This is a genomic window from Vibrio xiamenensis (assembly GCF_900100015.1).
GTDB classification, from domain to species: Bacteria; Pseudomonadota; Gammaproteobacteria; order Enterobacterales; family Vibrionaceae; genus Vibrio; species Vibrio xiamenensis.
On sequence record NZ_FNDD01000002.1, the window covers coordinates 230,687 to 288,357 of the forward strand.

At 49.3% G+C, this 57,671-nt stretch carries 47 protein-coding genes (2 of these 47 running past the window's edge); 21 read left to right on the forward strand and 26 right to left on the reverse strand.

The window, feature by feature from the left end:
* The 7 genes from BLS03_RS02705 to BLS03_RS02735 all read right to left on the reverse strand — a co-directional run.
* On the reverse strand, nt 1–578 hold the 5' portion of the coding sequence (locus BLS03_RS02705) for a DUF1177 domain-containing protein (protein ID WP_093269289.1). The gene continues 361 nt to the left of window position 1, outside the view; the window shows 578 of its 939 coding nt (coding positions 1–578); its start codon is at nt 576–578; the stop codon falls past the left edge of the window.
* Between the two features lie 127 nt (nt 579–705).
* Complete coding sequence (locus BLS03_RS02710; RefSeq protein WP_093269292.1) at nt 706–2,283, reverse strand: ABC transporter substrate-binding protein; 1,578 nt, start codon at nt 2,281–2,283, stop codon at nt 706–708.
* 18 nt (nt 2,284–2,301) lie between these two features.
* Nucleotides 2,302–3,381 (reverse strand): S-methyl thiohydantoin desulfurase family protein, encoded by a 1,080-nt coding sequence (locus BLS03_RS02715; RefSeq protein WP_093269294.1) that lies wholly within the window; start codon nt 3,379–3,381, stop codon nt 2,302–2,304.
* A gap of 1 nt (nt 3,382) precedes the next feature.
* Complete coding sequence (locus tag BLS03_RS02720; protein WP_093269297.1) at nt 3,383–4,948, reverse strand: hydantoinase/oxoprolinase N-terminal domain-containing protein; 1,566 nt, start codon at nt 4,946–4,948, stop codon at nt 3,383–3,385.
* A gap of 15 nt (nt 4,949–4,963) precedes the next feature.
* On the reverse strand, nt 4,964–6,643 hold the full coding sequence (nikE, locus tag BLS03_RS02725; protein ID WP_093269301.1) for a nickel ABC transporter ATP-binding protein NikE: 1,680 nt from the start codon (nt 6,641–6,643) through the stop codon (nt 4,964–4,966).
* 2 nt (nt 6,644–6,645) lie between these two features.
* A complete protein-coding gene (locus BLS03_RS02730) occupies nt 6,646–7,560 on the reverse strand; it encodes an ABC transporter permease (RefSeq protein ID WP_093269304.1) in 915 nt (304 codons plus the stop codon).
* Between the two features lies 1 nt (nt 7,561).
* A complete protein-coding gene (locus tag BLS03_RS02735; protein WP_093269306.1) occupies nt 7,562–8,581 on the reverse strand; it encodes an ABC transporter permease in 1,020 nt (339 codons plus the stop codon).
* Between the two features lie 295 nt (nt 8,582–8,876).
* Between BLS03_RS02735 and BLS03_RS02740 the strand changes: the two genes are divergently transcribed.
* Together BLS03_RS02740 and BLS03_RS02745 are read left to right on the forward strand one after the other, a co-directional pair.
* The gene (locus BLS03_RS02740; RefSeq protein ID WP_093269308.1) at nt 8,877–10,058 is read left to right on the forward strand and encodes a pyridoxal phosphate-dependent aminotransferase; all 1,182 of its coding nucleotides are present in this window, start codon (nt 8,877–8,879) and stop codon (nt 10,056–10,058) included.
* Nucleotides 10,059–10,307: 249 nt separating this feature from the next.
* Nucleotides 10,308–11,663 (forward strand): GGDEF domain-containing protein, encoded by a 1,356-nt coding sequence (locus BLS03_RS02745; protein ID WP_176765503.1) that lies wholly within the window; start codon nt 10,308–10,310, stop codon nt 11,661–11,663.
* Between the two features lie 32 nt (nt 11,664–11,695).
* Here the strand turns inward: BLS03_RS02745 and rarD are convergent, their stop codons facing one another.
* Nucleotides 11,696–12,610 carry an EamA family transporter RarD gene (gene rarD, locus BLS03_RS02750; RefSeq protein ID WP_176765504.1) on the reverse strand — a complete coding sequence of 305 codons (915 nt, stop codon included), beginning with the start codon at nt 12,608–12,610 and terminating at the stop codon, nt 11,696–11,698.
* A gap of 406 nt (nt 12,611–13,016) precedes the next feature.
* Nucleotides 13,017–14,405 carry an ATP-dependent RNA helicase DbpA gene (dbpA, locus tag BLS03_RS02755; RefSeq protein WP_093269318.1) on the reverse strand — a complete coding sequence of 463 codons (1,389 nt, stop codon included), beginning with the start codon at nt 14,403–14,405 and terminating at the stop codon, nt 13,017–13,019.
* Between the two features lie 241 nt (nt 14,406–14,646).
* Here dbpA and arfB point away from each other — a divergent pair, with 241 nt between their 5' ends.
* Nucleotides 14,647–15,060, forward strand: a complete 414-nt coding sequence (gene arfB, locus BLS03_RS02760) for an alternative ribosome rescue aminoacyl-tRNA hydrolase ArfB (RefSeq protein ID WP_093269322.1) — start codon at nt 14,647–14,649, stop codon at nt 15,058–15,060.
* A gap of 100 nt (nt 15,061–15,160) precedes the next feature.
* Here arfB and BLS03_RS02765 read toward each other — a convergent pair whose 3' ends face one another.
* Nucleotides 15,161–15,964 carry a MetQ/NlpA family ABC transporter substrate-binding protein gene (locus BLS03_RS02765; protein ID WP_093269325.1) on the reverse strand — a complete coding sequence of 268 codons (804 nt, stop codon included), beginning with the start codon at nt 15,962–15,964 and terminating at the stop codon, nt 15,161–15,163.
* 444 nt (nt 15,965–16,408) lie between these two features.
* Here BLS03_RS02765 and BLS03_RS02770 point away from each other — a divergent pair, with 444 nt between their 5' ends.
* From BLS03_RS02770 to BLS03_RS02780, 3 genes are all read left to right on the forward strand, one after another.
* Nucleotides 16,409–16,837 (forward strand): DUF7282 domain-containing protein, encoded by a 429-nt coding sequence (locus BLS03_RS02770; protein ID WP_093269328.1) that lies wholly within the window; start codon nt 16,409–16,411, stop codon nt 16,835–16,837.
* Between the two features lie 199 nt (nt 16,838–17,036).
* The gene (locus BLS03_RS02775; protein WP_093269331.1) at nt 17,037–18,197 is read left to right on the forward strand and encodes an amidohydrolase; all 1,161 of its coding nucleotides are present in this window, start codon (nt 17,037–17,039) and stop codon (nt 18,195–18,197) included.
* 503 nt (nt 18,198–18,700) lie between these two features.
* Nucleotides 18,701–20,581, forward strand: a complete 1,881-nt coding sequence (locus tag BLS03_RS02780; RefSeq protein ID WP_093269334.1) for a methyl-accepting chemotaxis protein — start codon at nt 18,701–18,703, stop codon at nt 20,579–20,581.
* Nucleotides 20,582–20,673: 92 nt separating this feature from the next.
* Here BLS03_RS02780 and BLS03_RS02785 read toward each other — a convergent pair whose 3' ends face one another.
* The 7 genes from BLS03_RS02785 to BLS03_RS02815 form a co-directional block, all read right to left on the reverse strand.
* Complete coding sequence (locus tag BLS03_RS02785; RefSeq protein ID WP_093269336.1) at nt 20,674–21,861, reverse strand: ankyrin repeat domain-containing protein; 1,188 nt, start codon at nt 21,859–21,861, stop codon at nt 20,674–20,676.
* A 249-nt stretch (nt 21,862–22,110) separates the two neighbouring features.
* The gene (gene aguA, locus BLS03_RS02790; protein WP_093269339.1) at nt 22,111–23,211 is read right to left on the reverse strand and encodes an agmatine deiminase; all 1,101 of its coding nucleotides are present in this window, start codon (nt 23,209–23,211) and stop codon (nt 22,111–22,113) included.
* A 14-nt stretch (nt 23,212–23,225) separates the two neighbouring features.
* Nucleotides 23,226–24,092 (reverse strand): N-carbamoylputrescine amidase, encoded by an 867-nt coding sequence (gene aguB, locus BLS03_RS02795; RefSeq protein ID WP_093269342.1) that lies wholly within the window; start codon nt 24,090–24,092, stop codon nt 23,226–23,228.
* Nucleotides 24,093–24,138: 46 nt separating this feature from the next.
* Nucleotides 24,139–25,416: an NAD(P)/FAD-dependent oxidoreductase gene (locus BLS03_RS02800; protein WP_093269345.1), complete on the reverse strand. Its 1,278-nt coding sequence runs from the start codon at nt 25,414–25,416 to the stop codon at nt 24,139–24,141.
* A gap of 29 nt (nt 25,417–25,445) precedes the next feature.
* On the reverse strand, nt 25,446–26,930 hold the full coding sequence (locus BLS03_RS02805; protein WP_093269348.1) for an aldehyde dehydrogenase: 1,485 nt from the start codon (nt 26,928–26,930) through the stop codon (nt 25,446–25,448).
* 27 nt (nt 26,931–26,957) lie between these two features.
* A complete protein-coding gene (gene puuR / locus BLS03_RS02810) occupies nt 26,958–27,515 on the reverse strand; it encodes an HTH-type transcriptional regulator PuuR (RefSeq protein WP_093269351.1) in 558 nt (185 codons plus the stop codon).
* A gap of 16 nt (nt 27,516–27,531) precedes the next feature.
* Nucleotides 27,532–28,278: a gamma-glutamyl-gamma-aminobutyrate hydrolase family protein gene (locus BLS03_RS02815; protein WP_093269354.1), complete on the reverse strand. Its 747-nt coding sequence runs from the start codon at nt 28,276–28,278 to the stop codon at nt 27,532–27,534.
* A 342-nt stretch (nt 28,279–28,620) separates the two neighbouring features.
* On the opposite strand from BLS03_RS02815, the gene BLS03_RS02820 reads away from it, so the two are divergent.
* The 6 genes from BLS03_RS02820 to BLS03_RS02845 all read left to right on the forward strand — a co-directional run bounded on the left by BLS03_RS02820 (nt 28,621) and on the right by BLS03_RS02845 (nt 35,774).
* Nucleotides 28,621–29,964, forward strand: a complete 1,344-nt coding sequence (locus tag BLS03_RS02820) for a glutamine synthetase family protein (RefSeq protein ID WP_093269356.1) — start codon at nt 28,621–28,623, stop codon at nt 29,962–29,964.
* A gap of 36 nt (nt 29,965–30,000) precedes the next feature.
* Nucleotides 30,001–31,476, forward strand: a complete 1,476-nt coding sequence (locus tag BLS03_RS02825; protein WP_093269359.1) for a Na+/H+ antiporter NhaC family protein — start codon at nt 30,001–30,003, stop codon at nt 31,474–31,476.
* A gap of 269 nt (nt 31,477–31,745) precedes the next feature.
* Nucleotides 31,746–31,988 carry a ParD-like family protein gene (locus BLS03_RS02830; protein WP_093269362.1) on the forward strand — a complete coding sequence of 81 codons (243 nt, stop codon included), beginning with the start codon at nt 31,746–31,748 and terminating at the stop codon, nt 31,986–31,988.
* Nucleotides 31,981–32,760 carry a type I methionyl aminopeptidase gene (gene map, locus BLS03_RS02835; RefSeq protein ID WP_093269365.1) on the forward strand — a complete coding sequence of 260 codons (780 nt, stop codon included), beginning with the start codon at nt 31,981–31,983 and terminating at the stop codon, nt 32,758–32,760. Before BLS03_RS02830 ends, map begins: the two co-directional genes overlap by 8 nt.
* Before the next feature lie 178 nt (nt 32,761–32,938).
* Nucleotides 32,939–34,594, forward strand: coding sequence for a methyl-accepting chemotaxis protein (locus BLS03_RS02840; protein WP_093269368.1), 1,656 nt, complete (start codon nt 32,939–32,941; stop codon nt 34,592–34,594).
* 322 nt (nt 34,595–34,916) lie between these two features.
* Nucleotides 34,917–35,774: a 5'-nucleotidase, lipoprotein e(P4) family gene (locus tag BLS03_RS02845; RefSeq protein ID WP_093269371.1), complete on the forward strand. Its 858-nt coding sequence runs from the start codon at nt 34,917–34,919 to the stop codon at nt 35,772–35,774.
* Between the two features lie 147 nt (nt 35,775–35,921).
* Here the strand turns inward: BLS03_RS02845 and BLS03_RS02850 are convergent, their stop codons facing one another.
* Nucleotides 35,922–37,868, reverse strand: a complete 1,947-nt coding sequence (locus BLS03_RS02850) for a diguanylate cyclase (RefSeq protein ID WP_093269374.1) — start codon at nt 37,866–37,868, stop codon at nt 35,922–35,924.
* Between the two features lie 268 nt (nt 37,869–38,136).
* A complete protein-coding gene (locus tag BLS03_RS02855; protein WP_093269377.1) occupies nt 38,137–38,892 on the reverse strand; it encodes an SDR family NAD(P)-dependent oxidoreductase in 756 nt (251 codons plus the stop codon).
* A 140-nt stretch (nt 38,893–39,032) separates the two neighbouring features.
* Between BLS03_RS02855 and BLS03_RS02860 the strand changes: the two genes are divergently transcribed.
* Nucleotides 39,033–39,935, forward strand: coding sequence for a LysR family transcriptional regulator (locus tag BLS03_RS02860; protein WP_093269381.1), 903 nt, complete (start codon nt 39,033–39,035; stop codon nt 39,933–39,935).
* Nucleotides 39,936–40,044: 109 nt separating this feature from the next.
* Here the strand turns inward: BLS03_RS02860 and BLS03_RS02865 are convergent, their stop codons facing one another.
* Entirely contained in the window at nt 40,045–40,821 is a 777-nt protein-coding gene (locus BLS03_RS02865; RefSeq protein WP_093269384.1) for an ABC transporter ATP-binding protein, read from the reverse strand.
* Between the two features lie 2 nt (nt 40,822–40,823).
* Nucleotides 40,824–41,879, reverse strand: a complete 1,056-nt coding sequence (locus tag BLS03_RS02870) for a FecCD family ABC transporter permease (RefSeq protein WP_093269386.1) — start codon at nt 41,877–41,879, stop codon at nt 40,824–40,826.
* 255 nt (nt 41,880–42,134) lie between these two features.
* On the opposite strand from BLS03_RS02870, the gene BLS03_RS02880 reads away from it, so the two are divergent.
* The 7 genes from BLS03_RS02880 (at nt 42,135) to BLS03_RS02910 (ending at nt 51,158) form a co-directional block, all read left to right on the forward strand.
* Entirely contained in the window at nt 42,135–43,217 is a 1,083-nt protein-coding gene (locus tag BLS03_RS02880; RefSeq protein WP_093269391.1) for an ABC transporter substrate-binding protein, read from the forward strand.
* Nucleotides 43,218–43,683: 466 nt separating this feature from the next.
* Nucleotides 43,684–45,255 carry an ABC transporter substrate-binding protein gene (locus BLS03_RS02885; RefSeq protein ID WP_093269394.1) on the forward strand — a complete coding sequence of 524 codons (1,572 nt, stop codon included), beginning with the start codon at nt 43,684–43,686 and terminating at the stop codon, nt 45,253–45,255.
* A 45-nt stretch (nt 45,256–45,300) separates the two neighbouring features.
* Nucleotides 45,301–46,356: an ABC transporter permease gene (locus BLS03_RS02890; protein WP_093269396.1), complete on the forward strand. Its 1,056-nt coding sequence runs from the start codon at nt 45,301–45,303 to the stop codon at nt 46,354–46,356.
* Nucleotides 46,356–47,195: an ABC transporter permease gene (locus BLS03_RS02895; RefSeq protein ID WP_093269399.1), complete on the forward strand. Its 840-nt coding sequence runs from the start codon at nt 46,356–46,358 to the stop codon at nt 47,193–47,195. Before BLS03_RS02890 ends, BLS03_RS02895 begins: the two co-directional genes overlap by 1 nt.
* Nucleotides 47,185–48,030: an ABC transporter ATP-binding protein gene (locus BLS03_RS02900; protein WP_093269401.1), complete on the forward strand. Its 846-nt coding sequence runs from the start codon at nt 47,185–47,187 to the stop codon at nt 48,028–48,030. Before BLS03_RS02895 ends, BLS03_RS02900 begins: the two co-directional genes overlap by 11 nt.
* On the forward strand, nt 48,017–48,700 hold the full coding sequence (locus BLS03_RS02905; protein WP_218121984.1) for an ABC transporter ATP-binding protein: 684 nt from the start codon (nt 48,017–48,019) through the stop codon (nt 48,698–48,700). Before BLS03_RS02900 ends, BLS03_RS02905 begins: the two co-directional genes overlap by 14 nt.
* Before the next feature lie 427 nt (nt 48,701–49,127).
* Nucleotides 49,128–51,158 (forward strand): hypothetical protein, encoded by a 2,031-nt coding sequence (locus BLS03_RS02910; RefSeq protein WP_093269404.1) that lies wholly within the window; start codon nt 49,128–49,130, stop codon nt 51,156–51,158.
* 77 nt (nt 51,159–51,235) lie between these two features.
* On the opposite strand, the gene BLS03_RS02915 is transcribed toward BLS03_RS02910, so the two are convergent.
* The 5 genes from BLS03_RS02915 to BLS03_RS02935 all read right to left on the reverse strand — a co-directional run bounded on the left by BLS03_RS02915 (nt 51,236) and on the right by BLS03_RS02935 (nt 57,390).
* Nucleotides 51,236–52,669, reverse strand: a complete 1,434-nt coding sequence (locus tag BLS03_RS02915; protein WP_093269406.1) for a DEAD/DEAH box helicase — start codon at nt 52,667–52,669, stop codon at nt 51,236–51,238.
* Nucleotides 52,670–52,945: 276 nt separating this feature from the next.
* Nucleotides 52,946–54,343: an APC family permease gene (locus BLS03_RS02920; RefSeq protein ID WP_093269409.1), complete on the reverse strand. Its 1,398-nt coding sequence runs from the start codon at nt 54,341–54,343 to the stop codon at nt 52,946–52,948.
* Nucleotides 54,344–54,414: 71 nt separating this feature from the next.
* Nucleotides 54,415–55,707: an NAD(P)/FAD-dependent oxidoreductase gene (locus BLS03_RS02925; protein WP_093269411.1), complete on the reverse strand. Its 1,293-nt coding sequence runs from the start codon at nt 55,705–55,707 to the stop codon at nt 54,415–54,417.
* Between the two features lie 34 nt (nt 55,708–55,741).
* The gene (locus tag BLS03_RS02930; protein ID WP_093269414.1) at nt 55,742–56,158 is read right to left on the reverse strand and encodes a RidA family protein; all 417 of its coding nucleotides are present in this window, start codon (nt 56,156–56,158) and stop codon (nt 55,742–55,744) included.
* A 92-nt stretch (nt 56,159–56,250) separates the two neighbouring features.
* The gene (locus tag BLS03_RS02935; RefSeq protein WP_093269418.1) at nt 56,251–57,390 is read right to left on the reverse strand and encodes an ornithine cyclodeaminase family protein; all 1,140 of its coding nucleotides are present in this window, start codon (nt 57,388–57,390) and stop codon (nt 56,251–56,253) included.
* 203 nt (nt 57,391–57,593) lie between these two features.
* Between BLS03_RS02935 and BLS03_RS02940 the strand changes: the two genes are divergently transcribed.
* Nucleotides 57,594–57,671, forward strand: partial view of an AraC family transcriptional regulator gene (locus tag BLS03_RS02940; protein ID WP_093269420.1) — the beginning only. Its footprint extends 756 nt past the window's final position; only the first 78 of its 834 coding nucleotides appear in the window; the start codon lies at nt 57,594–57,596; the stop codon falls past the right edge of the window.

Genomic DNA, 57,671 nt, shown 5'->3' on the forward strand with positions numbered 1-57,671 from the left:
TCAGCGGGATGAAGAATGTAGCCCTGCTTGACCGTTGGTGAAATCGCCACGCCGCGCTGATTTAAAAAGCGGTTGCCTTTGGTGGTATCAATCGAAATCACTGCGTCGCAGCGCTCGTCCACTTCGTAACCTAAAATTTCTGCGGTGGTGACTGGCGAGTCCATAAAATCCACCGGCTTGTGCGGTCGAACTGGCGCATTGGGGCATATGTGAGTGGTGATGATCACATCCCCGGCTAAACGATCGCCTTTGGCCGCCATGGTCGCAAGTTTGTCCGCTACTGCGAGCGCAGCAATCGCACCATCGGCATCCGATACCAAACCAATGCGCGCAGGACGTGCGCCAATGCCGCCTAAACGGCCAATCACACCAAGGGTTGGCGCGCTGCCACCTTGTGCTTTTCCTTGAGTGCCGACAATTTCAATCTTCAGCACATCGGTAAAACCCTTGCTTCCTGTGACCCTGTCACGTGATACTTTAGTATGATCGCGACCATAGAACTTCTCGGCGACTTGCGCGCCATCAATATGCGCGTCATCCAACAGCTCATAAAATTCCAATGTCTGTTTTAAGGTCATAAACAACCGTCCTTGTTGGGATTACCCGAGTTAAATTTGAAACTTCACATTCGGTTTCAATTGCGTCTTGATTAAGCGCCCTTGTGGGCGCTTATGACTTAACGCTTAGCTTAGTGCTACCCAATCTTTATTTGCGGTTTGGTCGGCACAGCCAGTTGTATTTCGAGAAGTCGTAGTAGAAGCTTTGAATCGGTACGAATTTCATGTCGCTCAAACAGTCGTTAACCGCTTGACGGTAACGCGTGGTTTGCAAGAACGCATCGACTTGGTTATCCACAATGTACTTTTGCAGCTTCTTGTAGATGGCGTTACGTTTATCGGCATCCAGCTCAGTACTGGCTTGATCGATCCACTCATCCACTTGCTTGTCGTTAAGCCAAGACATCGATGCCCAAGAACCGGCTGATTTCGACGAGTATTGGTTGTAGAACACCGACAGAGGCGATGAGTACGTTGGACCAAAGAAGATTTGGTTCACGTTTGGCGTCGTCTCTGGCTTGGCGGCGATTTCGGTCACGCGGCTCCAAGGGTCAGCTTGCAATTTGACATCAAAACCAATGCTTTGCAGGTTAGCCTGCATCATCAGCGCAATCTCTTCTTCATACGCAGAGCCGGCGACATAGCCGAGCGTTAGCGGAATTTTTTGCCCTGCATATTTAGACTTTTTGACGTACTCTGCCGCTTTAGCAAGGTCCAAGTGCGGCGCTTCTAAACCATCTAAAAACGCGTCTTTAAACAGCGATGCCAACGGCCCAGCCATCGACTCACCTGGGTGCAGCTCGGTATTGGCCAAATCGTAATCGATAGACAAAGCAATAGCTTTACGAATGTTCACGTCATCAGTTGGCGCTAACTGGTTGTTAAACTTAATGTAATAGCCAGTTGCAGTGCCAAGGTTTTGAATGTGGTAACCCGGAATTTTATCGATCGCCGCCAAGGTTTCACTGGCTTGGTATGTACTGCTGAGATCCAGCTCGCCTTTATTGGCTAGTGCTTTGATGGTTGACTCATCTTTGGTGATCAAAAGACGCACTTTCTCGAGTGGGTTTTGTGGGAAACCTGCGAAGTAATCATGATTACGCTCTAGCACCAAACGGCTACCGCGTTGCCATTCGCCAAGGCTGTAAGGGCCGGTACCCAAAGAGTGAGAAGAAAGGTAGTCTTCTGACCACTTGCTGCCTTCATTGCCATGTTCAAGCGCTACGCTTTGGTCGATAACAAACAGCAGCGGCGTCATTGCAAGAAATGCAGAAGACGGCTGTTTAAGGGCGAATTTCACCGTGTGTTTGTCTACCGCGCTGACGCCATCAGCGGCCAAAAATGGTTTAAAGAAGCCCGAAACACCTTGGTTGATGGTCAGCAAACGTTGCACTGAGTAGACCACGTCAGACGCTTTCACCTCATCGCCATTTTGGAATTTGGCGTCTTCGCGCAAGTGGAAAGTAAAGGTTTTACCATCGCTCGACACATCCCAGCTTTTCGCCAGCAGTGGCTGAATTTTACCTGTGGTATCAGCGGTGGTGAGGCCGTCATACAGGTTTACCGCCATCATGTATTCGGTGTAGTCACTGACTTTAGCCGGGTCGATGGTGCCTACAATTTGAATCAAGTTGACGGTCGCGGTGAGGTCATCGTATTTTTCTGCCAGCGCAGGCTGAGCAGCTAAAAGCCCAGAGACCAAAGCAACAAGCGGTTTGTAATTCATAACTAAATTCCTTTTAGGTTAATTTTGTTCAAAGGGTTGATAGCTGACATCTGGGTAACCAAACGCTTTAGGACCAACCACTTCAAGTGCGCGGCTAGAGCGCAGCAATGGATGACACGGAATGCCCAGTACCGCCACTTTTTGGCCGTAACGCAGCACTTCGGTGGTAATCGCATGGCCAGTTTCGATATCCAAAATGATGATCAAATCCGGCACACTGCACTTCACTTCTCCGTTGATACGGAAAATGAGGTTTTCGTTTTGAATGTCGACGCTCGCTTGCTCATTTGAGAAATTGGCAATGCCTTCCAGCTGCAAGTTACCGCGAGTAAACCCGGCCACCATTTTGCGTTCTAAATCGACAATCTTGCCTTCAAACAGCACTTGGCCGTTCTCTTGGCGACAAATCTGCTCAATCGGGTTGAGATTGGCTTTGTTGGCTTCCATTACCGCAAGGCCAAGGTTGCGCGCTTGAGTAACTGTGCCCGGCACCGCGTATTGCTTGACGAACTTACCGCTCATCGGCGCTTCCACCATGCCTGCACCTGCACCCATCTGCACCACGCAACTGCGCGCTAAACGCTCAAGCCACAGCTCGCTGACCAGATGTTTGAAAATCACCGTATTACCGTGGGCATCGGACATCGCCGCTGGCATACTGCAGTGGCCATAAATACTGAACGTGGTCATCTGCATTTCAGGAAAAGCGCGGCCCATGCCATCGCCATCGACCAGCGGAAGATCCATGATCGCGGCAATTGCCGCTGGACGAATGCCGTTGGCACCGCCGATTTCCACCGCGATAATGGCATCGACTTTACGTCCAACTTCTTCTTCGATAGCGCGTACCGCACGCACGATTTCGTTGCCTTCGCAGATCTTTTCCATCGACACCGCTGGCGCACCGATGTTACCAACCGAAATCACCAACGCATCGTCGTCAAGTTCGCCAAGGCTCATCAGCCGTACTTTGGCGCCGCGGCGCATTTCCGCAATCGCGTGCAGTTTGCCGTAATACGGGTTACCGCCGCCGCCCGTACCCAAAATGCCGGCACCAATTTCAATCGCTTGAATGTCTTTTTCTGTTAACTCTTGCATATTAAAACTCCAATTCGCCGACCACTTTGACGCGAATGCGCGTGGCATTACCCGGTAAATACGCGAGCGGAACATCTTCTTGATCGACTAACACGACCGTATCGGCTTTCGCTCCCGCTTCGATGGCTTTGTCGGTGGCGGCTTGTTTTGCCTGTGCCAGCGCCTCGTCACGAGAAATGTTTTCTAAGCTGAAAATACGGTCGACCTCCCCACTCACCTGTGCAATCGCTGCCCCTACAGCGTTTGCCACAGAGAAGTGGTTCGGTCTTATGGTTTCCAAATCGCCGATTTGCTGGGCCGCAAGGACCGAGCCACCACCGACGACAATCACAGGAATACGCGCGGCTGACAGGCGGTTTTTCTCCACCACATCAAAAATAATTTCATCCATCACCGCCAGCGCTTGATTAACCTGTTCAGCATCTAGGCTGGCAACGTTGCTGGCATCGCCCACTTCGGCGCGCCCGCTGGCAACGGCGATGTCGGTCGCAGTCAGATCACTGCCGCCAAACACCCAAGCTTTTTCGCTGATTTGATAGCCGACACTGTCTGGGCCGATGGTGATGTTTGGCTTGGCTTGAGCGGCTTTTTGACGCACTAAGCTGCCGCCGCCAAGGCCAACACTGACCATATCTGGCATGCGAAAGTTGGTGCGCACGCCGCCAACATCGACCGACATTGCTGCTTGGCGCGGAAAGCCTTGCTGAACCAAACCAACGTCTGTGGTGGTGCCACCGATATCGACCACGATCGCGTCTTGCTCACCGGAAAGAAATACCGCGCCGCGCATAGAATTGGTTGGGCCGCTGGCAAAGGTCAGCACTGGGTAGCGTTCAACAAATTCGGCGCTCATTAGCGTGCCGTCATTTTGAGTGATGAAAAATGGGCAGTTCAGGCCACAAACTTTGAGCGCGTTAGCAAAGGCTTGCACGGTTTTACGGCTCAGCTGACGCAGGCTCGCGTTAAGAATCGCAGCGTTTTCACGCTCTAAAAGACCGATGCGTCCCACTTCGCAAGACAGCACCACATCGCACTCTGGATGCAGCTCTTGAATCAAATCTCGCACTCGATATTCAGTGTCATCGTTGACTGGGCTAAACACGCAGCTGACCGCGACCGAATTAATGCCTTTTTGCTTTAATTCCAACGCGATTTGGCTGATGTGCGCTTCATCAAGCGGGTTAATTAAACGACCGTCAAATTCGTAGCCGCCTTTGACCAGATAACAACCGCCATCAAGCATGGTTTGAATGTCTTGAGGCCAATCTGCAAACGGCGGCACGCTCAACGTGGCCGGTAAACACACGCGGATCACCGCGGTTTTTTGCAGGTGTTTACGTTCAACCACCGCATTGGTGAAATGGGTGGTGCCAATCATCACGCCGCTGATGTTAGCGTGCGATACGCCCGACTGTTCCAACACCACTTTGAGCGCATTCTCGATGCCTGAAGTGACGTCTGCCGTGGTCGGCTGTTTAGTGGCTGCCAGTACCGTGTCGTTTTGCATGATGACCGCATCGGTATTGGTGCCGCCAACATCAATTCCTATCCTATAATTGGATTTCATTTTTACTCCTTGTTTCTATGCTGACGCTAAAGCTGCTTTGGCGTCAGCATCACTGACATACGGTTTGTGGCGCTCTTCTTCTTCGCTGATCACCGGAATCGCGCGGATCAAAGCGCGGGTATAGTTGTGATTCGGCATATCAAACAGCGTTTGGGTATCGCCCACTTCAAGCAGTTCGCCGCGATACATCACCGCCACGCGATTGCAAAACTGGCGCATTAGGCTCAGATCGTGGGAAATAAACAGATAGGTCAAACCCAGATCGCTTTGCAGGCGTTCTAACAGCTCAATCACGCTTTTTTGCACCGACACATCCAGCGCGGAAGTCGGTTCGTCGAGCACCAAAATTTTGGGGTTCGCTGCCAAAGCACGCGCAATAGCGACTCGCTGTTTTTGCCCGCCAGATAAGCTTGACGGATACATCTCGGCGTACTCTTGTGGCAATTCCACCAATTCAAGCAAGCGGCGAATTTCGCCATCAATGTCCTGAGATTTTCCGATATATTTGAGTGGTACCGATAGCGTTTGCGCGATGGTGCGACGCGGGTTAAGCGACGCCGCCGGGTTTTGATGCACCATCTGAATGCTGTGACGATTGGCCTGATTAGCGCGCCAAGTGGCTAGCGGTTTGGCTTCGATCATGATGTTGCCATCGGTGCAATCAATAATGCCCATCAGCATGCGCGCAAGGGTGGTTTTGCCAGAGCCAGACTCGCCAGCCAGACCAAACGTATCGCCTTGATTGATGCTTAAATTCAGTGGCTTAACCGCTTTGACTTGCGAGGTCACACGTCCACGCCAATCTTTTTTGCCGTGAAAGGTTTTGCAAGTTTCAACAAAGCGAACCAACGGCGCTTTTGAGCTTGGCGGTTTTGGTTCTTGGTTTGGCGCGTAAAGACGCGGAACCGAATCAAACAGCCTTTGGGTATAGGAGTGCTTAGCGCGGTCAAAAATGTTCGCCACACTGCCGTGTTCAACAATGCGGCCATGCTGCATCACGTACACGCGGTCGGCGGTTTTGCGCACCACGCCAAGGTTATGGGTGATCATCAGTAGCGCCAGTTGTTCGTCTTCCACCAGCTGGTTAATCAACTTGATGATTTCATCTTGCGTGGTCACATCCAGAGCCGTCCCCGGCTCATCGGCAATCAGCAATTTGGTGGGATGCAGCAGCGCCATCGCAATCAAGACTCGTTGGCGCATACCACCGGAAAGTTGCCATGGATAAGCGTTATATACCCGCTCAGTATCGGTCAGCTTGACCTTGTCCAGTACCGCTAAAATGTGCGCTTTGCGCTCGGCTCTGGTGTATTTCACGCCGCTGGTTTTCTCAACGAATTTCATGATGTCGTTAAGGTGAGTGCGAATGCGAAACACCGGATTGAACGAGGTCTGCGGATCTTGCTGAATCATCGACATCACTGAGCCTTTAAGGCTCTCGCGCTTGCTGTGTTCCATACTCAGCAGCGACTCACCATCGACCTTGATATCACCGCTATTGATCACGATTTGCTGGCTGTTAAGCGTGCCCATCAACATTTTGCTAGTGACACTTTTGCCTGAGCCCGACTCGCCAATCAAAGCAACGCGCTCGCCCGGATGAATGTGCAGCGAAATACGATGCAACACTTGGCGCTGACCACCATAGACTTTAAACGCCAGGCTAAAATCGGAAATTTCAATTAATGGCTGCATGGTTATACCTCCACATCAAAAAAGTCGCGCAGGCCGTCGCCAAGCAAGTTAAAGCCTAAAATGGCGTACAAAATCGCCAGCCCCGGCATCATGGCTTCCCACCAATATTCGGGTAAGTACGCCGCGCCAGTCGACACCATGGTGCCAAGATCTGGAGTTGGCGGCTGAACGCCTAGGCCAAGAAAGCTCAGCGTCGCGCCAAACAAAATCACAAATCCGGCGTCGAGCGTGGTTTTAACGCTGATCGCAGCCACGCAGTTCGGCAAAATTTCTTTGACCACAATGTGCCAGTGGCTCGCACCAGACAGGCGCGCAGCTTCGATAAAGTCTTCGGTGACAATGCTTTTAGCCAAGCGATACACCAAGCGGCAGTGCCAGTTCCACCACAGACAAGCAATCGCCAGCATCGCGTTGGTTAAATTGGGCTCGAGAATCGAGGTAATCGCCAGCGCCAATGCCAGTGGCGGAACCGCAAGTAACATGTCGTTAAAACGCATGATGAGCTGCTCAATCCAACCACCTGCGTAGGCGGCAACGATGCCAAGTAGCACGCCAACTGGCACGGACAGGGCCAGCACGCCGACCACCAAACTTAATGACACGCGATAGCCGTAAAGGACGCGAGTTAAAATGTCGCGGCCAACGTTGTCGGTGCCCATCCAGTAATCCCAATCTGGCGCATGGTGGCGAGCGCGAAAGTTAACAAAGCTGCCGGCGTGTTCAGGGTACGGCGCCAAAAGCGGCGCTAGCAGCGCGAACAGTACCACACTCACTACAATCACTAAGCCAATCACTGCCGTTGGGTTACGGGTAAAGCGATACCAGGCTTTACCAAAGTTGGAGTATTGCTTGTCCGCGCTAGATGGCGTGAACTCTTGCTCGCCATGAGGCAGATGGGTTTGCTCTAACGGAATCATGTTAGGCTCCTTTGTGCTTCACGCGCGGGTCGACCACGCCGATAATAAAATCAATCAATAAGTTGGCGGCGATAAAGAACACACCGGACACCAACACCACGCCAATCACGGCATTAAAATCTTTATGCAGAATCGAGCGCACGCCATAGCTCGCCACGCCCGGCCACGAAAACACCATCTCGACCACAAAGGCGTTACCAATCAGTGAGGCAAACTCAAGGCCCAAAATGGTCAGAGGCGCTGACGCTGACAGACGCAGCAGATATTTGAAATTGACCACTGGCTTGGAAACGCCGCACGCACGCAGCGTTTCAACGTGGTCGCGATGACTAAATTCGATCATCGACGAACGCGTAATGCGCATCACCTGACCAATACCCGCGGCAGACAGCGCAATTGCAGGCAGCAAAATATGTTGCAGCGCGTTAAGGAACACATCAAAGCGCCCTTGCAATACACTGTCGAGCAACAATAAACCGGAAAAATCGGCGCTGAAGTTCATTGAGGAAGAGAGACGCTCGGTGACTGGTAGATCAAGCCAACCAAGGCTTGCCAGCAGCTGCAGGATCAGAGCGAGAAGAAACGACGGTGTCACCACCCCAACCAATGAAACGACCCGCGACACTTGGTCGAACCAGCCATTTGGGCGATAAGCAGCGAAAATGCCCAGCGGCATGCCAATGGCCGCGGTAAAAAATACCGCCACCAATACCAACTCAAGCGTTGCTGGCAATGCGCGAGTAATGTCGGATAACACCGGCTGGTCGGTAATGGTGGATTGACCCATATCGCCATCAAACACATTGCTGATATAGTCGAAATACTGCACTGCGATGGATTTATCCAGCCCCATCTTTTGTTGCAGTTCGGCGACTTGTTGTGGGGTCGCCAACGGGCCAAGTGCTATCCGTGCTGGGTCGCCGGGGATAAGGCGCGCCACCACAAAAATGATCACCGATAATCCAACCAACACCAGCAGCAAGCGACTGAGGCGCAGCCATAAGTAGTAGGCTTGGCTCATACATTCTTCCCTGAATACGATTTGCTTGCCTAATAAATCATCATAGCTAAGGGCGATGCACAACCCAGACAAAGGGTAGTTTTAGCAAAATATCGGCTAGCACTTGTTGATTATTTACCCAATAGCATCATATTGAACTGATAAATCACATCGGAAAGATTCTTAAAATACCCACTTTAAAAGCAATAACTAACCAACAAGTTGATTAAATTTTTGCGCCAAACATGGGATAGTAATCCCCATCGGCTCTGGCTTTGATGCCATCCCACGCCCACTTAAAGGAGAAGTTCCCGTCATGGATAGACCGTTGCCCCCTGCCCTAAGCCCCATAGCTCAGCAGTTGAGTGAGTCATCAATTCGTACTATCGCGAATTTCGGCATGACCCAAGCGGATGTGATTCCGCTGTGGTTTGGCGAATCGGACATTCCAACCCCAGATTTTATTCGCCAAGCCGCGGCGCACGGTCTTGAGCAAGGTGACACTCGCTATACCCCGAATAACGGTATACCTGCGCTTCGTACCGCGCTCGCCGAATATCAAAACCGTCTTTATGACCAGCAATTTGACCAGCACAATATCGTGGTTACCGTGTCTGGGACGAATGCGGTCATGCTGGCCGCGCAGACCTGCATCAGCGCCGGCGATAAAGTGGTGGTCATCACGCCGGTATTCCCTACCTTATTCGCCGTACCGCAACTACTCGGCGCAAAGGTAGAACAGCTGCAGCTAAGCCAAAATGGTCATCGCTTTGAGCTGGATTTAGACGCGCTATTTCACGCAGCTAAAGATGCCAAAGCGATTGTCATCAACAGCCCGAACAACCCAACCGGTTGGTGCGCGACCAAAGAACAGATTGAAGCAATTTGTGAATTTGCTCGACGAGAAAATGTCTGGGTGATTTCTGATGAAGTGTACGCACGCCACACCTATGAAGGCGACAGCGCGCCATCGTTTTGCACCTTTATGCGCGAATCTGACCCGATCATCGTTTGCAATAGTTTCTCTAAAGCTTGGTGTATGACTGGCTGGCGTTTGGGGTGGTTAACCTTGCCGCGCGCCATCACACCCACCATCACCAAATTGATTGAGTTTAACGTCTCATGCGCACCAGGCTTTGTACAAGCTGGTGGTTTGGCGGCGATTACCCAAGGTGAACGTTTTATCGAACAAACTCGCGAGCGCTTTTTGACCGCCCGTGACATGGTGGCACAAGCGCTCAGCGATATTCCTGGCGTGACCTTGTATGACATGCCTGCCACCTTCTATGCGTTTGTCAAAATTGATGGCCTTGCGGCCAATAGCCAAGCGTATATTTTACGTATGATTGAAGAGGCGAAAGTCGGTGTGGCACCAGGCGAGGCATTTGGTCTTGGCGGCAGTGAACATCTGCGTATTTGCTACGGCTGCGATTTAGCGGTGCTTGCAACAGCCCTAGAGCGCATTCGCGACTTTTTATTAACCCATCGCCCAGAGTAATGAACCGATGCGTTAAGCGTTGGTGTTTGATCTTAAACCGAGCAGCATAGAGCCCTGACAGTTACGCAAATCACGTGCGACTAAAATGCCTCATGTTGCTCATTTTTAAGCTGATTCACAGTTATTACTCAATTTTTTTCTGCCAAGTGGCAAGAGTCAAAAGCCTAAACTAGCCTGTTATTTATACTCACTAGATTGCATAGGCATACACATTTGGTTTATTCAGCCCCGCATGTAAAGCATCACTCTTTGATTCGCTATTTTGTCAAAATTTGTCGACCACTGGCAGCCATCTGTTTGGGTTTCTCGCTCCTTAGCCTCAGTGGCTATCTGGTCGATTTAGAGGTGCTGTATCGCCCAATTCCAAGTGGTCCTGCCACCAATCCATTAACCGCAATCTTAACCACGCTACTGGCTCTGGGTTTGATGCTTCCACCACGCACTCGCCCCTGCCTTTCAGCGATGTGCGCCTACATTGGGTTACTGTTTATTAGCATGCGTTTAGTCGATGAACAATTTGGCACCAGTAACGCTGCGTTGATCACCAGTTTTCTCTACAACCCCCTTGAGCACCTTAACGACCCACGCAACAATGTGATGGGGCTAAACACGACGGCGATGTTACTGCTGCTGTGTCTGGCTAATATTTTTCGCCGCCATCGCAAAGCGTTCCTATCACAAATATGCAGCTTTATCGCACTCGCCATTCCGACGGTAGCCATCACTGGTTATGCTTACGGGCTTGAGAATTTTTATGGCGACATGTCACTTATAACCACAACACTAGGATTGCTGCTGTCGATAAGTTCGCTGTTTATTACCTCAAGCCGTGGTATCGTGCGCGCCGTGCTTTCACCCTACATTGGTGGTCGAATCGCGCGGGTGCAGGTCGTGGTCGGGTATCTGTTTTGCTTTATTTTGGGCTATATGCTGGTGCAATCGCTGGTCAACACTGGCTTAGAAAACCTGTTTGGCGCGTATGTGGTCGCCACCAGTTGGTTTATCATTCTGCTCGTAGCAATGAGCGCTGCAGCGCAAGAAAAAATCGATCGCGAACGGCGCACAGTCGAGCGTAAACTGAACCAAATTGAAACCCTTGACCAACTGACCGGGCTGTATAATCGCGTCGCCTTTAGCCAAGAAGCAAGCAAATGTATGGCGTGGCAGCGGCGCAAAAACTCCACTCTGTATGTGATGCTCATGGACGTGGATTACTTTAAGAAAATTAACGACCACTTTGGTCATAGTGTGGGTGATGAAGTGTTAGCCACCATCGCAAACGCGCTAACAAATAGCTCTCGCGAGACAGACCTATTGTGCCGTTATGGCGGTGAAGAATTTGTCGCTCTGGTGGATGTCAACGCTCATTCAGGAGCGCTGATCATTGCCGAAAAGTTTCGTATGGCGGTGGAAGGCATTTACATCAATGATTTTACCGATGTTCATGGCGCGCTGTCGGTATCGATAGGCTGCGCGCCACTTAACGATATGATTGGCCTAGAACAGGCGCTCGCTAATGCAGATAAAGCCATGTACCGTGCCAAGCATTACGGTCGTAACCGTGTGATCTCCTTTGAACAGGAGTTCACGGCTATCTCTGCCTGACACAGATTAACCCAGTGGCAAGGTTTCAGCACTTAGGCTGAAATAGCCCGCGCCTTTGTCGAAACAATCAGATAGTGCTGCTTATAAACAACCCAGCCGTTGAGCATTAAGCATCCCACCGCCAGCCAGATCGGCACGTAGGTGATGAAATCAGCCTCGGAAAACGACTCTCCAAGTGCAAGCGCGACCAGAAACAGCAGCAGAGGTTCCACGTAGCTAAGCATGCCAAATAGCGAAAGCGGCATCCGCTGACTGGCGGCAATAAAGCTCAGCAGCGCCATGCAACCTAAAACGCCAAGCCCGGCGATGATCAACCAGCCATTGTTACCTTGCTCAGCAAAGAACGCCCAGTTCCAGTTTTTCTGATACAAAATCGCCACGCCAAACGGCAGCATAACCAAATGTTCGACCATCATGCTGTGCAATGCACAAAGATTCAGGCGACGCTTTAAAATGAAATACGGCGGATAACCGAGCATCACCACCAATGACACCAGAGAAACGCCGCCGTGACGTAAAAGCTCAGCCCCTACCCCAATCAGCGCTAAGCCAACCGCTAGACTTTGCAAGCGTGACAAACCCTCGTTAAACAGCACACGGCCAGTCAGCACCAAGGTCAATGGCATCAAAAAATAACCCATCGCCAAATCTTGCGCATGACCATTAAGTGGCGCCCAGCCAAATAACCACACTTGTACACTCATTAATACGCTGCACACCACGACTATCATCAGCGAGCGTGGCGTATGGATAACCTCACTTAGCGCCTCGCGAAATGCGCGTCCTTGCTTGGCGATAGCGAGCGCAAGCAGCATGATAAAGACGGTCCCCATAACCCGCCAACCAAACACAGCAAAACCATCTAATGGTTCAAGCCAAACACTGTAGTAAGACAAGGCACCGAACAGCACAGATGCACTAAGACAAAATAAAATTCCGATAAGCAAGGCCAGTTCCCTCTGTTTAATCCATGCAATAAGGCGCGAAACGCCACCGCGATTGAGAAATCACTCAACAATGCAATTAATAAACCGACTTAATGAATACCTTGCAGACTATTTAGCTAGCGCTTTCGAACCAAGCAGCGCCGTGAAAGCGTATTCGAGTGTTATCCTAAGCGCGGCGGCGCCGTTGCACCACAAATGCTCAGGTTCCCCACAATTGTGCTTTAACGATAAAAATAGAGTTATTTTTCAACACGATATACCAAAAAAAATCATTCTTTCGATAACAGAGCCGTTTCGATAAGCAACGGTTTTGATAAACAAGCCGCTTATCGCCAATAAAAAGGGCTAGCCTATCGCTAACCCTTTCACTGCATGTCCAATCAAACGTTTGAACCGGACTGGCCGTTTATTTCATCGCCCAAACGCGAAATGATTTGCCTTTCAGTTTGCCATCATTGAGCAGATTCAGCGCTTTTTTCGCGACGCTTTGACGCACTGCGACATAGGACCAAATGTCTTTAATTTGGATTTTGCCGACTTCGCTACCCGCGATCACTTTGCCTGCCGTCAAGGCGCCAAGAATGTCGCCCGGGCGCAATTTGTGCTTCTTGCCACCTTCAATACGCAAGCAGGTCATTTCTGCACGCAGCGGCGTGGTATCCAAACCCGACTCGCTCGGCAAGCTGCTAAAGCTTTGCGGGCCGAATTTGTCTTCAATAAGCGCTAAACGCATACCATCATTTGGCCCAACGAGGCTGGCAGCTACCCCTTTAGCACCGGCACGGCCTGTGCGACCTACGCGGTGAACGTGCACTTCTGGCTCATGAGCCATATCGTAGTTGATCACCAAATCCAGCGCATCAATGTCTAAGCCGCGCGCCGCCACATCGGTGGCCACTAAAATCGACACACTTTTCAGCGCAAACTGCACCAAAGCTTGGTCGCGCTGACGCTGGTCCAGATCGCCATGTAGCGCTTTAACACTAAAGCCTTGGGCATCCAAATCATCAGCCACATCTTGAGCTTCACGCTTGGTGTTACAGAAAATTACTGCACTTTCAGGGCGATGTTTTAGCAGCAATAGACGAGCAGCTTGCAAACGGCTATTGGCATCGTTGACTTGGTAAAAACGCTGACTAATGCTGAGCTGGTCGTGGCGTTCTTTAAGCTCAATATTAAGCGGGTTGTTCATCATTTCACGCGCCAGTTGCGCAATAGGCTCTGGGAAGGTAGCGCTAAACAGCAAGCTTTGACGCTCGCGCGGCATAAAGGTCGAGATCTGTTCTAAATCTTTGTTAAAACCCATTTCTAGCATGCGATCCGCTTCATCCAGCACCAACTGAGTTAAATGACTCAGATCCAGACGCTGTTTTTGCAGGTGATCAAGTACGCGCCCTGGCGTGCCAACAATGATGTGCGCGCCGTGTTCCAGCGAGCCAATTTGCGGCCCAACCGGCACACCACCACATAAAGTGAGAATCTTGATGTTATGAATACCACGCGCAAAACGGCGCAGCTCTTTGGCCACTTGGTCGGCCAATTCGCGAGTTGGACACAGCACCAAAGACTGAACACGAAAACGCTTTACTTCAAGACGTTCAAGCAGCCCCAAACCAAACGCCGCCGTTTTACCTGAACCGGTTTTGGCCTGCGCCAATACATCCCTGCCATCCAAAATGGCGGGCAAACTGGCTTGTTGAATTGGCGTCATGGCGCTAAAGCCAAGTTCTTTAAGGGTACTGAGTAAAGACGGTTTAAGCGCCAGAGAAGAAAAGTCGGTGTTGGATGATGTCACAATGAATCCTGTGGCTAAATTTTAACCAAGTCGCAATAAAGGGCGCTATTGTAACAGTAAGTGCCAAGATAAAAAGCGTTAACTGCGCTTAGCTTGCCTAAAGGTCAAGCGCGACTGCGAACACATTGAAACACGCCGTACTCGCTATAAAGATTGACAAAGAGCTTAGGCACTGAAAACATAGCCGACTTGGCAATCGGCCAACCAGAAAACAACATTAGGAATTGGTTTTATTACTACCATGTTAACGCTATCTAACAAGGTGACACTTGCCGACTGGGAAATTGAACTATCGGCGATACGTGCGATGGGCAACGGTGGACAAAACGTCAATAAAGTTGCCACCGCCATTCATTTGCGTTTCGACATTCAGCGCTCGACGCTACCGGATGTCTATAAACAACGCTTGTTGGCGCTGCAAGACAGTCGCATCACCAAAGATGGAGTGATTGTGATTAAAGCTCAGTCGCAGCGCACTCAAGAAAAAAATAAAGAAGACGCGCTCAATCGGCTCAAAGAGCTGATTCAATCTGCAATGGTAGAAGTAAAAACGCGCCGCCCAACCAAACCGACCAAAAGCTCGCAGATCAAACGCGTCGAGGCGAAAAAACGCACCGCAGTGACCAAAAACTTACGCGGCAAAGTCGACTACTAACATTCAACTGCGGCTTAGCAATTCGTTAAGCACAAAAAAACGCTTTGACCGAAACCAAAGCGTTTTTTGTATTTTCATCAGCTACAAATTCGCCAGCGAATTAGAATGCCGCCTCAATCGTACCGTGGAAAGTGTCGTCGATAAACTGACGCACCGCCTCAGACTGGTAAATCTTAACGAATTTCTTGTAGGCTTCTTTGTCTTGATCTTCTTTACGCGCAGCAATGACCATCACAGCCAGCGGCGCATCTTTTGGCTCAAGATAGATACCTTGTTTTTTCGGATCCAGCCCTGCCGACATCACGTAGTTCATCGTGATCGCAGCTGCATCAACATCATCCAAAGTACGAGGCAATTGCGCGGCGTCGATTTCTAGAATCTCAAAATGTTTTGGATTATCAATGATATCGTTAACCGTTGCTTTAAAGCCCACACCCGGTTTTAGCTTAATCAGGTTCGCATCAGCCAGCAGCAACAAACCACGGCCGCCATTGGTCGGATCGTTTGGAATCGCGATGCGCGCATTATCTGGAAGTTCATCCAGAGATTTATAACGGTTTGAATACACGCCCATACGCATCAAAATCGATTTACCCATCGACACTAAGTCTGAATCGTTGTTGCTATTGAAATTATTCAAAAAGGGTAAGTGCTGATAGCTATTAAGGTCGATGCTGCCATCGGCAAGCGCCGCATCAGGGGTGATAAAGTCAGAAAACTCAACCAACTCCACTTTAAGGCCTTGCTTAGCGGCTTCTTTTACCGCCGCTTCAACCACTTGAGCATGAGGCCCAACCGTTGCACCGACTTTAAGTACTTTGTCTTCTTTTTGGCCGCAAGCGCTCAATCCTAGCGCAAGACCCACTGCACATAACCACGTCAGCGCGGTTTTTATTGTTTTCATTACATCCTCCATAACAACATCATATATAGACGTATAGACATCTAAAAAAGCATACTACCGTGCAAAACTTAAGATGCAATCAGATTCTTTCGCCATCACATTAGTCTGCAAATATGATGAAATTCCCCTAACCCCTTGCCAATACTGAGCTTGCACTACATTTCAAGCCTAGTGAGCAATCAAGCCAACTAAATTGACGACCAAATACAGTGAAAAATGAGTTCAATGGAAAAAAATTTAGTATTTTCGTTTATTCCATGATTTGCATATACATACCCCCAACCACACCCTAAGGCGTAAAAAAATAATCGCATAATTGCATACTTTTTAGTGAACCGATTCTAATCTTTTAACGTATGAAATCGGGTTAGCTGACGTATCGCTAGCGGGAATTACAGCTTCGCGTTGTAACGTGCAACGCAATCATAATGATAGGAATCGATCATGAATACACCGTTTACTACGTCGTTAAAAACCTTATGTCTCAGCGCGGCCTTGATTGGCGTTTCTACTTCTGCGTGGGCGGGACACCACCTCAGTGTGAAAGCCATGGATCAAGATGTGTCTGGTGGCACCGTCACTGCGCAAATGATTAAAGCCGATGCCAACGGCTGGATGGTGGTACATCGCACCGATAAAATGATGAAACCGGGACCTGTGGTTGGTTACGCACCGCTGAAAAAAGGGGCTAACAATGACGTCACCGCAATTCTGACCGAACCTGTTATGTCGGGTGATATGCTGATGTTAATGCTGCACGGCGAGGATGGCGGCATGAAAACGGGCGTGTTTGAATACACACTCGGCTCCAAAGCTGACGGCCCAGTCCGCGAAGGCGGCAAATTGGTGATGGATGTCATCACGGTTAAATAACCCGTTACCACCTTAAAACGCGTTGGTTCGCGTCACCCAATTACCTGTAAAGGCATGCTAAACGCATGCCTTTATTTTTTCTGCTCAATTCATCAACAACCAAATAAAAGCGGCTGAATAATAAACACTCGCTTCCAAACGCCAATTTGATTAACGTGGAATAACAACGAGTAACACGCGATAAAGTTAAGGATAACTTATGACTCAGACTCCCCCCTTTGACGCGCCGACTTTTCGTCGCCAACTGCACCAACATCCTGAACTCTCAGGCCAAGAGCAACATACGTCTCGCGCAATCTGCGAGCAGTTACAAGGCTTTGGGCTTGAGCCGATAACCGACATCGGTGGTCATGGCATCATATGTATTATCGAAGGGGAACACGCAGGTGACACCACATTGTTACGGGCTGATTTTGATGCGCTACCAATTACCGAGGTGGCAAGCCATGGTCACATCTCCCAGAAACCGGGAATCATGCACGCCTGCGGCCACGATGGCCACACCACCTCGCTGCTTAAAGTCGCCGAGCAGCTTAGCCTAACGCCACCACCATGTGGCAAAGTCATTTTGCTGTTTCAACCAGCGGAAGAAATCGGCACAGGTGCAGCCGCGATGCTAAGCGACAGCAAACTCAGTGGTATGACGATTGACCACGCTTTCGCCTATCACAATTTACCCGGTCATCCGCTGCATCAAGTCATCGTTAAACCGAGCACCTTTGCCTGTGCATCAGTGGGCGCTAAAATCGAACTGCAAGGCAAAACCTCACACGCGGCATGGCCGGAGCACGGCATCAATCCAACCTCAGTCATGCTTGAGATCATTGAATTTTTGCAAGCCTTACCCGATCAATATCGCGATGTATTCAGCCTAGTCACGGTCGCGCACGTCAAACTTGGTGACGCTGTGTTTGGTGTAGCACCTGGCAGCGCGACCATACTGGCGACGATGCGCAGCGAATGTAACCAGACGTTTGCTGCAATGCAGCAGGCGCTAAGTGACAAACTCGCTCACTTAAAATTACACAGCGAGCTTGACGTGCACCTTAGTTGGGATGAACCCTTTCAAGCCGCGGTCAATGATGAGGCGCACTACCAAATGGTCAAACAACAAGCACAAGCGCTGGGACTAAACGTCACCGAACTGGCAGAGCCGATGCGCTGGTCAGAAGACTTTGCTGAGTTTTTGGCGCAAACCAAAGGCGCACTGTTTTGCATCGGCAGCGGCGAGCACCACCCAGAATTGCACAACCCTGATTACGATTTTCCCGATCCGTTGCTTGAGACCGCAGCCGCGCTGTTTTTGGCACTGATTAACGATCTTCATCAAATTGAATCACTCGAACGCGCCAATTCCTAATCAATGAAAAGCCAAACCAAGTGTAACAACTGATTGATTGACAATAACTTTTAGCTAAAAATCACAAAATGATAAATTGACCACTTAAAAGTTGTGAATCAATCAGTAATTTCCCAAGCTGAGTATTAACTCTAGCTACGCCTTGTGATTAGCCATATTTCCCAACAAAATCTAAGTAATACAAAAGTTTACATTTACCACTGACTCAGTACTTAAATCCGCATTTTACGGCCGCAAAATATTTTCATACTTTTGCACAATAACGCCCTGTTTTTAAAGGGCGTTTATTGTTCATATGCACAAAGAAACCTAGCGTTCACTTGCTTATATTGGGTAACCAAAAACATCACTTTTGATCATTAGGTCGCCTTGTTTCTCGCCGTTTAGTCTATCGCCGTTTCGAAGCTCATTCGCCGCCCTGATGAATTAAAAGCAAGCCTTAACACTGACGTGCGAGCTTGAATAATAAAGTCCTTCATATTTATGTCTTCAAAGGGTGAACTATGAGCGCAAAGAACAAAATACTATTATCGATCGGCGGACTGTTTATGTTCGTCATCGCCTTGATTATCGGCGTGGGATACATCTCGTTTAGCGACTCTTCTCAGCAAAATTATACCGACAAGCTCAAAACCGAGGCGGCACTTATTGCCTCTGGCGTTGAACAAAAAATGCTGCGTAACTTTGACATGCTCAAAATGTCGGCCGACTCCATCGACATCAACGCAGCCGGCGAGCTTAACGAACAGCAATTGGTCGAAAAACTCAAATTTATGGAAGGTCACTATGACATGGTGGCGTCCTTTTTCGGTACGGCGGATGGCACCACTTATCGCGTCGACGGTGAAATTCAAAACTTCAATGCCAAAGCCGCTGGCCGCGAATGGTACACACGAATCATGGACGGCGAAGTTGACGTTATCACGACCCCTTATAAAGCATCGTCGGGCAAAATTATTATGTCGTTGGTTGAGCCAGTGAAGCGTAATGGTCGAATTGTGGCCATTATCGGTGCCAATATCGCGCTTGATGGTATTACGTCCTACATCAAAAACCTGTCTGAGAAACAGCAAATTTATGTCGCGCGTAAAGATGGCTACATTCTGTCGGCCAAAGATGCCGAAAGCGTGGGTAAAAACCTATTTGAACTGCGCCCAACTTACGCCAGCTATCGCCAACAAAATGGGTCAGGCCACACCTATGAACATAACGATCAAGCCTTCTATGTGGTAAGCGCCATTTCTCAAGAGCTAGGCTGGAGCGTGTGGAGCTGGGAAAGCGTACAAAATATCACTGCGCCATCCAGAGACAATCTGCAAAACAGCCTGATTCTTGGCATTGTCGCCCTCGCCATTGCTGGCGCGCTGAGTTACTACTTAGTGGTCAGTTTAATGTATCGCCCAATTGGCGGTGAGCCGACTGAAATTGAAGCTATCGTGCGCAAAGTTGCCGCCGGTGACCTATCTCTCGCGGGCAGCGCGCGCGGTCATGAAACCGGTGTATTGGCGGCGACCCTTGCCATGGTCGACAACCTCAAAGACACCATGAAACAAATTCAAACCTCGGCTGAGCGAATCGACCACTCGTCGGTTGAGATGTCTGAAACCTCATCACAAGTAAAAATCAGTTCTGAATCGCAAATGCTGCAATTAGAGCAAGCCGCCACAGCAATGAACGAAATGTCGGCATCGGTGGATGAAGTTGCGCGTAACGCCCTTAAAGCATCAGATTCAGCCAAAGGCGCTAATGGCTATTCAGAGCAAGGGATGCGCATGGTCAGCGACATGAACCAGAGCATTATTGAACTGGTGGGCGGTATTGAAGCCGTGGTGAACGTCAACCTTGAGCTTGAAAAAGCCACCCAAAGCATTGGTCAAATTCTGGAAGTGATTGACGGTATTTCGGAGCAAACCAACTTGCTGGCGCTTAACGCAGCCATTGAAGCGGCGCGTGCAGGTGAACACGGTCGTGGCTTCGCGGTTGTGGCCGATGAGGTACGCAGCTTAGCGAATCAAACCAAAGAGAGCACCACGGTGATTCAAGACACCATCAATCGCTTGCAACATGAAGCCAGCCGCTCGGTGGAGCTGATGCGCATCAATATGAAAGATGCTCAGACTACCTCGGAAAAATCGGCACTTGCTAACCAAGCACTGCAAGAGATTCAAACCTCAGTGGCGCTGATTCAAGACATGAACACCCAAATAGCCGCCGCAGTGGAAGAACAAAGCCATGTGGCCTCTGAAATCGGCGCCAATGTGGTGGAAATTAACGACTTGGCGAAATCAACATTTGATGTGTCTGAAAGCAACCACCTGCGCTCGCAAGAGATGACCCAAATCGCTGGCACGCTGAATAAATCGATTGAGATCTTTAAGTGGTAATACTTCCTCGCAGCACTTAAAGATCACAAACAAACCGGGCCAATTGGCTCGGTTTTCTTTTTTTATTGATGGCAAATCACACGATAAAACCGCTAGTTCAGCAGATCACGTACTTGCTGTTTTTGCTCAGCGCTAACTTTTACCTGATCAATCAAATCAAACACGGTTTGGTCTTTATGGTTCTTGATCGTAACGTCTGCGCCTCGGGCCAGTAACGCCGCTAGTTTTTGTTTAGTACTATCGACTAACTCAGCAGAAATATTAGACTTACTCGAATAGGCCAAAACCATCGCCAATTTCATCACCGCCGTATATCCACCTCGGTCAGTTAAGTTGGGATTGAGACCGCTATCAAGCAGATCTTCAAAGGTGGTTATATTTGTCATGTCGCGTGAGATGACGGCACGATGCAAAATGTCACTTTGCTCCTGCTTTGCTAGCTGCTCGGGGTGAAAGTCAGCAATCAAATCTTGCAGTGTGGCATCATTTGCCCGCATACGTATCGCAGTGAGCATGGCTGAGCTGCCATCTAATTTTTGATTGAAGTCGATAGTGCCTTCAAAACTTGATAGATACGGATTGGAGTCTAAATTACCGTAACGCAGCAGAGGCATGACATGGAAACCAACGTCGGTCAATCGATAGCCGTGGTCAAGGGAATATTGGATTTTGGCGTGTTTACTCGCTTCGCTAAGGCTTGAAGTAACAATAAAAGCAATTAAGCGCCTATAACGCTTATCGTTCACATCATTGACGACATCAAATATGGTACGAAACATCTCGATATCGCCGTAATAAGCGGCTTTTTGCAATGGCGAGTTGAACTCTCCATCCGGTTTCGCTTCATTAACATCAAAACCAAAAGCAAGCATTTGTTTAACCAATTGCGTATTGTTGGCCTTAATCGCAGCGTCAAACAGCGTGTTTCCATCACCGAGTTGATCAACGATGTAACCAATCCCCTGCCAGTTTAGAAACTGCTGCCACTTTTGTGCGTCGAGATTGTGAAGGCTCATCCCATACTCAGCCAATGACCGCTCAATGTAGGGATAATCGCCAACATCGCGCTTAGATATTACAGCCGTTGATGGTGCAGTGATGGCGCGCGTTTGAGAGTCTGGATTTGAACTCATAGCCACATCATGTTGATCATCGCCCGCTATCGATGACTCAGTAACACTGGCTGAATTTGATTGATGCGAACCTAAATAGAAGCCATAAAAGTAACTAAAAGTGATACCGATAGCGAGCACAGAAGCGGGAAGCCAAAAGGATTTCATTGATAACAACTCAATATAAGGGGCAAGCAAGTGAGGCAATAGCGCCACAAACCAAATCGGCTCGACGTTGGTACCACGCTTGCTAATAACCTAAGGAAATATAAAAGGAATTTATAAATGCCAAAAGTTGCGAATGATGTCAATTCTCATTATCAAAAAACATTGGCACCAACAACAAAACGCCGAAATCAGACAGTCTGGTTTCGGCGTTAAAGCTTATTGAAGGGCTAGATTTTTGGGGTGTAAAAGCTATTTAGCAAGCACATATGGAGCAGGAATTTGCTGACTAATGCAATGAATATTCCCCCCACCGAGCAGCACTTCACGAGCTGGAATACCGACAATGGTGTAGCTTGGCAGCGCTGACTGCAAAATTGCGACAGCCTGCTGGTCAACCTTGTCATCCAACAACGGCAAAAACACATGCTGATTAACGATTAAAAAGTTCGCGTAAGAGGCACTTAAACGCTCGCCGGCATCACGCACCATCCCTTGGCTGGCATCAACGCCACTGGCCTCTTGCTCGCTATAATACAGCGGCCCGGGAAGTGGCAAGCGGATGATTTCAATGGTGCGCCCCATCGCATCGGTTTGCGCCTTGAGTGCTTGCTCAGCCAGCCTCGATAACGAATACTGCGGATCGTTTGGATCGTCTGTCCAGCTCAGTACAACTTTGCCCGGTGCAATCACATGCAAAATGTTATCAACGTGACCGTCGGTTTCATCGTTGTACAAACCGTTTGGCAGCCATATGACTTTACGAATGCCAAGATAATCCGCCAAGTGCTGCTCAAGCTGTGCTTTACTCAGCTGCGGATTGCGCCCAGGGCTTAACAGACACTCTTCGGTGGTGTACAGCGTACCTTCGCCATCGCTGTGAATCGAGCCACCTTCAAGTACAAATGGCGCTTGATAGTGTTCGATTCCAATGTGCTGGCACACCTTCGCCGCCACTTGGTCGTCGGCCAGCCAATCGGCGTACAAGCCGTTGAACTCACCGCCCCAGGCGTTAAACCGCCAACTGACGCCGCGGCGCTGCCCTTTGCCATCAACCAGCACCGTCGGGCCAATATCACGCATCCAAGCATCGTTGTACGCCATCTCAACCAGCTCGACCTTTTCATCCAACTGCGCGCGAGCATTCACCCACTGCTGGGCGCTGACTGCGACGCGCACTGGAGTGACACTTGCGATGGCATTGGCGATGCGAGCAAAAGTTTGCTGAGCAGGCTTGGCGCCATCGCGCCAGTTATCGCTGCGCTCCGGCCAAGCCAGCCAAACCTGATCGATGGGGGCAAACTCGGCGGGAAAATAAAAGCCATCCTCGGCTGGGGTGGTTAAGCGTTCCATGCTCACTCTCCTAATTACAGCGCTAGTTTGCCGACATGGCCGTACAGCTCAGGGCGACGGTCGCGGAACAAGCCCCAAGCGTGGCGGGCTTTGGCGGTCGCTTCGAGATCGATCTCAGCGTAGATAATGGTTTCACCTTCGCGCGGCGCTTCAGCGATTTTTCCGCCGGTGTGGTCGGTAATAAAAGATGAACCGTAGAAAGTGGTTTCAATGCCATCGTCAACTTCAACCCCAACCCGGTTTGAAGCGATAACTGGCACCAAATTCGCCGCCGAGTGACCTTGCATAGTGCGTTGCCAGTGATCACGCGAATCAAGGCTTGGATCTTGTGGCTCACTGCCGATTGCGGTGGGATAAAAAATCACTTCGGCGCCTTGCAATGCAAGGCTGCGGGCGAGCTCTGGGAACCATTGATCCCAGCAGATGCCAGCGCCAAAATCACCAAATTGGGTTTTCCACACTTTAAAACCGGTGTCGCCAGGGCTGAAATAGTATTTTTCGCTGTAACCCGGGCCATCTGGAATGTGCGATTTACGATAGTTTTCCAGTACCGTGCCGTCGGCATCGATCATCACCAGTGAGTTAAAAAAGGTGTTGCCGGCTTTTTCAAAATAGCTGACCGGAATCACCACATTAAGCTCTTTGGCAAGCGCACTAAGCTCTAAAATCACCTCGCACTCTTTGGTGCTCTGCGCCAATTCGAAATATTTCGCTTCCTGCTTTTTGCAGAAATACGGCGCCGCAAACAGCTCCTGAGGCAAAATTACGTTCGCGCCATTGGCCGCCGCTTCACGAATCGCCGCTTTAACTTTGGCCAAGTTATCGGCCAGATCCCAACTGATTGCCAGTTGCACTGCGGCAAACTTTACCACTCTACTCATGTTGAATGTTCCTTTTTCTCAATCGCTTACAAGCGCTATCAATTCGTTAAATGGCCAATTTGTCGCGCAGGTTATAGTACGCCGCGCCGATGGCAGTAAATGGAATTTGGAAATGTCGTCCGCCCGGGAAGGTCGGATGCTTAAGCGAGGCAAAAGCATCAAAACGCTCGGCGTGACCCGTTAGCGCTTCGGCCAATAATTTACCCGCTAAATGGGTACAAGTAACACCATGACCACTGTAACCTTGCAGGTAATAAATGTTGTCATCAAAACTGCCAAATTGAGGCATGCGTGAGTAAGTGAGCAAGAAATTGCCAGTCCACGCGTAATCAATGCCGATGCCTTTGAGCTGCGGAAAGACTTTTTCCATTTTAGGGCGAATCAAGGCTTCGACGTTATCTGGATCGCGCGCGCCGTACACCACACCACCACCAAACAACAAGCGTTTGTCCGCGGTCAAGCGGAAGTAATCGAGCAAGTAATTGCAATCTTCAACGCAGTAATCGCTGGGTAGAATTTCAGCCAGTTGCTGCTCGCTCAGTGGCTCAGTGGTAATCACTTGAGTGCCACAAGGAATCGCTTTATTGCTGATATTCGGCGCTAAGCCGCCAAGATAGGCGTTGCCCGCCAGCACCAAATACTTCGCTTTCACGCTGCCGTTTGCGGTGTGCGCTACGGGATTGGTGCCTTTTTGAATTTCGGTTACCGCCGATTGCTCAAAAATCTGCCCGCCCAATGACACAAACGCCGCCGCTTCACCAAGGGCAAGTTTGAGCGGATGAATATGACCGCCGCGCATATCCAAAAGGCCGCCGACATAAGCGCGGGTGCCCACTTGCTGCTCGAGTTCATCTTGGCTGAGCATGGTGAGTTGGTCATTACCATAGCGCTCCCAACCAGCTTTGTGTTCGGCCAAACCTTTGAGCTGCTTGTTATTTAGCGCGGTAAATAGGCCGCCATGCTTGAGGTCACAATCGATTTGGTATTTATCGACTAGGCCGCGAATGATATCGCCACCTTCAAAAATCATATTGCACAGCGCTTTGGCTTGCTCTGGCGGATAACGGCTTTCAATCACATCGACATCGCGGCTGTAGCTATTGACGATTTGACCGCCATTACGCCCAGTGGCGCCAAAGCCGACTTTGCTGCCTTCCAGCACCACCACTTTGAAACCTTTTTCGGCCAAGTGCAGCGCAGAAGAGAGCCCGGAGAATCCGGCGCCAACCACACAGACATCACATTCGATGTGGTCGTTGAGCTGCGGATAATCGCTGCCCGCCCCCACCGAATGGGCATAGTAGGAATCGGTATGTTTGTTCATCTCAATCGTCCTTATTATCTCGCCTGACCTTAGCGGTGCAGACGAATCCATGTGGTTTTGGTTTCGGTGAATTTTTCCAGTGCGTGCAACGACTTATCGCGGCCATTGCCACTCATTTTAAAGCCGCCAAATGGCACCGTCATATCCCCTTCATTATAGTTGTTGACCCAAACCGAGCCCGCTTGCAGTTGCTTGGCAACCCGATGTACACGGTTGATGTTATCGCTCCAAAGCGCCGCGCCAAGGCCATATTTTGAATCGTTGGCAATTTCAATCGCCTGCTGTTCGCTATCAAAGCCAATCACGCACAACACTGGGCCGAAAATCTCTTCTTGAGCCACCGTCATGCGGTTATCAACATTATCTAAAATCACCGGCTCAACAAACGCGCCTTGACCGCCAACATCGCCGCCGCAGCGCAGTCGCGCCCCTTCGGCGACGCCTTGTTTAACATAATTGAGCACTTTGGCTTTGTGGTCTTGGTCGATGAGTGCGCCCATTGCCGAGCTCGGATCAAGCGGATCTTTTGGCGTAAAGCGCTTCGCAGCGGCGATAACTTTTTCAACAAAAGCATCTTTAATCTGGTTATCGACCAACAAACGCGTTGCCGCAACGCACACTTCACCTTGGTTGTAAAAACAGCCCGCAGCGGTTTCTGCCGCGGCGCGGTCAAGGTCGCCACAATCGGCAAATACAATATTGGCATTTTTGCCACCGGCTTCGGCGAACACGCGCTTAAGGTTGGTTTCACCGGCGCTGACCATCAGTTGCCCGGCGATGCGGGTTGAACCCGTAAATGCAATGCAATCGACATCCATATGCCGTGCCAGCGCATCTCCCGCCTCGTGCCCGTAGCCAGTAATCACTTGAAATACGCCGTTTGGCAGCCCAGCTTGAATGGCTAACTGACCAAGGAAAATCGCGCTTAACGAAGATTTTTCAGACGGTTTCAGAATCACGCTGTTACCGGCGGCTAACGCGGGTCCTAGCTTCCAACAGGCGATCCACAGCGGAAAGTTCCACGGCACCACCGCTGCCACCACACCAATCGGCTGGTGCGTAATAAAGGCATGCACATCTTGCTCGGTTGGCGCCACTTCACCGTACACTTTATCTACCGCTTCAGCGTACCAACGCAGCGCGTTGGCCGCGCCCGGAATGTCGGTGCTGGCGCTGTGGGCGATCGGTTTACCGGTATCTAGAGTTTCTAGCAGCGCAAGTTGATCATTGTTGGCATCAATAAGGTCGGCAAATTTATTTAGTACCGCTTTACGCACGCTCGGCGCACTTTGGCTCCATTCGCCGCGTTGAAACGCCTCACGCGCAAACTGCACCGCGGCATTGACGTCTTGCTGATCACACCTTGCAATGTGAGCGATGGTTTCATCGCTGGCGGGATTGACCACAGCAATGGTTTGGCCTGTGGCGGCGCTGGCGTATTCACCGTTAATAAAAGCACGACTTTCTATCGCGCAGCGCTGTTTGAGTTCATTCCATTGTTGCTGGGTTTTCATACGCTCTCCTGCTGTCTGGCAGGCCACTTAGAAGGTGGTAGGCGTATGCGCGCTCACCATTCTGCATGGCTTGTCTGTGTGATTTGTAAACCGGTGCGGCTGAGTGGTATCTATGATGTACGACTCACCCGCTTTAATTAGCAAAACCTGGTCTTTGTATTCGAGGGTAATTTCCCCCTCAAGCACAGTGCCAATTTCTTCACCTTCGTGTTCTATTCGCGCCGAACCTGTGGTGCCGTGCGGCGGGTATTCTTCAATCAAAAAACCGATTACTTGCTTCGGGTTACCGTTCGTGACCAGTTTCATCGATACCGATTCGCTACCCATTTCAACGAGTTCATCGGCGGGAATAACCACTTTGCGCTGATTCTCTATCTGCTGTTCAAAGATAAAAAACTCCGACAGCGACAACGAAAACACGTTAACAATTTTTTGCAACGAGCTTACCGACGGACTGACTTTGCCATTCTCTATCGATGAAATCGCACTGTGGGTAATGCCAGCTTTTTCGGCTAACTCCCGCTGTGACAATCCATGCTCTTTGCGTAGCTGAACAATATTTTTACCAACTAACTGATTGTCCATTCATACAGCTCCTGTATTAGAGAGAAGCTGCCAATATAAATTCTTTAAATAAAATTTGAGAGAAATGATTACTTTTCGCTTTCCATTCTGGGTGCCACTGCACGCCAACAAAGAATTTGTGTAACGGCAGACTAAACGCCTCTACTAACCCGTCTGGCGCTTTGGCTTCGACCTTAAGGTTTGGCGCCAGTGCTTTTACACCTTGGTTATGTAAGCTGTTGACTTCAAATGCATCGCTTTGCGGCCAGTGGGCTTGCTGTAACCAAGTTTTAAATACGCCGTCACTCTCTACCACAACGCGGTGCGCCGCGGCATACTTGACGGCAAAATCTTCAGTCGATGGTTCGCGGTGATCGTCAAATCCAGATTTGTGCACCGCAGGATCAAGGCTGCCACCAAGGGCAACATTCATCTCTTGAAAGCCGCGACAAATGCCAAGGCATGGCAGGTTGTTGTCCACCGCGTAGCGCAGCAGCGACAGAGAAAGCTCATCACGGCGCTCGTCCATGTAGCTTTCCGTGTGGGTGGCTTGATAACGATAAGGCGCCACGTTGGAGTGGCTGCCCGGGAACAACAGTCCATCACACATCGCTAACACTTGTTCGAAATCCTGAACATCGATCGCCGCCGATAAAATGATCGGCACGCCGCCAAAATCGCTGATGGCCTTGAGATAAAATTCGTTGACTGCCTGAATGTCGTAGCCTTTAAGCGATTTAGCGCAACTGACTACGCCGATAACTGGCTTTTTAGTTGAAGACATCAAACCATCCTTGTTCGATTTATTTAACAATCACCCTACAAACCGCGCAAAAAATTATCAACAGCAGTGTTCGATATATTAAACAAATCGTGATTCAACTCTCCTTTTTGGTCGAAAAAAGCACAAAACACGTTCGAAATATTGAGCAATTAGCCACCAACTGTTACAAGTTAGTTAAAGAACGAATGAAATTATCGGCCTTAGAACTCGCAAATAATTACGTAACTCATTGTAAATAATAAACATAAGTCAGTATCAACTTAATCAAATCATTCGTTGTATTAATATTTGCAACATAATGAGGCATTAAACGTCTGATTACGGCTGTTTGGAGAAATAAGAATGGAATCTTACCTGCAGGAAGTTAAAAATTTTCGCCAAGAATGGCCGGAGATTGAGTTCATCGATCTGATTTTTACCGACATCAACGCCACGCCGCGTGGCAAACGTATTCCCGTCGAAGGGCTCGAAAAACTTGCCAACGGTGTCGCGCTGCCAATTTCAACCATCAGCTTAGATAATAAAGGCAATGTCGTCGAAGAAGCCGGGCTTGGTGAAGAACTGGGCGAGCCAGATAACTTGTGTTTTCCGGTCGCCAATACCCTGATGCCAACCGCCAAAACCCAAACGGGTCAACTAATGCTGACCATGATGGACGACAGCGGCAAGCGCCCTAACCCATTGTTCATCCGCAATATTGTTGGTGATATGGTCGCAAGGCTACACAACCAAGACCGCTTGCCGTGCATTGCTCTTGAGCTGGAATTTTATTTGGTGGATAAAAAACGCGGCCCGCGCGGCGAGCTGTTAACCGCCATCAACCCCACCAAACAGACTCGTGAATGCGACACCGAAGTGTACGATTTAGACGGCCTTGACGACTACGCCGATTTTCTCAGTGACCTTAATGACACTGCGCTGGCGCAAGGTTTAAATACTTCGGGGGCGTTATCAGAATCGGCGCCGGGCCAATTTGAAATTAACTTTAATCATTCTCAGGATGTGCTGCGCGCCTGCGATGAGATCATCATTGCTAAACGCCTGATTCGCCAAGTCGCCCATCAACATGGTTTTGACGCCACGTTTATGGCCAAACCGTTTGACGAACAAGCCGGCAGCGGTATGCACATTCACCTGAGTTTGATGAATCAAGCCGGTGACAATCTGTTTAGCGCTAATGATGGCCAAGCCAGCGAACTGTTTTATCAGACGATGGCGGCGATGCTCGCGCAGACCTCAGATTCCATGGGGCTTATCTGTCCAAACGTTAACTCCTATCGCCGCTTTGTGCCAGGCGCCTACGTGCCTACCTTTGCCGATTGGGGCGAAAACCATCGCGGCGTGGCGCTACGTGTGCCACTCAGCGATGCCAAAAATCGTCGCATCGAGCATCGTATCGCCGGCGCCGACGTCAATCCTTACATTCTCGCTGCAGTAGTGCTGTGTTCAGTATTAGCGAGTGACCACTACACCAAAGCCCAGTGTCCGCCACCTTTGCATGAGCACGCAGTCGCACTGCCGCTGCGCATGTCTGAGGCGTTAGACCAACTTGAGCACAGCGAGCTATCAAGCTATCTGTCCAAAGATTTTGTCGACATCTATTTAGCGTGTAAACGCAGTGAACTGGCGGAGTTTGAACGTCTGATCACGCCACTTGAAATCGACTGGATGCTGCACTCGGCATAAGTATTCGCTACTTCGCAAAATATAAGGAAATAACCAATGACTACGCAAACAAAGGCGCTGGATGCGCCGCTGAAAATCACCAACCAGCATCTCTGGGTCAGCCTTGCTGTGATTGCAACCTTCGTGGCGTTTATCACCATCGGCCTCAATCACAACCCAGATAACAGTTATGGCTGGATGAGCCTATTACCGACGGCGCTAGTGCTGGTATTTGCTCTCACCACTCATCGCACCGTGGAAGCCCTATTTAGCGGTGCGATTGCTGGTGTACTGATGCTCAACCCCACCGAAGCAGTAGAGCAAATTGTCGGCATCTCAATGGATGTGATGATGGATGAAACCATTGCGTGGATCATTTTGGTGTGCGGCTTGATGGGCGGCTTAATTGCGGTACTGGAAAAAGGCGGCAGCATTTTAAGTTTTTCAAATTTGTTGGTGACCAAAGTGAAAAGCCGTCGCCAGTCAATGCTGATGACCTTTGTACTGGGGATTGTGATTTTTATCGACGATTACCTCAATGCGATTGCAATTTCGTCATCGATGAAAAAAGTCACCGACGGCTATCAAATCTCACGCGAAAAGCTCGCCTATTTGGTCGACTCCACCGCTGCGCCAATCTGCATTATTGTGCCTATTTCAACGTGGGCGATTTTCTTTAGTTCGCTTTTAGAAGCCAACGGCGTTGCCGAAACGGGCAAAGGCATTCACACCTATATCGAGGCGATTCCTTACATGGCGTATGGCTGGGTCACCTTGATCATCGTGCTATTGGTCGCAATGGAAAAACTGCCTGACTTAGGCGCAATGAAAACCGCAGAGCAACGCGCTCGCGGTGGTCAAGTTCGCCCAGATAACGCCACCGATATCGATTTAGGTGACAAGGTTGAAGCGCACAGTAATTCGACCATGGGGCTGATTAACTTTCTTGCGCCTATGGTGGTATTAGTGGCAGCGAGCTGGTATTTCGGCATTGACCTGCTTGCCGGTGTGTTTGTCGCGCTGATCTTTACCTTCTGCTTTTACGGTGTGCAGCGTTTGATTCCGATGAACGCCATGTTTGAAGCGGTTTACGATGGCATTAAAGTGATGTTGCTGCCTTTGGCGACCGTAATTGGCGGCTTTATGCTTAAAAACGTCAATGATTCACTGGGCGTGACTCAATACGTGATTGAAACCGTCAGCCCTTATCTTTCAGCGCAATACTTCCCAGCAATTATCTTCTTGATTACTGGCGGCTTGGTGTTTGCAACCGCCTCTTCTTGGGGTGTATTTGCGGTCGCAATGCCGATTGTATTACCACTTGGCGCGCAGCTGGGTGTGCCGCTACATTTAACCGTTGCGGCGCTGCTGTCGGCCTCCGCTGCAGGCAGTCACTCATGCTTCTTTAGCGATTCCACCGTGCTGTCGGCGCAAGGCTCAGGCTGTACCGCCATGCAACACGCCACCACCCAATTCCCCTATGCGCTGATCGGTATTGTCGCCACCGCACTGTTCTTCCTTGCGGTTGCCTAGTCGAAACTGGGTTACTTGATTACTTCGGTACTTAGTTACTTAGTTACTTAGTTACTTAGTTACTTGATTACTTAGTTGTGACTGCTATTTTCTCTCTGTGTTATTGCCCTCGTTTACGAGGGCTTTTTTATTTCTCGGGTTAACACTTTGACTGAGGGCAAACCACCAATCATTCCATCCTCTGTAAACCAGCATTTGACATACCATTACAAACGAATACAATTTATATACGTTTTATATATACATCAAATATTATTGGTATCATCATTATGGGCATCGTTAAAATCTCCGACCAACTGCACGAAGAGCTGCGTAAAGCCAGCTCGGTGATGTCACGCTCGATCAACTCACAAGCCGAGTTCTGGATCAAAATGGGCATGCTGGCAGAGCTCAATCCAAATCTGAGCTTTAACCAGATCATGAATGATTTGATGCAATCGGCTCAGGTTTCAGCCGCGAATATCGCGACAACAGAAGACGCCGATAGCCATGAGGAGGCGTTAAATGACTAATGGCGTCACCATCAAGAATGACCAAGAAATCGTATTGATGCGCCAAGCCGGTAAGCTGCTGGCCAAGGTGTTTACGATGCTGGATGAGTTCGTCAAACCCGGCGTCTCGACCATGGCGATCAACAATCGCGTCGAAGCGTTTATTGTCGAAGAGCTTGAATCCCGCCCGGCCAGTAAAGGCCAATATGGCTATCAATATGTCCTCAACTCCTCGATCAATGAGGTGGTGTGTCATGGCGTGCCAAGCGAGAGCCAAATTTTAAAAGCCAAAGACATCATCAACTTAGATATCACGTTGGAAAAAAATGGCTTTATCGCTGATTCAAGCAAAATGTATGTGATGCCAGAGGCGAGCCCAATTGCCCGCCGCCTAGTGGATGTCACTTATCAAGCGATGTGGCAAGGCATTAAGCAAGTTAAACCCGGCGCAACGCTAGGCGATATTGGCCACGCCATTCAAACCTTTGCCGAGTCACACGGCTATAGCATAGTGCGCGAATATTGCGGTCATGGTATCGGCCAAGAGATGCACGAAGCGCCGCAAGTGCTGCACTATGGAATGGCAGGCCAAGGTATGAAACTCAAGCCGGGCATGACCTTTACCATTGAGCCGATGGTCAACCAAGGCGGCGCCAAAACCAAAACCAAACGTGATGGCTGGACGGTGGTCACCCGTGATAAAAAACTCTCGGCACAATCAGAACATACCTTGCTAGTCACAGAAACAGGCTATGAAGTGCTAACGCTGCGCCCTGAGGAAGTCTTGCTCTAAGCACCTAGCTCACCGTTTGTATGACATTTTTGTCGGTTTAACGTACATAAGTCACAATTACTCACCAATAGGCATGATTTTACCAATTAATAATATCGTAAATTCCGATTAGTCGGGTCGAAAAGCGCCGCGCTACAATCCTTGCTCAAAGAACAATGATAAGAATGAGGAAGGATACGTGTCTGTGCTATCCAATTTGTCGATTCGCCGCCGCTTAACTCTCGGCTTTGGCATTTTATTGATTTTAATGGTGACGCTCACCGTCATTGGCGTCCGTAACGTAAATTTTATCGATGATACCCTGAGCGAAATCAGCGACATTAACGCGGTGAAACAGCGCTATGCGATTGATTTTCGAGGCAGCGTTCATGACCGAGCGATTGCGATCCGTGATATTGCACTGGCAACCCAAGACAGCCAAATTCATCAATATGAGCAAGTGATAGCTGAACTGAGCCAAACCTACGCGCGCTCCAAGCAGCAATTAAGCTTGATGCGCGATTCTGGCATCGTGTTTAGCCAAGAGGAGCGTGACATACTGCGCGCCATCGATGCGCAAGAATCACGCACCCTGCCCTTGATAAGTCATATCATCACCGCCAAAAAGCGCGGCAGTGATGTCACCACACAAATTCTTGAGCAGGTGCGGCCCGCCTTTATTGACTGGCTCGACACCATTAACCAGTTTATCGATTATCAAGAACATGCCAACCAAATCGCCACCCCGAAAGCTCGTGAGGTGGCGAGCGGCTTTTCTACGCTGATGCTTTGCGCCACTGCGATTGCCGTGCTGGTAAGCATAGTGGTCGGTTTGCTGATCGAACGTAGCCTACGCCAGTCACTTGGCGCCGAACCGTTTGAAGCCGAACAAGCTTTGGCAACCATTGCTTCGGGCGATTTGTCGCAGCGCATTAACAGCCAATACTCCGCCAGTATGATGGCCTCGGTGGTCAAAATGCAGACCCAACTCGCTGCCACCGTGACCAATATTGCCAACGTCGCGAGCGCTCTCAACCTTAAAGCGCAAGATGTATCACAAAGCTCACAGCGCATTTCCGAATCAACCAAAGTGCAAACCTCGATGACCCAATCCACTGCTGCCAGTTTGGATCAGCTGCGCGCCAGCATTCAAGATGTCAGCGCTGCTGCCACTCAAACCGAGCAAAATTCGACGCTAACGCTGGAGTTTGCCACCCAAGGACAGCAAAGCGTGCTGATTAGCCAGCAGCAGATGGAACTGATTGCGACGACCATGGCCAATACCGTAGCCCGGGTCCAAGATTTAGAGCGCGATATCGCGCAAATTACTGGGATTACTCAGGTGATTAACGGTATTTCTGATCAAACCAATTTACTGGCGCTCAACGCCGCGATTGAAGCGGCGCGAGCCGGACAAGCAGGCAAAGGCTTTGCGGTGGTGGCCGATGAAGTGCGTAAATTGGCGCAAGATACCCATCACGCCACTAAAGAGATCGATCAGATGATCGGCCAAATCTCGACCAATACTCAAGCTTTGGTCAAGGCGGTAGAAACCACCCAGCCGCAAGTCGAATCAGGTCGAGAGCAAGTGATGAAAACCCATCAACTGCTGGATAACATTACCAATCAAGCGCGCGATTCGCTGTCTTGGGTAAGCCAACTGGCCACCAATACTCAGGAGCAAACCGGCGCGATTGCCGATGTAACCTCGGCAATGGACACCATCCTTAATATGTCGCAAGACGCTCAACTTGAAACCGACAACAACCAGCACACCACCGAGGCGCTGACTCAACTGTCGTTTGATTTGCAGCGCGACATTGACTACTTCCATCTTGGTCAGCCGCGCGCATAAACTGCCGCGCCGAATTCGCCCCAACAAGGTAAATTCGGCGCGTTAAACGCCGCCTTCTCTCTAACGCTTCAACCCTCTTTACATCACAGTTATCCTGCAAAGTTTTATAGATGTTTCATTAAATATTGAAGTTTATATAAAAAATATGTACATCTATTAAGCAGTTGCCAATTTGGCAACTGCCTTCGATGCGCCATAGAGATTCGCTATTGGTTAAAACTTCGCCATTCGTGAATAACGCAGCTAATGGTAACAACTAACCAATAGCCAATCGCGCATTGCATGCTTAGTTACTGATAAGTTCACTCAAAGGATAATGATAATGACTTTACCCAAACTGAGCGCTCGCGCCGTGACAATGACGTCCGCCACGCTGCTCACTTTCGCTTGTACCGCCCTTCATGCTGAAGAAACCGCACCTAACGACCTACTTAACGCCACATTGTGGATGCAAAATTCGGTGGAATATAAAGCCAACGTACAAGGTATGTTCGCACTTGCTAAAATTCGTTTTGATGAGGCGTTAGCCAATAAAGACAGTACTGCTCTGCCTGAATTGCAAAAATCTGGCTACCAAAGCTTACCACCTGCGGTCATCGTCGACTGCGATGAGACGATTCTCGACAACAATGTGTACGAAGCGTATTTGGTCAAATATAACACCAGTTACAGCTCAAAAACTTGGTCTCAATACGTGCAAGACAAAGTCACCGAAGCGATGCCCGGCGCGGTCGAGTTCGCCAATTACGTGACTTCAAAAGGCGCCAAGATCTTCTACATCACCAACCGTAAGCACAAAGACGAAGCGGCAACCTTTGACAATATGCAATCGCTGGGTTTTCCGATGGACAGCAAAGTCGACACTTTGATGACCAAAGGTGAGCAACAAGATTGGGGCTCTAATAAGACCAGTCGCGATCAAGTGGTGGCCAATCAATATCGCGTGGTGTTGATGGTGGGTGATAACCTCGGCGACTTTACCGATCCATCAGGTAGCCCTGAGCAGCGCCTCAAAACTTATCAAGCCAACAGCAAACACTGGGGCAGCGACTGGATCATGATGCCAAACCCTGAATATGGCTCGTTTGAAAGTGCTGCATTTGGTGGCAACTGGAGCCTGAGTGGTGAAGAGCGCCGCGCACAGAAAATCAGCGCATTAAAAGTTTGGCAGCCTAAATAAATCACCGTCGCCAAGGATAAAAAAACAGGGCTAAATGCCCTGTTTTTTGCGCGCCAAAACGCCATATGTTTCGCTTCAATACTTTATCTACAAAGACTTTGTCTATAAATGCTTTATCGATAAGTACATTGGCTACAACTGCCTTGGCTATAAATGAACCAGGTCAGCGTCAATTATCGCATCTTTAATCTCATCACAATATTCCACTCGATTACGGCCATTAAATTTAGCTCGGTACAAAGCAGAATCAGCATTGCTTATCAGATCTTCTACGCGCGTTTCCGGCTCTGGAATCCCCCAACAAACCCCAATACTGATGGTAATACTGATGTCGCTGTAGCGCTGGCATTCAATACGACTCACCGCTTGGCGAATGTTCTCAGCGAGATCGAGCGTGGTACTCAGTGTTTGGCCAAGAATAAACAAACAAAACTCTTCGCCACCATAGCGGCCGACGAGGTCACAATCGCGGGTAACGAACTGCTTAAAAAGCTGCGCGACATGCTGTAAACATTCATCACCAACTTGATGTCCGTAGTCGTCATTGAGCTTCTTAAAATGATCAATGTCTAGCATCATAATCGCCAAGGACTGTTGCTCGCGCTGCGCACGTTGCAAAGCATGTAATAAGCGCTCATCCAAATAGCCGCGATTCGCTACTTTGGTTAAGGCATCGGTATGTGAGCGTTCGCTAAGTTCCAGATTGGCTTGCTCAAGCGAGCTCAAAGCCAGCTTCAACTCACGGGTTTTGCGCTCAACTTCCATGGTAAGAATATCTTTGGTTTGACGCTCCATCTCCAGCCATTGCAGCTGCATTTGAGCTTCGCGCGCATAAGACTGCTGCGCTTTGTTCTCCATCATCAGCGCCTGCTCTTGAGCAATAAGCTTTTCTCGTCTGCTGCGACTCACGCGCTCGGCGACCGCCATCGAAAGAAACAGCAATTCAACGCCAAATCCACCCGCTTGAAGATACAAAATGCCGCCCCAGTAACCAAACCAGTCAAGCAGACTTGCCAGCATTACCCCGGTAATGCAGATAAGTGGCCCCCACCCCAAGGTTAAATACTTTGCTGATATATCACCGCGATACCAGAGGTAGGAGGAAGACAACATCGCGCCAGAGCAGGTCAATACGCCAAGAAAATCGGAAAACATAAACAACTTTTGGTTAGAAAAAAGGGTCATGGCGACCAACATCAGCGACCAAAGCAACCGCCCACAATAGTTGATTTGTAGCACCCATCCGCCGTACTGCTGCAAATTAAGAAACTCGCGGCTAAACAAAGCTGCAGCCAGAAAACACGCGGTCGAACTCATGCCGTAAATATGTTGATTAAGCCAAGACGATTCCGACCAAAAATACGCCAGCCCCACACCGGTTGTCGCGAAGGTGTAACAAGCGATGCACACCACATACAGCGTGTAGTAACCGTACTTTTCATCTCTGAGGAACAGAAATAGCCACAAGTTATAACTGAGCAGCGCGATAAGCATGCCGAAAAAAGTGCCAATTAAAAGGTTATGGCTGCTTACCCAATGTCGGTAACTCTGGTCGCTATAGATGGCAATTGGAACCACGAGGTTTGCGGTACTTTCGACGCGGATATAGATTTCAAGATTGGCGTGAGGAGGAATTTGAATCGGCAGCACATGAGGAAACGGGTCCACACCACTTTGATAGGAGGCCCAATTTGAAATTTGCATATCCGATAACCATCGATGGCTGTAATTATCGTAGACATGCAGAGAGACATTTTGAAGCATCGGCCAACCCAATTTGATGATCCATTTGGACTCGGAATTGAGTTGAGAATCAAGCTGGAATCTAAGCCATAGAGATTTATCAACACTGCCTAAATTAAGCGTCGAATCCTCGGAAGTTTCCCATAACTGGCCACGCAGGGCATCAAGGGTCAGCTCATCGTCAGAGCCTTGCGGCTCGAGCCAATATTGCAAGTCTTGAATATGGCCAATTTTTTCTGTCGCGTGCGATAGTAAGACTTCGGCCCTAACTCGCGACAACCCCAATTCATGATTTGAAAAAGTGCATAACCACCCTATCAAGATCACAAACAGATAACTAAAACATTTCATTTACAACAGCCACTAACAATTTATTATTTTTATGGATTAATATCCCACATAACATAATTATTAATAATAGAGTTGTAAATACTGTAATTTAGATTGTTAGTTATCATTTATAAGGAATGGCTATAATTCTAATATATTAGATGGATTTTCGTACTTTCCTTTTTTAGTACTTGCGTAATTATTCAAATAGTTAACTTACCAATGCATGGAATTTACCCGTCTGCAGAATTCAGCGCTTACTCGCCAAAGCCAACAAGCGCTGACTGAGTTACAACATCATACCGCCAGACGCTTCAATGCGTTGGCCCGTCACCCACTCAAAACCTTGGCTAAACAGCCCTGCGATAATTTTACCGATATCTTCGGCTTCGCCCACGCGCCCTAAAGCGGTCACCGATGCCACCATCGTTTGCGCTTGATCATTATCGCGAATCGCGCCACCACGAAAATCGGTTGCAATCGCGCCCGGAGCAAGGGTATTGACGCGAATGCCGCGCGCGGCAAACTCTTTCGCCATATAGCGCGTCATCACCTCAACCGCACCTTTTGCCATCGCATATGGCCCGGACCCCGGAAAGGTAAAGCGCGCGAGCCCAGAGGAAACATTGACAATATGGCCTCCTTTCTCAATAAGGTCCAATATTGCCTGAGTAAAGAAAAATGGCCCTTTGACATGGATGTTATACATCTCATCAAGCTGCTCAACGCTGGTTTGTTCAACCATGGCGTGAATACCGGTGCCGGCATTATTGAGCAGATAATCCAATCGCTCACGGCCGAAATGGCTCTTGAGCGAGGTTTGCAATTGTTCAGCAAAAGCGGCAAAAGATGCCACGTCTCTAGTATCACACTGCAAAGCTAGGGCTTTTCGTCCTTTGGCTTCAATCTCAGCGACTACTTGCTGCGCTGCTGATTGATTTTGATGATAAGTGACAATGATGTCTACGCCTTGATCGGCCAAAGCCAGAGCGCCTGCGCGCCCAAGTCCGCGGCTACCGCCAGTGATTAGTGCTAGTTGACTCATAAACTACCCTTTTCGTTGGTTTGCTAAGTGTATTGTTGATTTGGTGAGTGGATAGTCATCAGTTTAGGTCGCATTAATAGCTTGAAAAATAGCAACAATAAGATAAGACTGTTCACATAAAATGAACAATAGGTAATTTGATGGATAAAATTGAAACCATGAAGCGCTTTGTCGCGGTGGCGCAAACCGGCAGTTTTACCTCCGCCTCAGAGCAGCTTAATGTGCCAAAATCGGCGATTTCTACCTCGGTTAGCCGCTTAGAAGACCACCTCAACACTCGGCTGTTGCACCGTAGCACGCGGCGTGTGTCACTCACCGAGGCGGGCGAGCGCTATTACCCTCAGTGCCTTGCACTGCTTACTGAACTCGAAGGATTAGAAACTCAATTTCAAGGTGAGAGCGCGGCGCTCAGCGGCGTGCTGAAACTCGATATGCCAAGCCGATTTTTTTCCACTTTAGTGGCGCCGCATCTGACTGACTGGTTTGCTCGCTACCCTGACACCCAAATTCGCCTGCTTGGCGCCGATTATCGAATCGACCCGATTAAGGAACAAGTGGACTGCGTTATTCGCGCTGGAAAGCTGCAAGACAGCGAAATGATTGCTCGGCCACTTGGCGAAATGACCATGCTCAACTGTGTCAGCCCAAGCTATATTGAGCGTTTTGGCACGCCACTCACTTTAGCGCACTTAAGCGAGCACTACGTAGTGGATTACGCGCCAAGCCTGCGCCAACCACAACTCGGTTTTGAGTATTATGCCGATGGTCAAACTCATTATGTAAAGACCCGCAGCTTTATCTCCGTCAGCACCACAGATGCGTATTTAAGCGCGTGTCTCAATGGTCTTGGTATCATTCAGCTGCCAGCAAGTGGTGTAGAGCAACAGATACGAAGCGGTGAATTGATTGAAGTGTTAAGCGACTATCGCTGCGAATCGATGCCAATCGCCGCGCTTTATCCATCGCGGCGCCAGCAGCCTAAGCGGCTAAGTGAATTTCTTAATTGGCTCTCGAGCATTATTGCCCAACACCCGCGCTACTAACCCAGTTTTGGCCAAACCTTGCTGCCAATGACAGAACAACAGCGCCGAACTTCCAAACTCATCCGGCAAAGCATTTCGTGAAAGGAAACCGTCAGAGTAAGCCGCTAAACTAAGCGGCTTGATTAGAACGTAAAGTACGCACAAACGGTACGCCACTTTCATCGCAAAAGACCTGCGCTTTGACGTTATAGATATCTTCAACCAGTTCAGCGGTGAGTATTTGTTTCGGGTCGCCGGTGGCAACCAGCTCGCCGCCTTTGAGCACCAATAGATTATCGGCATACTGCGCGGCAAGGTTGAGATCGTGTAATACCATGACCGTGGTGTAATTATGCTGCTGGGTTTGCTGGCGAAGATGCTCTAGCAGCACATGCTGGTAATGAAGATCAAGCGCGCTCACTGGCTCATCGAGCATCATAATTTGCGGTTTACGCATCAGCGCTTGAGCAAAGAGCATCATCTGGCACTGCCCGCCGCTTAAGGTGCGCACATCTCGGTTGGCAAGATGCGCAAGCCCCATACTATCGAGAATATCCAACGCTTCACTAAGCAGGGTTTCATCGACACGCAAACTCAGCGCATCGATGCGGCCAAGTAGAATCACTTCCACCACACTCAGGCCAATATCAAAATGGATATCTTGCGGCATATAACCAAACCGCGAACGCCATTTAGCCAAGGTTTTTGGCGTTAGATGCTCATCACCAAAACCAATATCACCACTGTCGACTTTGATGTCGCCAAAGAGGGTTTTCAGCAGCGTGCTTTTACCCGTGCCATTTGGACCAAGAATCGCGGTGACTTGCCCTGGCTTGAGCGTAAAACTGACATCGCGCGCCAGCACTAAGCTGCCAAATTGCAAATTCAGATTGTTCACTTTGAGCATGATTAACCTCGCCTTGCGATGATCAGCCAGAAGAAAAACGGCACGCCGATGATCGCGGTGACAATGCCAATCGGAAACAGTGCGCCCGGTACAATGCTTTTAGACAGTACTGACGCCGCCGACAGCAAAAACGCACCAATTAAAAATGACAATGGTAAAAAGAAGCGCTGATCTTCACCGACCAAAATTTTGGCAATATTGGGGGCAACAATACCGATAAAACCGATAATGCCGACAAAACTGGTGACGGTCGCGGTCATCACAGCAACGATAAACAGCGTCTTAAGCCGCAGCTTCGTGACGTTCACACCGACGCTTTTAGCGCGCTCTTCACCCATGCGCAGCGCGGTCAGTTTCCAGGAATCTTGCAGCAAGAGTAAAAAACCGCCAATCACCACCACAGCGGTAATCGCTAAGTTCGTCCAAGTAGCTTTAGAAAGGCTGCCAAAAAGCCAAAACAGAATTTGTTGGCTCAGCTCTGGCGACGAAATAAATTGCACCAACGACAGAAGCGATTGGAACAAAAACAGCAGCGCAATACCCGCCAGGATCAATTGCCCAGAACTGATATGGCGCATTGAGGCCAACGCAAACAAAAAGCACGCCGACAACATGCAGCACAAGAACGCGCCAATCGGCACGGCGTACATACCATTCATGCCAAGCGACCCGACATACAAGGTGATCGCAGCGCCAAACCCCGCAGCCGCCGCCATACCGAGTGTGTATGGGCTCGCCATTGGGTTATTCAAAAGCGTCTGCATTTCGGCGCCGCCAACACCCAGCGACCCACCGACAATGATCGCCATCAGCGCAATCGGCAGACGTAAGTTGGTGACGATAACATGGGTTGAACGATCAACTTGAAACGGCAAACCGATAAATTCCAGCAGCGCGTTAATCACTTTAGAGGCGTCAAGCATCGATGGACCAGTCATGATATCGAGGACAAAACTGACCAATAAAATCGCGCCAAAACCTGAAATAACCATCAAGCGGCGGCGTTCACTCTTTCTTTGTTGTTCAATGGCTTGCAAAAGTATCGTCGAAGGCGACATTCGTGCGTTTCCTGTTTCAAGTTGAGCATCACCGACTCACGAATATGCAACATTCGCAGTGGTGTTTTTTATTGCGCGCATGCTACCACAACAAGGTGATAATGAATATCAGTTATATTTTTACACTTTGTTAATGAGAATTGTTTGCATAAGTTTTATTTACAAACTTATAATCAGCCGCGCTCAATGCCGTTTTGTGAGCGTGAAAATTTTAGTCATGGACGTAAATCACTCCAATAACAAAGGTTTTATTTGATGTACAAACAACTTTTAAGCGTTGCAGCGCTTGCTTTTAGCTCTTTATCGTACGCACAAATGACCACAGTGACCGACGTGCTCGGTCGCGAAGTGACGTTTGATGCCCCCGCTCAGCGTGCGGTAGTCGGTTTCTATCCAGAAGACTACATGGCGATCGGTACCGAAGCCGCTTATGACCATGTGGTCGGAATGTCGAAATACATTTGGCAAGCGCGTTCTGCGAACTGGGATCTGTACGTCAAACATCGCCCTTCGCTGGATAAAATTCCGGGCATTGGCCGCGTTGATACCAACACTTTCTCAGTTGAAAAAGTGATTAGCCTAAACCCAGACGTTCTAATGCTTGCTGATTGGCAGTTTAAAGCACTTGGCTCTGATATTGAGCGAATTGAACAAGCAGGCATTCCCGTTTTGGTAGTTGATTACAACGCACAAACCGTTGAACGCCACGTGCGCAGTACTGAGCTGATTGGTGTGATTACCGGTCAAAGCGAGCGTGCTAAACAGATCGCCAGCGAATATCAAAAAAATGCTGAGATGATCAGTGAACGTTTGGCAAAAGCCAATCTGCCAAAACCTAAAGTCTATACCGAATATGGCGCTGCTGGTGTCAGCGAACTCGGTTATACCTTTGGCAAAAACATGTGGGGCGCGATTGCAACCATGGCCGGCGGTGACAACATTGCTGCGCCATACGTTGAATGGTGGGGCAAAATGAACCCTGAGATGATCATTGCTGACAATCCAGATGTAATTGTGATGACAGGTTATGAATCAGGCAGCAGCGAAGATTCTATGCTGATGGGTCAAGGCGTTGACGAACAAGTTGCCAAGCAGCGCTTAGCGGGCTTTAAACAGCGCGTCGGTTGGTCATCAATTAGCGCAGTTCAAAACAACCGCATGTACGCCGCCTACCACGGCGCGTGTCGTACTATTTTGGACGGCGCTATGATTCAGTTCTACGCTAAAGCTTTGTATCCAGAGCTGTTTAAAGACCTTGAGCCAAACAAAGCTTACCAAGCGTTCTACAAAAAATACTTACCCGTTGAGCCACAAGGCACCTTTATGACTCAGCTGTAAGTCGTTTAATACGATGCGCTTTGCAGCAGTCACCCCTATGCGGTGACTGCTGTTATTCAATAAACCGTCTATTAAATAAACCGTCGAGTTACCCGCCGCCGCGCGACTATTTTCTCACTCAGTCTTGTTTATCTCTGTCTTGTTTATCTCTGTCTTGTTTCTCAGCTTTTATCACAACCCACTGCGTCATCCCCTATCAACATCGCTTATCAGCAACACATGGATAATGATGCTTTTATCACCAAAATAGGGCAAAAGTTCTGTTTTTAAACAAAACTGCTCAGTAATTCATCAGGATTATGCTTTTTCGCTTCAAGCCATAGAAAAAAGTTATAGTTTGGTGACACAAAGCGATTGTTGTAACAATTTGTTTCGTTTATTTTCTAAATGTGATTTTCATCAACTTTTGTAGGATGCCGTTCTGCTCCTCGGTTGGATTAAAAAAACAGACTCGATTGGAAAATAAATGAAAACATTCCCCGTTGTTGTGTCAAGCTTGATGCTTGCACTGAGCATGGCCAATGGCTATGCCAAAACCCCCGATAATACACTGGTTGTGGCACAGTCTCTTGACGACATAACTAGCCTAGACCCAGCGCAAGGTTTTGAGCTTTCCTCTGTTCAAAGCTTTAACAACCTTTATCAACGCCTTGTGCAATCGAACCCAAATAACCCAACCGAGTTGCAACCAACGTTAGCCGCCTCTTGGGCATCAGAGCAAAACAGCCTGACTTTCACACTTAAAGACAACGCGACGTTTTCATCTGGCAACCCTGTTCGCCCAGAGGATGTAATTTTCAGCCTAGGTCGCGTGGTAAAACTTAACCTTGCGCCAGCGTTTATTCTGACTCAACTGGGTTGGAACAAAGACAACGTTGATAGCCATCTGACGAAAGTCTCGGCGAACCAAGTGAAACTGACTTGGGATGTCAATGTCGGCCCGTCTTTCGTACTCAGCCTACTTTCAGCGCCAGCCGCATCCATCGTTGACCAAAAAACTGCCATGGCGCACGACCAAGAAAACGACCTTGGCCACGGCTGGCTAAATAGCCACTCCGCTGGCAGCGGCCCGTTCAAATTGCGCAAATACGTGCCATCGCAAGTGCTGATGATGGAAGCCAATCCAAGCTCACCATCTGGCGCGCCAAAGCTTAAATATGTATTGCTGAAAAACGTCCCAGACGCAGCAACCCGTCAATTGCTGCTTGAGCAAGGTGATGCAGACTTAGTTCGCAACCTAGGTACTGACCAATACTTCTCACTGCAAAACAAGCCAGGTGTGAAGACGCTTAACTTGCCATACGCATCGCTTTATTACTTGATGTTTAACGTTGAGAACGCCGATAACCCAGCCCTTGGTAAACCAGAGTTTTGGCAAGCGGCGCGCTACGCGTTTGATTACAAAGGCATTGCTGAAGACCTAATGCACGGTCAATTCCAAGTTCAGCAATCGTTCTTGCCAGTCGGCTTTAATGGCGCGCTGGATGATCAGCCATATCAATACAACCCAGAAAAAGCCAAGCAGATTCTAAAAGACGCCGGAATTAGCAATCCACACTTTAAGCTCGTGGTTTCTAACCAACCGCCATACTTAGATATCGCGCAAGCGCTGCAATCAAGCTTTGCTAAATCAGGCATCGATGTTGAGCTTATCCCGGGTGTGAGCAGCCAGATCGCTACCAATGTCAAAGCACATAAATACCAAGCGACGTTGACATCGTGGGGCCCTGACTACTTTGACCCGCACACCAACGCTTCTGCGTTTGCCTACAACCCAGAAAACGGCAGTAAGACGCTGGCATGGCGCGCCAACTGGCACATTCCAGCGCTGAATAAACTGACGCTGGAAGCACGCTCAGAAACCGACAGCGCCAAACGCACCGCGATCTACCAAGATCTGCAACGCCAGGTCCGTGAGTCTTCCCCTTATGTTGTCGGCTTGCAAAACAAGAAATTGGTCGCACTGCGTGACGATATCAAAGGCTACGTGCAAGGCATTACGCCGGAAATGGTGTTCTACAAAAACGTTTCTAAATAACTGTGTTTATACATAACTTTGTTTCTAAATAACGTTGTTTGATCAATGAATAATACCAACCCCTTATCCGGCTCATTGAGCCGGTTATGGACAAGCCGCTTTCAGCCTTTGCTGAGCGGCTTTTCGTCCTTTTTACTCACCCTGTTTGGGCTGTTAATTTTCACCTTTGTACTGTCACGTGCCGCACCGATTGATCCTGCGCTGCAACTGGTTGGCGATCACGCCAGCGAAGAGACCTACCAGCAGGCGCGTCACCAACTCGGCTTAGATGACCCGCTACCGGTGCAATTTTTCAGTTATGTTGAGCGCTTGTTGCAGGGCGATTTAGGCATATCTCAAGTTTCCCAGCAACCCGTGGTTGAGGATCTCAAACACGTCTTTCCAGCGACACTTGAGCTGGCGACAGTGGCGATGATTTTTGGCGCACTGCTCGGCATCTCTTTGGCTTGTCTCGCGGTGTATAAACCGGGCAGCATCATCGACCATGTCGCGCGGTTTATCTCACTGTTGGGCTATTCTGTACCGGTGTTTTGGCTGGGTTTACTTGGGCTATTGCTGTTTTACGCCACCTTGCACTGGTCGGCTGGCCCTGGGCGTTTGGATGACATTTACACCTACACCATGGAATTTAATAGTGGCTTTGTGTTGTGGGATGCGCTGCGCTCTGGTGACAGTGAAATCATACTCAATGCGCTTGGTCATTTGTGGCTGCCTGTTGCGGTACTTTCGCTACTGTCAATGGCTTCCATCACCCGCCTTTTGCGCGCCGTGATGCTTGAAGAGAGCAATAAAGAGTATGTGATTTTGGCGCAGGCCAAAGGCGCAAGCCGCGCAAGAATTTTGTTCTCGCACATTTTCCCGAATGTGCTCGGCACGTTGATTACCATCCTTGCCCTCTCCTACACCGGTCTGCTTGAAGGCGCAGTACTGACTGAAACCGTGTTTGCATGGCCTGGACTTGGCCGCTATCTCACCACCGCGCTGTTTGCATCAGATACCGCGGCGGTACTGGGGTCCACCCTATTGATTGGTAGCTGCTTTATTTTGCTCAATGCTCTGGCCGATGCTCTTACTCGCTGGGTCGACCCGAGGACTCGCTAATGACAAAACACAATTCGCGCTTAGCGCTGCCAAAATGGTTTAACACCTTCAATTTTGGCCTGATTTTAGTGGCGATTTTGCTGCTTACGGCGATATTTGCGCCGCTATTTACCCACTATGACCCAAACGTGCAAAACATCAGTGAACGTCTTGCACCGCCAAGCACGCTGCACTGGTTTGGCACCGACCGGTTTGGCCGTGATCTGTTGACTCGCGTGCTGTATGGCGCGCGCCCAACGCTAGTGTTGGTTTCTCTGGTGGTCATTATTACCGTGCCGATAGGACTGATGATTGGCATTTGCGCTGGCTACTTTGGTGGCTGGACCGAAAGACTGCTGATGCGATTTACCGACATTGTTATGTCGCTACCTAGCCTGGTTATTGCGTTAGCCTTAGTGTCCATTTTAGGCCCCGGGCTAATGAATGGCGCGCTGGCGCTGGCCTTCACCAGTTGGCCATCGTTTGCTCGCCAAGCGCGTACCGAAACCCTCGCACTGCGCCGCAGCGACTATTTAGCCGCCGCAAAAATGCAAGGCATTGGCGGTTGGCGCTTGATTGTTGGTCATATTGTGCCTTTGTGTCTGCCAAGTGCGATTGTGCGCGCCGCGCTCAACCTGGGTGGCATTATTTTATCAGCTGCTGGACTGGGCTTTTTAGGCATGGGGATTCAACCACCCGCCGCAGAATGGGGCTCAATGGTCGCCAGTGGCAGCCGAGTCATTTTTGATCAATGGTGGGTCGCTGCCGTACCGGGCTTTGCGATTCTATTTGCCAGCCTCGCCTTTAACCTGTTAGGCGATGGTTTACGAGATAAGTTGGACCCACGCCATGCAAAATAACCGCCCTCTTATCGAGGTAGAAAACCTCAATATTCAGCTCGATTCTGGCCGATCATTGGTAAAAGATTTGAGTTTTAGCATCGGTCGTGAACGGGTGGCGTTGGTTGGCGAATCTGGCTCCGGCAAATCGCTAACAGCACGCACCTTGATGGGGCTGCTGCCAAGCGCCTGTCACCCCAGCGCCGACAAACTTGAGCTACTGGGCGAGCCGGTACTTTCACTTAGTCAAGCAAAGTGGAACCGTCTGCGCGGCAATCAAGTAGCGATGGTGTTGCAAGATCCGAAATACGCGCTCAATCCAGCGCGTACCATCGGCATGCAGATTGAAGAAACGCTGATTTTGCATCACAAATTGCCGCGTCGTGAGCGTATCGAACGCGTCGAAGCCATGCTGGAAGCCGTCGGTTTACCGGAGCCAGCCAAACTGCGCCGCTGGTATCCACATCAGCTCTCTGGCGGTATGGGTCAACGTGTGATGCTGGCGATTGCCCTGATTGGCAACCCGCAACTGCTGATTGCTGACGAACCCACCTCGGCGCTCGATCACGCCATGCGCGATCAAGTGTTGGAGCTGATTCACTCCCTGGTTGATGAGCGCAATATGGGGCTGCTGCTTATTAGCCACGATTTACAACAAGTGGCGCAATACAGTGAACGAGTGATGGTCATGTACCAAGGTCGTCTGGTCGACGAACTGCCAGCAGATAAACTTGCCAGCGCCGAACATCTTTACACTCGAACATTGTGGTCATGTCAGCCACATATCGACAAACGGGGTCAGCCACTGCCGACTCTGGATCGCACCGCTTTGGAGAAACAGTATGCCGATTCTTGAGCTTAATAACGTCAGTGTCAGCCATGTCCAAGGTAACCAAGCCAATACCGTGGTGCACAATGTCAGCCTGAGCGTCAATCAAGGCGAATGCTTTGGTCTGGAAGGGCCATCTGGGTGTGGTAAATCGTCGTTACTGTGGGTGCTCGCGGGGCTCAATCCACACTGGTTTGGTCAGATTTCGATGCTGGGTCAAGAGCTTGAACAAGGCCAGCAATTTCGCGGTCAGCTACGCCGTGACGTACAAATGGTGTTCCAAGATCCCTATGCTTCGCTGCATCCTAAGCATCGCCTGCGTCGCACCTTAGCTGAGCCACTTAAGCGCCTGAAAATGGATGCGATTGACGATCGCATTGAGCAGGGTTTTAAGCAAGTTGGCCTCACAAGCGATATGATTGATCGCTATCCCCATCAGCTCTCGGGCGGCCAGCGTCAACGCGTCGCGATCGTACGCGCTCTGCTACTCGAACCCAAATTGCTGTTGCTTGACGAGCCAACGTCGGCGCTGGATATGTCGGTTCAGGCTGAGATCCTCAACTTACTCAACGAACTGAAACAGCAATATAAGCTCACGATGCTGCTGGTCAGCCATGACCCACACACCATCGACTATATGTGCGATGCTGGCGTCACAATGAAGCGCGGCAAAATTGAGCAGACCTTGAGATACTAAGCAAACACGCAAAGATAGCCACCAACCCAAAAGCGAGCCAATCGGCTCGCTTTTTCTCAATCTACACAGATGTTTTTCATCTGATGGTTTATATACCAATTGAGTTTATCTGCCAATTGGGTTCATCTCATACTCGAACAAAATAACAATGAACTAAAACGACGTTTCAACTTACTAAATTCACCTCTTATTACCGTCTTATACCTACCCTATCACTCATCGCGAAAGGATAATGCGCAGTAAAAATATTGCGCGCGCATTGATTCTGAGCCGAAAAGTAATGGTCATTTTTGACTAGAAATTCGTCAGTATTATAAAAGTACCAAATCCCCTCCTAGCTAGAGCCATACAGGTGTGGCTGTGGATATACTCCCTCACGCAGCGCTGACAATCACCTAACACAACTCGGACATGAGAGGAACTTTTCATGACACAAATTCTTGTTGGTGCCACGAATACCAGCGGAAAAGGTTCAGCGGCAGACCTTACCGTCGACAATGGCACCCAAATCATTCTCGACCAAGACAGTTACTACCAAGCCGGTTATCTCGCCGCTTACTTAGACGATGGTGACCTTGATATCGAAAACTTAGCGGGTTGGGGCGCGGCGGATCTAAAAGAAATTTCCATTACTGATGGTGATTACTCACAGTTGACCATCACCGATTTTGTTGATATCGCGATTACCGACGGCGATTATGAATCGATTATCATCAACCAAGCAAAACGCGCCACCATAGACTTAAGTGACTCAGACCAAGGGGTGAGTGTTTATCTTACGCCTTACAGCAACAATGATCATTGGAGCAACTTGTACCAAGTCACGATGGGATCTGGCGATGACTATGTCTCTTTTAGTATGACCGCCAGCACCAACCCTAATTCGACAAAATGGACCGAGTTTGATGTTGATCTCGGTGATGGCGACGACACCTTTGACTACGCACTCAAAGAAGCCGCAAGCGATACGCAGCAGCGCAGCGTCGATGGCGGTGACGGTTTTGATAGCTTGCTGCTCAGTGGCGATAACTCCGATATTGAATTCGTCAACTTTGAGTATGTTGAGCTTGAAGACGGCGAGACCTTAACCCTAACGGAACAAGATTTGATCAACAACAGCGCGCTTGAACAAGGACTAATCGTCAACGGCAAGGTCGCATTAGCGGATGATGTATCACTATTAGGTATGGCAATCAACGAGCTTAGTGACGAACAACTCGCGCTGCTAGAAGAAAATGGTTACGACAGCACAGACTATGTGGCGGTCACCTTGTACACCGGTGATGGCGATAATGCTTATTTGTATGACGAAGAATATACCTTAATTGTTAAAGAATCGGATATTGACTACAGCACCTTTAACTATCTGCACACCAGTGGCAGTTCCGGTGATACCTATTGGTTAAGCACATCCGGCCTAAGTTATTTTAATCTCTGGAGTTCGTATCAGTACGAGAGTTCTCAATGGCTGGAAGTTGACGCCACCTTGGACTACGGGAATTCACTCGTGGTATACGAACTGGCATCCGCAGCCAATGATGGGATTACTCGCTCTATCGATGGGTCTGGCGGTGTTGATACTCTGCTCATTTATGACGACGTTAACGGTTTAGACTTTCAAAATTTTGAAAAGATTTATAACCATTCCGGCGACACCTTACTCTTAACTCAAGATCTGTTAGACAATAACGCTGCAGGTAGCAGTTTAGTCGTGATTGGTGACTTCGAAGTCACTGAGAATATCGATCAAATGACCGTGAATTTGCTCTCTGGTACAGACAGCTATTACATCGAATCGACCGAATACACTTCTGGTTATAGCTACGATGATTATTACGTCGCTACCCTTGATGTTCCGGTAAGCTTGGATTTGCAAATCGGTGACAGCACATATTCGCTAGTCACTGAACTGCAATATATTACCTATAGCGCGGACAACATCGTGTATCAACTGGATGCGAGCTACGACGAAGATAGCGCACAATATTTTAGTTTTGAGTTTGGCAACACGGATGACACCATCGCCTATAACGTCAGCTTCACCACCTATTACGACTATGACGATGGTCCTGCTTCCGACAACTATTATTTCGGCATTTTTAGTATTGATGGTGGCGATGGTGTCGACACAATTATCTTTGAGCAAGCACCAGACGCGCTAGACTTTTCCAATTTCGAATACGTTGATGTCGAGTTTGATGGTGATTTGGAGCTAGACCAAACCCTACTGGCGGAGAATAACTCTGCGAGCGAAGGGCTGATTGTCAACTCAAGTGTGGCGTTGGTCGATGATATTCAAAGCATTGTCGTTTCAGCCTTGAGCGATGAACAGCAAGCCTTATTTGATAGTGTTGGCGTTGATAGCGACGAGTACTCTGCCGTAACTGTTTACTATGGAGAAGACAGTTACACCTTGCTTATGGATGTTGACGATCTCTCGTATCATCTTGCCGCTTAATTTCCCGAGTCGGTTTAGAAGCTAAAAAGCGAGCCAATTGGCTCGCTTTTTATCGCTATGAGTACTGCCTGCTCAAGCTACTGCGAAGGCTTGTTAGCGCGCGGCTTTTGCCCTTGGCGCGGCGCTGGTTTTGACTGGCCGTTATTGCCGCCTTGTGCATTTTTCGGTTTACGCGAGCGGTTTGGCTTATTGTTACCCTGAGTTTGGCTCGAATCGTTACCAAAACGGCGACGCGGTTTACGCGCCGCTTTATCGCCCTGCTTGGCTTCACCAGGTTGGCGTGCTTGCACCTCACCATTGCCAGCTTTTGGCTTCTTCGGTTTTTTCGGTTTCTTTGGCTTAATTGGACGTGTATCCAATTTCGACTCTGGCAGCGCATTGGTCGGCTTATAGCCTTCAAGCTCAACTCGCGGCAGTAGCTGTTGAATCAAGCGCTCAATACCAAACAGGTCCTCCGCCTCAGCCGCGCACACCAGCGAAATAGCCTTACCGACCTCACCCGCACGGCCAGTACGACCAATACGGTGCACGTAATCTTCGGCAACGTTTGGCAGTTCGTAGTTCACCACTTGCGGCAACTGTGGAATATCAATACCACGCGCGGCGATGTCGGTTGCAACAAGCACCCGAATTTCGCCAGATTTAAAATTTGCTAGCGCTTTGGTGCGCGCACCTTGGCTTTTGTTACCGTGGATCGCCGCCGCGGCAATGTTATTATCGGTTAAAAACGCCGCCAAACGGTTCGCGCCATGTTTGGTACGAGTAAACACCAACACTTGTTGCCAATTGCCATCGTTAATCAGTTTTGCCAACATTGGCGCTTTCTTTTTAGCATCCGCTGGATAGATACACTGCTCAACAGTGCGCGCCGTTGAGTTGGCAGGACTGACCGAAATTTCCACCGGATTGTTGACTAAGCCTTTCGCCAGATCTCGAATTTCAGCGGAAAACGTTGCGGAAAACAGCAGATTTTGGCGCTTGGCCGGCAGCAACTGAAGAATTTTGCGAATATCGCGAATAAAGCCCATATCCAGCATGCGATCGGCTTCATCCAACACCAACACTTCAAGTTGATCAAACTTAACCGCATTTTGCTGATACAAATCCATCAAACGCCCTGGTGTTGCCACCAAAATATCCGCACCTTTACGCAGACGCAGCATTTGCGGATTGATCTTGACGCCGCCAAACACCACCGCACTCGACAGACGCAGATGACGGCTGTAAAGCGCCACATTTTCTTGCACTTGCGCAGCAAGTTCGCGAGTGGGTGTCAGGATCAGAGCACGGACCTGATTGCCACGCACTTTCGGCCCATGTGACAAACGCTCTAGAATAGGCAGAGTAAAGCCGGCGGTTTTCCCCGTTCCGGTCTGCGCTGCGGCCATTACATCCTGCCCTTTCAATACCGCCGGAATGGCTTGCGCCTGAATCGGCGACGGCGTGTCATAGCCTTTTTCTTGAATAGCTTTAAGGATTGGCGCAGATAGACCTAAAGAGGTAAAACCCATAGATTGATTCTCAAATGTTGATGATAAATAACGGTTTCGCCAGTTAAATCGGGTTGAGTGACAAAAGTCTTGCTCAGCTCATCGGCGAAAAGTCCGCCATTCTGAGGCTTTTGCGGTTATCAAGCAACTGCTATTTGTCTTTCGAGTTTTGGCGACAAGCAATATTTAACAACAATCGATATCTGACAACATCGCTATTGGAATACGATCGCTCAACGCAACCAAGGCGCTGGTATGTCAGCGCCTTGGTTTTAGTTGGTTGATGTTGAAGCTGGGTTAATCCATATCAGGAGTAAACAAACCGCGCTTCATATAAAATTTCACCCACACCGCACCGATGAGACTGATCACAGCCAGTATTCCACCTGCGATGCTGTAGACCATTTGCGTCATTTCAGGCGACGGTGAGTTATTAAGCGCCACATACCCCATCGCGATAATGCCAATGATTTGCGGCAATGGGAAAAATGGAGTGCGATACGGGCGCTCTTGATTAGGCAGGCGGCGGCGAAGCACCAGCACGTCAATATGTGCAACGATATAAGCCAACAACCAACTGGTGGTAGCGGCAATGACTAAAACGATTAGCGAGTCGATGTCCACCAGCATGAAAGGAATCGCGGTACACACTGCCATCATCACAATCCCCACCCAAGGCGCGTTGTAACGGTTTTGCGCTTTAAGTTGTGGAAACGCCTGTTTTTGCATTGCCATGCCGTGAAGCATGCGTGGTACCGACGCCAAAATGGTATTGATGGTGCTGCAAGTCGCGGCCAACGCCATGATGGTTGCGATCATCAAACCGCTTTGACCAAATACCGCACTAACATAATCCAAGTAAGGAATCGGCGATTCGACCAAGGTGTCGACATTGAGATACAAACTGGCGCCGTAGGCGAAAGCGAGAAAAATCGCGAAGATCATAACTAAAGACAGATGCATCGCACGAGGAATGTTTTTTCGCGGCTGCTCCACTTCGTTGACCATCGGACAGATAAACTCAACGCCAACCATCATCCACATCGCCAGCGCAATCAAACCGATAAAGCTGCCGTCAAGCACGCCGCCAAAGCTCCAATCAACACTTTGAGTCAAAGTTGGGTGCGGCTCGCTTACACCCGTGATTGCCGCAAGTCCAACAATGATCAGCGCACTCACCAAAATAAACGCCAACAGATTTTGCACTTTGGCAAACACGTCAGCGCCGATAAGGTTGGTGACCATCAACACGCCCAAAATCGCCAGAGGAACCACTTTGGCGGGAAACACACCGGGAAGCAGTTCACCAAGCATAGCGTCGACCAAAAACATCTCCACCGGCAGCGCTAATACCGCGACCACTACGTAACCGGAAAACACCGAAACAATCGCAGGAAAGTGGCCAATGGCCTTTTGCGTATAGGTAGCCAGTGTCCCCTCTTGCGGAAACATCAGCGACAATTCTGCAAAACTCATGGCATTAAACTGCGCCAAAATAAACGCCGCGAACATGGCAGCGATAAACGCCATGCCGCCAATCCCTATGCCTTGGGTCGCTGAGATCATTGCGCCTTGGACAATCACCAATCCGATACAGATGGCCATCATGGTTGCCAAGCCCATTTTTCGCGCTGGTTGGTTAGTTGCTGATCCTTCAGCGCGACTGATTTGTTCTGATTGTACTAAATCACTCATTTTCTATTCCTTTTCTAACTAAACCAAATAGTTAACTAAAACCGTTATGTAAATAGTCTGTATGTCTGCAATTACAGCCTTGCAAAGCGATACGGCGCTGGGTCAACCAAAGGCGCGCTGCCAGTGGCAAGATCTGCAGCCAGTTGCCCAGCCGCCGGCCCAGTGCCAAAACCGTGTCCGGAGAAGCCAGTTGCAATGGTTAATCCAGGAATCGCATTTATGCGGTCAATCACCGGATTTGAGTCCGGCGTGACATCAATTAGCCCAGCCCACGCCTCTTCGATTTCAGCCTGCTCAAACATCGGCCAGGCGTTTTTAAGATTGGTGAGCGCCTCGCTGTTTAAGCCAGCGTTATACGCAGGATCCATGGTGCGAATTTTTTCAAACGGCGAAGGTTTATGATGACTCCAGCGCCGCGCCAGTTTCAGGTCATCGACAAAATGCTTGCCAAGCTTGATACGTAAAAAACCACGTTGATGACGAAGCTGATCAAGATAGCGATGACCGACGAGTAAGTGGTCGAGCGTAATCGGCGCATCCAAAGCACCGCGCTGAGTGATAATAAAGCCGCCATCTTGATGCTTACGAAACGAAAAATCCGGTGCGCCGACCGCGATATCGGTCGGTCCTTGCATCGGCTTGGTGCGCAAAACCGAGCAAATCAAAGGCAAGGTTGGTAGAGAAACGCCGTGTTGGGATAAAAAGCGTCTTGACCAAGCGCCGCCAGCCAGCAGCACTTGTTCACAGGTGATTTCGCCCTGCTCCGTCACTACGCCGCTCACTTTCCCTGCCGCCATCGACAAACCACGCACTGCGCAATTTTGGATGATAACCGCGCCTTTTTTCGCAGCCGCTTGCGCCATCGCGCTGGTTGCAAGTGCTGGCTCAGCGCGGCCATCCGATGGGGTATACACCGCTCCGACCCAATCGGTTTTTCCGCCGGGTACCAAAGAGCTGACTTCACGAGTTGAAAGTAGCTGACTGTCGAGTTCAAGCGCTTTCACCGACTCAAACCAGCTTTCGTGCGCTTGCATTTGCGCTTCGCTACGAGCAACAAACATAATGCCCGCCTGCTGATAACCAACGCGGCGACCAATCCGCTCTGGCATTTGTTGCCAAAGCTTATCGGCGGCCAAAGACAAAGGCACATCTTCAGCAACACGGCTGGTCTTGCGAATCCAACCTAGATTTCGCGATGATTGCTCTCCAGCAACGTGACCTTTTTCGATCAATACCACTGGAATATTGCGCTCAGCCAGAGTTAGCGCAGCGCTCACACCGACAATGCCGCCACCAATAATCACCACTTGCGTTGATTTCGGCAGCAAACTCTCAGTGGTAAAACGCTCTAATGTCTTGGTCATTCTTTCGTTCCTTGAAATACAACTGGGCTTGAACTTAAGCCATCACATACTCAGTGCCGCTAGCGGCTGCGCCGCGATAAGCGGTGACTTCAATTTCAACTTTGTAAACCGTGGAGCCCAGCGGCGGACAGGTCACTGTGGTCGTGGGATCAATGCCTTTAAATTTGGCGCCAAATAGCTCCATCACGGGTGCAACATCGGCTGGGTCCTGAATAAAAACTCGCGTGCTGACCACATCGGCTAATGACGCATCGACCGCTTTTAGCCCGCGTTCGATATTGCTAAATACTTGTTCGGTCTGCTCAAACAGATCCTCTGAAATCTGCTTCGTGTCAGGATTGCGCCCTGCGGTATTGGAGACGAAAATCCAATTATCAACCGCGACAACGCGCGAATAACTGCCGCTCTGTTCAAATGCAGAGCCGGTTTTGACTTTAACGATTTGAGTCATGATGTACTGCCTTTAGAAAAGCAAAGGCGCGATGGCCTTTCGCTTTAGATATTTAGATAAAAGGGTTCAATGGGTTAATCAATGCCACGGCTTTAACTTAAAACCGGGGTATCCCACAGGTTCAATTTGACGCCAATGCCTTTTTCTAGCGCGTTGCGATACACAACCGTCCCCCACGCCACATCCTCAACCGGTAAACCACCGACGGACAAAATGATGATCTCTTCATCGTTTTGGCGACCCACCGTATCACCAGCGACAATCGCACCTAAGTCTTGTAACTCGGCTTTGTCCATCAGGCCTTGCTCGATCATGTCCATAAAGCGCACGCCGATGATCGGAATATAGTTGTGCGCCGGTTTTGGCACTTCTTCAAACCACGCTTCGTAGAGACCAATGCTGTCCGCCACTTTACGCACATCCGATGTTTCCATGGCGGCGTCCAAACGGCAGTAAGCTGGCATGGCTAAAAACGCCCCTGCTTTCACCCACTCTCGTTTCACTTCAGGATAGGTTGACGGGTCGCCGGTTTCGCCGGAGTTACAGTAAGTGACGATGTCACTATCGCGTACCACTTCCTCGATAGAATCAACGATTTGAATTGTGGTGACTTGCGGATAAGTCGCACTTAACCAAGTGATAAAGGAATCGAGGCTTTTTTGACCACGACCTTTGACTTTAACGGTATCAATCTGCGGACACGCGGCGATAAATGCGGCTACCGAGGTTTTACCCATTACGCCAGGGCCAAGCACACCGATAACTTTTGAATCTTTACGTGCCAAATGTTTAGCGCCAACACCTGGGACCGCGCCAGTACGATAAGCGGAAAGCAAGTTAGCTGACATATGCGCCAGCGGCGCGCCAGTTTCAACATCGTTTAAAGTAAACATCAGGATTGAGCGCGGCAGGCCTTTTTCGCGGTTGGCGATATTGGAGCCATACCACTTAACGCCGCAGGTCTGAAAATCACCGCCCAAATAGGCTGGCATCGCCATCAAACGGCGGTCCGCGGTCGGTTTTGGCATAGTGGCAAATGGCGACTCTTCAGGGAAAGTGATCATTGCGCCATGGGAATCACTGTTTGGTCCAGCCATACGATAATCGCCATGGTGTAGTAGCGCGAACATCTGTTCCATGGTGTCAACGCATTGCGCCATGTCGGTTACGCCCGCTTTAATCATGTCTTGTTCTGAAAGGTAAATGAAATCGATTTTAGTGCTGTCTGACATACTTTCGCCTCTATCCTTTGGGTGAATTTAAGCCGCGTTCTCCAATGACTTTCTATGCAAAAAGCCTTGCGGTGAATTGATAGTAAAGAGGTGAAAAATGTCTGTATTGAATTTTTGCGACATTTGAAAAGTGTTTTTAAATTGGTGATTTTGGCATCACCTTTGCAGAAGGCTAAATATCATTCACTGCATGGATAGCAATAATGACAGGTCTTTTACGTGCCCTTCCGGTCAGCGGAATTCGCTCCAAACAACCTTGGTTTGTCATGAGCGCGGCTAAG

Excerpts from the sequence above, each read along its gene's own strand:
- BLS03_RS02740 (WP_093269308.1), top strand. The coding sequence starts at position 8,877 with ATGGATAGACCGTTGCCCCCTGCCCTAAGCCCCATAGCTCAGCAGTTG.
- BLS03_RS02805 (WP_093269348.1), bottom strand. The coding sequence starts at position 26,930 with ATGAAAACCCAGCAACAATGGAATGAACTCAAACAGCGCTGCGCGATA.
- BLS03_RS02710 (WP_093269292.1), bottom strand. The coding sequence starts at position 2,283 with ATGAATTACAAACCGCTTGTTGCTTTGGTCTCTGGGCTTTTAGCTGCT.
- BLS03_RS02925 (WP_093269411.1), bottom strand. The coding sequence starts at position 55,707 with ATGACCAAGACATTAGAGCGTTTTACCACTGAGAGTTTGCTGCCGAAA.
- BLS03_RS02820 (WP_093269356.1), top strand. The coding sequence starts at position 28,621 with ATGGAATCTTACCTGCAGGAAGTTAAAAATTTTCGCCAAGAATGGCCG.
- BLS03_RS02895 (WP_093269399.1), top strand. The coding sequence starts at position 46,356 with ATGACAAAACACAATTCGCGCTTAGCGCTGCCAAAATGGTTTAACACC.
- BLS03_RS02765 (WP_093269325.1), bottom strand. The coding sequence starts at position 15,964 with ATGAAAACAATAAAAACCGCGCTGACGTGGTTATGTGCAGTGGGTCTT.
- BLS03_RS02870 (WP_093269386.1), bottom strand. The coding sequence starts at position 41,879 with ATGTCGCCTTCGACGATACTTTTGCAAGCCATTGAACAACAAAGAAAG.
- BLS03_RS02885 (WP_093269394.1), top strand. The coding sequence starts at position 43,684 with ATGAAAACATTCCCCGTTGTTGTGTCAAGCTTGATGCTTGCACTGAGC.
- BLS03_RS02905 (WP_218121984.1), top strand. The coding sequence starts at position 48,017 with ATGCCGATTCTTGAGCTTAATAACGTCAGTGTCAGCCATGTCCAAGGT.
- BLS03_RS02775 (WP_093269331.1), top strand. The coding sequence starts at position 17,037 with ATGACTCAGACTCCCCCCTTTGACGCGCCGACTTTTCGTCGCCAACTG.
- BLS03_RS02865 (WP_093269384.1), bottom strand. The coding sequence starts at position 40,821 with ATGCTCAAAGTGAACAATCTGAATTTGCAATTTGGCAGCTTAGTGCTG.
- BLS03_RS02930 (WP_093269414.1), bottom strand. The coding sequence starts at position 56,158 with ATGACTCAAATCGTTAAAGTCAAAACCGGCTCTGCATTTGAACAGAGC.
- aguA (WP_093269339.1), bottom strand. The coding sequence starts at position 23,211 with ATGGAACGCTTAACCACCCCAGCCGAGGATGGCTTTTATTTTCCCGCC.
- BLS03_RS02920 (WP_093269409.1), bottom strand. The coding sequence starts at position 54,343 with ATGAGTGATTTAGTACAATCAGAACAAATCAGTCGCGCTGAAGGATCA.
- BLS03_RS02785 (WP_093269336.1), bottom strand. The coding sequence starts at position 21,861 with ATGAAATCCTTTTGGCTTCCCGCTTCTGTGCTCGCTATCGGTATCACT.
- nikE (WP_093269301.1), bottom strand. The coding sequence starts at position 6,643 with ATGCAGCCATTAATTGAAATTTCCGATTTTAGCCTGGCGTTTAAAGTC.
- BLS03_RS02900 (WP_093269401.1), top strand. The coding sequence starts at position 47,185 with ATGCAAAATAACCGCCCTCTTATCGAGGTAGAAAACCTCAATATTCAG.
- BLS03_RS02890 (WP_093269396.1), top strand. The coding sequence starts at position 45,301 with ATGAATAATACCAACCCCTTATCCGGCTCATTGAGCCGGTTATGGACA.
- BLS03_RS02850 (WP_093269374.1), bottom strand. The coding sequence starts at position 37,868 with ATGAAATGTTTTAGTTATCTGTTTGTGATCTTGATAGGGTGGTTATGC.
- BLS03_RS02715 (WP_093269294.1), bottom strand. The coding sequence starts at position 3,381 with ATGCAAGAGTTAACAGAAAAAGACATTCAAGCGATTGAAATTGGTGCC.
- BLS03_RS02830 (WP_093269362.1), top strand. The coding sequence starts at position 31,746 with ATGGGCATCGTTAAAATCTCCGACCAACTGCACGAAGAGCTGCGTAAA.
- map (WP_093269365.1), top strand. The coding sequence starts at position 31,981 with ATGACTAATGGCGTCACCATCAAGAATGACCAAGAAATCGTATTGATG.
- BLS03_RS02935 (WP_093269418.1), bottom strand. The coding sequence starts at position 57,390 with ATGTCAGACAGCACTAAAATCGATTTCATTTACCTTTCAGAACAAGAC.
- BLS03_RS02855 (WP_093269377.1), bottom strand. The coding sequence starts at position 38,892 with ATGAGTCAACTAGCACTAATCACTGGCGGTAGCCGCGGACTTGGGCGC.
- BLS03_RS02910 (WP_093269404.1), top strand. The coding sequence starts at position 49,128 with ATGACACAAATTCTTGTTGGTGCCACGAATACCAGCGGAAAAGGTTCA.
- BLS03_RS02780 (WP_093269334.1), top strand. The coding sequence starts at position 18,701 with ATGAGCGCAAAGAACAAAATACTATTATCGATCGGCGGACTGTTTATG.
- BLS03_RS02730 (WP_093269304.1), bottom strand. The coding sequence starts at position 7,560 with ATGATTCCGTTAGAGCAAACCCATCTGCCTCATGGCGAGCAAGAGTTC.
- BLS03_RS02915 (WP_093269406.1), bottom strand. The coding sequence starts at position 52,669 with ATGGGTTTTACCTCTTTAGGTCTATCTGCGCCAATCCTTAAAGCTATT.
- BLS03_RS02800 (WP_093269345.1), bottom strand. The coding sequence starts at position 25,416 with ATGAACAAACATACCGATTCCTACTATGCCCATTCGGTGGGGGCGGGC.
- BLS03_RS02735 (WP_093269306.1), bottom strand. The coding sequence starts at position 8,581 with ATGAGCCAAGCCTACTACTTATGGCTGCGCCTCAGTCGCTTGCTGCTG.
- BLS03_RS02815 (WP_093269354.1), bottom strand. The coding sequence starts at position 28,278 with ATGTCTTCAACTAAAAAGCCAGTTATCGGCGTAGTCAGTTGCGCTAAA.
- BLS03_RS02860 (WP_093269381.1), top strand. The coding sequence starts at position 39,033 with ATGGATAAAATTGAAACCATGAAGCGCTTTGTCGCGGTGGCGCAAACC.
- BLS03_RS02845 (WP_093269371.1), top strand. The coding sequence starts at position 34,917 with ATGACTTTACCCAAACTGAGCGCTCGCGCCGTGACAATGACGTCCGCC.
- BLS03_RS02720 (WP_093269297.1), bottom strand. The coding sequence starts at position 4,948 with ATGAAATCCAATTATAGGATAGGAATTGATGTTGGCGGCACCAATACC.
- BLS03_RS02825 (WP_093269359.1), top strand. The coding sequence starts at position 30,001 with ATGACTACGCAAACAAAGGCGCTGGATGCGCCGCTGAAAATCACCAAC.
- aguB (WP_093269342.1), bottom strand. The coding sequence starts at position 24,092 with ATGAGTAGAGTGGTAAAGTTTGCCGCAGTGCAACTGGCAATCAGTTGG.
- puuR (WP_093269351.1), bottom strand. The coding sequence starts at position 27,515 with ATGGACAATCAGTTAGTTGGTAAAAATATTGTTCAGCTACGCAAAGAG.
- BLS03_RS02880 (WP_093269391.1), top strand. The coding sequence starts at position 42,135 with ATGTACAAACAACTTTTAAGCGTTGCAGCGCTTGCTTTTAGCTCTTTA.
- BLS03_RS02770 (WP_093269328.1), top strand. The coding sequence starts at position 16,409 with ATGAATACACCGTTTACTACGTCGTTAAAAACCTTATGTCTCAGCGCG.
- arfB (WP_093269322.1), top strand. The coding sequence starts at position 14,647 with ATGTTAACGCTATCTAACAAGGTGACACTTGCCGACTGGGAAATTGAA.